This window comes from Sagittula sp. NFXS13 (genome assembly GCF_040148795.1).
Taxonomy (GTDB): domain Bacteria; phylum Pseudomonadota; class Alphaproteobacteria; order Rhodobacterales; family Rhodobacteraceae; genus Sagittula; species Sagittula marina.
On record NZ_JAGEMH010000005.1, the window covers coordinates 1 to 55,460 of the forward strand.

58 protein-coding genes (1 of these 58 running past the window's edge) are annotated in these 55,460 nt (G+C 64.0%); 17 read left to right on the plus strand and 41 right to left on the minus strand.

Features of this window, described 5'->3' with window-relative positions:
- From J4E08_RS12135 to J4E08_RS12150, 4 genes are all read right to left on the minus strand, one after another.
- The coding region (locus tag J4E08_RS12135) for a flagellin N-terminal helical domain-containing protein (RefSeq protein WP_349538725.1) at positions 1 to 892 on the minus strand (892 nt) is incomplete at its 3' end.
- Positions 893 to 1,008: 116 nt separating this feature from the next.
- Positions 1,009 to 1,419 carry a hypothetical protein gene (locus J4E08_RS12140; protein ID WP_349538726.1) on the minus strand — a complete coding sequence of 137 codons (411 nt, stop codon included), beginning with the start codon at positions 1,417 to 1,419 and terminating at the stop codon, positions 1,009 to 1,011.
- A 5-nt stretch (positions 1,420 to 1,424) separates the two neighbouring features.
- Positions 1,425 to 1,736, minus strand: coding sequence for a hypothetical protein (locus J4E08_RS12145; protein ID WP_183967968.1), 312 nt, complete (start codon positions 1,734 to 1,736; stop codon positions 1,425 to 1,427).
- Between the two features lie 11 nt (positions 1,737 to 1,747).
- Complete coding sequence (locus J4E08_RS12150) at positions 1,748 to 2,860, minus strand: flagellar basal body P-ring protein FlgI (protein WP_349538727.1); 1,113 nt, start codon at positions 2,858 to 2,860, stop codon at positions 1,748 to 1,750.
- Between the two features lie 185 nt (positions 2,861 to 3,045).
- Here J4E08_RS12150 and J4E08_RS12155 point away from each other — a divergent pair, with 185 nt between their 5' ends.
- Positions 3,046 to 3,819, plus strand: coding sequence for a winged helix-turn-helix domain-containing protein (locus J4E08_RS12155; protein ID WP_349538728.1), 774 nt, complete (start codon positions 3,046 to 3,048; stop codon positions 3,817 to 3,819).
- On the opposite strand, the gene J4E08_RS12160 is transcribed toward J4E08_RS12155, so the two are convergent.
- From J4E08_RS12160 to J4E08_RS12175, 4 genes are all read right to left on the minus strand, one after another.
- Positions 3,787 to 4,848: a flagellin gene (locus J4E08_RS12160; RefSeq protein ID WP_349538729.1), complete on the minus strand. Its 1,062-nt coding sequence runs from the start codon at positions 4,846 to 4,848 to the stop codon at positions 3,787 to 3,789. The genes J4E08_RS12155 and J4E08_RS12160 overlap by 33 nt on opposite strands.
- A gap of 14 nt (positions 4,849 to 4,862) precedes the next feature.
- On the minus strand, positions 4,863 to 6,275 hold the full coding sequence (gene flgK, locus J4E08_RS12165; RefSeq protein ID WP_349538730.1) for a flagellar hook-associated protein FlgK: 1,413 nt from the start codon (positions 6,273 to 6,275) through the stop codon (positions 4,863 to 4,865).
- Positions 6,276 to 6,304: 29 nt separating this feature from the next.
- Positions 6,305 to 7,606, minus strand: coding sequence for a flagellar hook protein FlgE (locus J4E08_RS12170; RefSeq protein ID WP_349538731.1), 1,302 nt, complete (start codon positions 7,604 to 7,606; stop codon positions 6,305 to 6,307).
- A gap of 139 nt (positions 7,607 to 7,745) precedes the next feature.
- Positions 7,746 to 9,590 (minus strand): hypothetical protein, encoded by a 1,845-nt coding sequence (locus J4E08_RS12175; protein ID WP_349538732.1) that lies wholly within the window; start codon positions 9,588 to 9,590, stop codon positions 7,746 to 7,748.
- A 103-nt stretch (positions 9,591 to 9,693) separates the two neighbouring features.
- Between J4E08_RS12175 and J4E08_RS12180 the strand changes: the two genes are divergently transcribed.
- The 5 genes from J4E08_RS12180 to J4E08_RS12200 all read left to right on the plus strand — a co-directional run bounded on the left by J4E08_RS12180 (position 9,694) and on the right by J4E08_RS12200 (position 13,401).
- Positions 9,694 to 10,443, plus strand: a complete 750-nt coding sequence (locus J4E08_RS12180) for a flagellar hook basal-body protein (RefSeq protein ID WP_349538733.1) — start codon at positions 9,694 to 9,696, stop codon at positions 10,441 to 10,443.
- Between the two features lie 13 nt (positions 10,444 to 10,456).
- On the plus strand, positions 10,457 to 11,242 hold the full coding sequence (flgG, locus tag J4E08_RS12185) for a flagellar basal-body rod protein FlgG (protein ID WP_349538734.1): 786 nt from the start codon (positions 10,457 to 10,459) through the stop codon (positions 11,240 to 11,242).
- Positions 11,243 to 11,246: 4 nt separating this feature from the next.
- Positions 11,247 to 11,909 (plus strand): flagellar basal body P-ring formation chaperone FlgA, encoded by a 663-nt coding sequence (gene flgA, locus J4E08_RS12190; RefSeq protein WP_349538735.1) that lies wholly within the window; start codon positions 11,247 to 11,249, stop codon positions 11,907 to 11,909.
- Entirely contained in the window at positions 11,906 to 12,667 is a 762-nt protein-coding gene (flgH, locus tag J4E08_RS12195; RefSeq protein ID WP_349538736.1) for a flagellar basal body L-ring protein FlgH, read from the plus strand. The genes flgA and flgH overlap by 4 nt, the downstream gene beginning before the upstream one ends.
- A gap of 86 nt (positions 12,668 to 12,753) precedes the next feature.
- Entirely contained in the window at positions 12,754 to 13,401 is a 648-nt protein-coding gene (locus J4E08_RS12200) for a hypothetical protein (RefSeq protein ID WP_349538737.1), read from the plus strand.
- Positions 13,402 to 13,417: 16 nt separating this feature from the next.
- Here J4E08_RS12200 and J4E08_RS12205 read toward each other — a convergent pair whose 3' ends face one another.
- The 6 genes from J4E08_RS12205 to J4E08_RS12230 all read right to left on the minus strand — a co-directional run bounded on the left by J4E08_RS12205 (position 13,418) and on the right by J4E08_RS12230 (position 18,402).
- A complete protein-coding gene (locus J4E08_RS12205; protein ID WP_349538738.1) occupies positions 13,418 to 14,086 on the minus strand; it encodes a flagellar hook assembly protein FlgD in 669 nt (222 codons plus the stop codon).
- A 17-nt stretch (positions 14,087 to 14,103) separates the two neighbouring features.
- A complete protein-coding gene (locus J4E08_RS12210) occupies positions 14,104 to 15,291 on the minus strand; it encodes a flagellar hook-length control protein FliK (RefSeq protein ID WP_349538739.1) in 1,188 nt (395 codons plus the stop codon).
- A gap of 190 nt (positions 15,292 to 15,481) precedes the next feature.
- Positions 15,482 to 16,249 (minus strand): hypothetical protein, encoded by a 768-nt coding sequence (locus J4E08_RS12215; RefSeq protein ID WP_349538740.1) that lies wholly within the window; start codon positions 16,247 to 16,249, stop codon positions 15,482 to 15,484.
- A gap of 329 nt (positions 16,250 to 16,578) precedes the next feature.
- Positions 16,579 to 17,568: a flagellar motor protein MotB gene (locus J4E08_RS12220; RefSeq protein WP_349538741.1), complete on the minus strand. Its 990-nt coding sequence runs from the start codon at positions 17,566 to 17,568 to the stop codon at positions 16,579 to 16,581.
- 9 nt (positions 17,569 to 17,577) lie between these two features.
- Positions 17,578 to 18,006 carry a Ros/MucR family transcriptional regulator gene (locus J4E08_RS12225; RefSeq protein ID WP_349538742.1) on the minus strand — a complete coding sequence of 143 codons (429 nt, stop codon included), beginning with the start codon at positions 18,004 to 18,006 and terminating at the stop codon, positions 17,578 to 17,580.
- Positions 18,007 to 18,126: 120 nt separating this feature from the next.
- Positions 18,127 to 18,402, minus strand: coding sequence for a MucR family transcriptional regulator (locus tag J4E08_RS12230; RefSeq protein WP_349538743.1), 276 nt, complete (start codon positions 18,400 to 18,402; stop codon positions 18,127 to 18,129).
- 127 nt (positions 18,403 to 18,529) lie between these two features.
- Here J4E08_RS12230 and J4E08_RS12235 point away from each other — a divergent pair, with 127 nt between their 5' ends.
- A complete protein-coding gene (locus tag J4E08_RS12235) occupies positions 18,530 to 19,228 on the plus strand; it encodes a winged helix-turn-helix domain-containing protein (RefSeq protein WP_349538744.1) in 699 nt (232 codons plus the stop codon).
- A gap of 6 nt (positions 19,229 to 19,234) precedes the next feature.
- Here J4E08_RS12235 and J4E08_RS12240 read toward each other — a convergent pair whose 3' ends face one another.
- Complete coding sequence (locus J4E08_RS12240) at positions 19,235 to 20,290, minus strand: hypothetical protein (protein ID WP_349538745.1); 1,056 nt, start codon at positions 20,288 to 20,290, stop codon at positions 19,235 to 19,237.
- Positions 20,291 to 20,424: 134 nt separating this feature from the next.
- Between J4E08_RS12240 and motA the strand changes: the two genes are divergently transcribed.
- Genes motA through J4E08_RS12255 form a run of 3 tightly spaced genes read left to right on the plus strand, consistent with a single transcriptional unit; the run spans position 20,425 to position 21,951 of the window.
- Positions 20,425 to 21,291 (plus strand): flagellar motor stator protein MotA, encoded by an 867-nt coding sequence (gene motA / locus J4E08_RS12245; protein ID WP_183968008.1) that lies wholly within the window; start codon positions 20,425 to 20,427, stop codon positions 21,289 to 21,291.
- Complete coding sequence (locus J4E08_RS12250; protein WP_349538746.1) at positions 21,288 to 21,536, plus strand: hypothetical protein; 249 nt, start codon at positions 21,288 to 21,290, stop codon at positions 21,534 to 21,536. Before motA ends, J4E08_RS12250 begins: the two co-directional genes overlap by 4 nt.
- Positions 21,526 to 21,951, plus strand: a complete 426-nt coding sequence (locus J4E08_RS12255; RefSeq protein ID WP_349538747.1) for a flagellar export protein FliJ — start codon at positions 21,526 to 21,528, stop codon at positions 21,949 to 21,951. Before J4E08_RS12250 ends, J4E08_RS12255 begins: the two co-directional genes overlap by 11 nt.
- Positions 21,952 to 22,330: 379 nt before the next feature.
- Here J4E08_RS12255 and J4E08_RS12260 read toward each other — a convergent pair whose 3' ends face one another.
- The 8 genes from J4E08_RS12260 to J4E08_RS12295 are packed head-to-tail and all read right to left on the minus strand — an operon-like array spanning position 22,331 to position 28,575.
- Positions 22,331 to 23,458 (minus strand): EscU/YscU/HrcU family type III secretion system export apparatus switch protein, encoded by a 1,128-nt coding sequence (locus tag J4E08_RS12260; protein WP_349538748.1) that lies wholly within the window; start codon positions 23,456 to 23,458, stop codon positions 22,331 to 22,333.
- A 3-nt stretch (positions 23,459 to 23,461) separates the two neighbouring features.
- Positions 23,462 to 24,217 (minus strand): flagellar biosynthetic protein FliR, encoded by a 756-nt coding sequence (locus tag J4E08_RS12265; protein ID WP_183968015.1) that lies wholly within the window; start codon positions 24,215 to 24,217, stop codon positions 23,462 to 23,464.
- A gap of 1 nt (position 24,218) precedes the next feature.
- Positions 24,219 to 26,312: a flagellar biosynthesis protein FlhA gene (flhA, locus tag J4E08_RS12270; protein WP_349538749.1), complete on the minus strand. Its 2,094-nt coding sequence runs from the start codon at positions 26,310 to 26,312 to the stop codon at positions 24,219 to 24,221.
- Positions 26,312 to 27,124, minus strand: coding sequence for a lytic transglycosylase domain-containing protein (locus J4E08_RS12275; protein WP_349538751.1), 813 nt, complete (start codon positions 27,122 to 27,124; stop codon positions 26,312 to 26,314). The genes flhA and J4E08_RS12275 overlap by 1 nt, the downstream gene beginning before the upstream one ends.
- The gene (locus J4E08_RS12280; RefSeq protein ID WP_183968021.1) at positions 27,124 to 27,393 is read right to left on the minus strand and encodes a flagellar biosynthetic protein FliQ; all 270 of its coding nucleotides are present in this window, start codon (positions 27,391 to 27,393) and stop codon (positions 27,124 to 27,126) included. Before J4E08_RS12280 ends, J4E08_RS12275 begins: the two co-directional genes overlap by 1 nt.
- Before the next feature lie 17 nt (positions 27,394 to 27,410).
- Complete coding sequence (gene fliE, locus J4E08_RS12285) at positions 27,411 to 27,740, minus strand: flagellar hook-basal body complex protein FliE (RefSeq protein WP_349538752.1); 330 nt, start codon at positions 27,738 to 27,740, stop codon at positions 27,411 to 27,413.
- Between the two features lie 11 nt (positions 27,741 to 27,751).
- Positions 27,752 to 28,162: a flagellar basal body rod protein FlgC gene (gene flgC / locus J4E08_RS12290; RefSeq protein WP_183968025.1), complete on the minus strand. Its 411-nt coding sequence runs from the start codon at positions 28,160 to 28,162 to the stop codon at positions 27,752 to 27,754.
- A gap of 11 nt (positions 28,163 to 28,173) precedes the next feature.
- Complete coding sequence (locus J4E08_RS12295) at positions 28,174 to 28,575, minus strand: flagellar basal body rod protein FlgB (RefSeq protein ID WP_349538753.1); 402 nt, start codon at positions 28,573 to 28,575, stop codon at positions 28,174 to 28,176.
- Positions 28,576 to 28,641: 66 nt separating this feature from the next.
- Between J4E08_RS12295 and fliI the strand changes: the two genes are divergently transcribed.
- The 3 genes from fliI (at position 28,642) to J4E08_RS12310 (ending at position 32,765) form a co-directional block, all read left to right on the plus strand.
- Positions 28,642 to 29,994, plus strand: coding sequence for a flagellar protein export ATPase FliI (gene fliI / locus J4E08_RS12300; protein WP_349538754.1), 1,353 nt, complete (start codon positions 28,642 to 28,644; stop codon positions 29,992 to 29,994).
- Between the two features lie 85 nt (positions 29,995 to 30,079).
- Positions 30,080 to 30,484: a hypothetical protein gene (locus J4E08_RS12305; protein ID WP_349538755.1), complete on the plus strand. Its 405-nt coding sequence runs from the start codon at positions 30,080 to 30,082 to the stop codon at positions 30,482 to 30,484.
- Positions 30,485 to 30,677: 193 nt separating this feature from the next.
- A complete protein-coding gene (locus J4E08_RS12310) occupies positions 30,678 to 32,765 on the plus strand; it encodes a CFI-box-CTERM domain-containing protein (RefSeq protein WP_349538756.1) in 2,088 nt (695 codons plus the stop codon).
- Positions 32,766 to 32,813: 48 nt separating this feature from the next.
- On the opposite strand, the gene J4E08_RS12315 is transcribed toward J4E08_RS12310, so the two are convergent.
- Genes J4E08_RS12315 through J4E08_RS12370 form a run of 12 tightly spaced genes read right to left on the minus strand, consistent with a single transcriptional unit; the run spans position 32,814 to position 43,987 of the window.
- Positions 32,814 to 33,794 (minus strand): asparaginase, encoded by a 981-nt coding sequence (locus J4E08_RS12315; RefSeq protein ID WP_349538757.1) that lies wholly within the window; start codon positions 33,792 to 33,794, stop codon positions 32,814 to 32,816.
- Positions 33,795 to 33,797: 3 nt separating this feature from the next.
- On the minus strand, positions 33,798 to 35,003 hold the full coding sequence (locus J4E08_RS12320; RefSeq protein WP_349538758.1) for an ABC transporter substrate-binding protein: 1,206 nt from the start codon (positions 35,001 to 35,003) through the stop codon (positions 33,798 to 33,800).
- Complete coding sequence (locus J4E08_RS12325) at positions 35,004 to 36,035, minus strand: CobW family GTP-binding protein (protein ID WP_349538759.1); 1,032 nt, start codon at positions 36,033 to 36,035, stop codon at positions 35,004 to 35,006. It lies immediately after the preceding gene.
- A complete protein-coding gene (locus J4E08_RS12330) occupies positions 36,032 to 36,355 on the minus strand; it encodes a hypothetical protein (RefSeq protein WP_183968039.1) in 324 nt (107 codons plus the stop codon). The genes J4E08_RS12325 and J4E08_RS12330 overlap by 4 nt, the downstream gene beginning before the upstream one ends.
- Positions 36,356 to 36,408: 53 nt before the next feature.
- Positions 36,409 to 37,284 carry a polysaccharide deacetylase family protein gene (locus tag J4E08_RS12335; RefSeq protein ID WP_183968040.1) on the minus strand — a complete coding sequence of 292 codons (876 nt, stop codon included), beginning with the start codon at positions 37,282 to 37,284 and terminating at the stop codon, positions 36,409 to 36,411.
- 36 nt (positions 37,285 to 37,320) lie between these two features.
- A complete protein-coding gene (locus tag J4E08_RS12340) occupies positions 37,321 to 38,367 on the minus strand; it encodes an ABC transporter ATP-binding protein (RefSeq protein WP_349538760.1) in 1,047 nt (348 codons plus the stop codon).
- A 55-nt stretch (positions 38,368 to 38,422) separates the two neighbouring features.
- The gene (locus J4E08_RS12345) at positions 38,423 to 39,649 is read right to left on the minus strand and encodes an ABC transporter substrate-binding protein (RefSeq protein WP_349538761.1); all 1,227 of its coding nucleotides are present in this window, start codon (positions 39,647 to 39,649) and stop codon (positions 38,423 to 38,425) included.
- Between the two features lie 29 nt (positions 39,650 to 39,678).
- Positions 39,679 to 40,431, minus strand: a complete 753-nt coding sequence (locus tag J4E08_RS12350; RefSeq protein WP_183968046.1) for an SDR family NAD(P)-dependent oxidoreductase — start codon at positions 40,429 to 40,431, stop codon at positions 39,679 to 39,681.
- Positions 40,428 to 41,156, minus strand: a complete 729-nt coding sequence (locus J4E08_RS12355) for an SDR family NAD(P)-dependent oxidoreductase (protein ID WP_349538762.1) — start codon at positions 41,154 to 41,156, stop codon at positions 40,428 to 40,430. Before J4E08_RS12355 ends, J4E08_RS12350 begins: the two co-directional genes overlap by 4 nt.
- Positions 41,153 to 42,001: an ABC transporter permease gene (locus J4E08_RS12360; protein ID WP_183968050.1), complete on the minus strand. Its 849-nt coding sequence runs from the start codon at positions 41,999 to 42,001 to the stop codon at positions 41,153 to 41,155. Before J4E08_RS12360 ends, J4E08_RS12355 begins: the two co-directional genes overlap by 4 nt.
- 4 nt (positions 42,002 to 42,005) lie before the next feature.
- Positions 42,006 to 42,917, minus strand: a complete 912-nt coding sequence (locus tag J4E08_RS12365) for an ABC transporter permease (protein ID WP_183968052.1) — start codon at positions 42,915 to 42,917, stop codon at positions 42,006 to 42,008.
- A complete protein-coding gene (locus J4E08_RS12370) occupies positions 42,914 to 43,987 on the minus strand; it encodes an ABC transporter ATP-binding protein (RefSeq protein WP_349538763.1) in 1,074 nt (357 codons plus the stop codon). The genes J4E08_RS12365 and J4E08_RS12370 overlap by 4 nt, the downstream gene beginning before the upstream one ends.
- A 284-nt stretch (positions 43,988 to 44,271) precedes the next feature.
- Here J4E08_RS12370 and J4E08_RS12375 point away from each other — a divergent pair, with 284 nt between their 5' ends.
- The 4 genes from J4E08_RS12375 (at position 44,272) to acmB (ending at position 50,083) form a co-directional block, all read left to right on the plus strand.
- Positions 44,272 to 45,252: a GntR family transcriptional regulator gene (locus tag J4E08_RS12375; protein WP_349538764.1), complete on the plus strand. Its 981-nt coding sequence runs from the start codon at positions 44,272 to 44,274 to the stop codon at positions 45,250 to 45,252.
- Between the two features lie 836 nt (positions 45,253 to 46,088).
- On the plus strand, positions 46,089 to 46,973 hold the full coding sequence (locus J4E08_RS12380) for a helix-turn-helix domain-containing protein (RefSeq protein WP_349538765.1): 885 nt from the start codon (positions 46,089 to 46,091) through the stop codon (positions 46,971 to 46,973).
- A 186-nt stretch (positions 46,974 to 47,159) separates the two neighbouring features.
- Positions 47,160 to 48,818 carry a flavin-containing monooxygenase gene (locus tag J4E08_RS12385; RefSeq protein WP_349538766.1) on the plus strand — a complete coding sequence of 553 codons (1,659 nt, stop codon included), beginning with the start codon at positions 47,160 to 47,162 and terminating at the stop codon, positions 48,816 to 48,818.
- 77 nt (positions 48,819 to 48,895) lie between these two features.
- Positions 48,896 to 50,083, plus strand: coding sequence for a methyl acetate hydrolase AcmB (gene acmB, locus J4E08_RS12390; RefSeq protein WP_349538767.1), 1,188 nt, complete (start codon positions 48,896 to 48,898; stop codon positions 50,081 to 50,083).
- Positions 50,084 to 50,494: 411 nt separating this feature from the next.
- Here acmB and J4E08_RS12395 read toward each other — a convergent pair whose 3' ends face one another.
- The 6 genes in view from J4E08_RS12395 to J4E08_RS12420 are tightly spaced (at most 30 nt apart) and all read right to left on the minus strand, a layout consistent with a single transcriptional unit that may run on beyond the window.
- Positions 50,495 to 51,769 (minus strand): amidase, encoded by a 1,275-nt coding sequence (locus tag J4E08_RS12395; RefSeq protein WP_349538768.1) that lies wholly within the window; start codon positions 51,767 to 51,769, stop codon positions 50,495 to 50,497.
- Positions 51,770 to 51,771: 2 nt separating this feature from the next.
- On the minus strand, positions 51,772 to 52,377 hold the full coding sequence (locus tag J4E08_RS12400; protein ID WP_183968063.1) for a malonic semialdehyde reductase: 606 nt from the start codon (positions 52,375 to 52,377) through the stop codon (positions 51,772 to 51,774).
- A gap of 30 nt (positions 52,378 to 52,407) precedes the next feature.
- The gene (locus tag J4E08_RS12405; RefSeq protein WP_349538769.1) at positions 52,408 to 53,742 is read right to left on the minus strand and encodes an amidase; all 1,335 of its coding nucleotides are present in this window, start codon (positions 53,740 to 53,742) and stop codon (positions 52,408 to 52,410) included.
- Positions 53,739 to 53,930, minus strand: coding sequence for a hypothetical protein (locus J4E08_RS12410; RefSeq protein WP_349538770.1), 192 nt, complete (start codon positions 53,928 to 53,930; stop codon positions 53,739 to 53,741). The genes J4E08_RS12405 and J4E08_RS12410 overlap by 4 nt, the downstream gene beginning before the upstream one ends.
- A gap of 22 nt (positions 53,931 to 53,952) precedes the next feature.
- On the minus strand, positions 53,953 to 54,963 hold the full coding sequence (locus J4E08_RS12415; RefSeq protein ID WP_349538771.1) for an ABC transporter permease: 1,011 nt from the start codon (positions 54,961 to 54,963) through the stop codon (positions 53,953 to 53,955).
- Positions 54,960 to 55,460: the end of a sugar ABC transporter ATP-binding protein gene (locus J4E08_RS12420; RefSeq protein ID WP_349538772.1), read on the minus strand. The gene runs 1,101 nt beyond the window's last position; only the last 501 of its 1,602 coding nucleotides appear in the window; its start codon lies beyond the right edge, outside the window; its stop codon occupies positions 54,960 to 54,962. Before J4E08_RS12420 ends, J4E08_RS12415 begins: the two co-directional genes overlap by 4 nt.

Consider the following 55,460-nt stretch of genomic DNA (forward strand, 5'->3'; position numbering starts at 1 on the left):
CTTCCTCTTCCATGTTGGCGTCGATCATCGAACCGACACCGGCATCGATGTTGTCGACCACGGAGGAGAGGAACTCCTGCTGGTTCTCGATCGACTTCTCCGACTGGCCCAGCTTGGTCGCGATGTCAGTGACCTGGCTTGCGAGGCCTTCGGTCGTTGCCAGGGCGGTTGCCAGGAAGTTGTCGGTGGTGTCACCTGCTGCCGCAGTTGCGCCAAAGCCAGTGACAGTGTCGCCACCGGTGGTCGTACCGGCGACTTCGACGATGGCCTTGAACGATGCGACGAGCTCCGCCATGTCGTGCGTCCCCACCTCGATCGAAGTGGTCGCGTAGGTGCCGCCGGCGCGGCTGATGCCGGTCACGGTGTTGCGCGCAACGCCCACCGTGGCGTCAGCGTTTGTCACAGCGGTCCCGATGGTGCCATCGACCGACGCAACCGCGTTGACCGAGCCGCCGGCGTCGTTGACGATGTTGTTGTAAGATCCCGCGCCCAGCATGTCGTCGCCGTTGAAGGTCGACTGGCTCAACGTGGTTTCCATCTGCTTCACGAGCTCGGAAAGGTCGTTCTCAACCTCGTCGTAGCCGCCGGTCGCGCCCTGCGCGAAGGCCACCTTGTCGAGGAATTCCTGTGCGAGGCCGTTGATGGTTTCTGCGCCAAGACGTGCGGTCGAGACCGAGTTCTTGGTCAGGGTGAGGCCTTCGTTGATCGACGCGTAGACCGAGCTGTCGCCCTTCATGGTCTCGGAGATCTGGAAATAAGCCGCGTTATCCTTGCCCGATTGTACCTGAAGACCGGTCGAGATGCGGCTCTGGGTGCCTTCGAGGTCCTTGTTGACCTGACGAAGGGTCGACAGCGCGTTCATGGCGCTGGCGTTGGTGTTGATGGAAGACACTTGGTTCTGCTCCGATTTCTATCGTTATCTTTCGTCTTTCTGACGAAAACGGACTTTGCCGTAGAACATGCGTAACACGCAAAATTGGAACAGTATAAGTTTTTGAACCGGTCGATTCAGATCGATTTGTCAAACCGTTGCGAGGGAGTCACAGATGCTTGTGCCGGGGCACCCTCTCGATCGTAGACACCGCGAAGGCTTTGACGATCCCGGATTCTTTCGATTTCCCGCGCCACGGCGCCTGTCGCCTCGGTCATGCGCTTCAACAATGCCAGGTCCGTCTGGATGAGATCGCGCAATTCATCAAGCTTGCGCTGCAGTTTCCGGCTTTGTGCATCGTCACCGCCGAAATATTTTTCGCCCGATCCAAATGCTGTCTCAATTTCGCCCAGAAGCTCTGCCTTTCGCGGATACAGTTCGTCGATACGGGCCAATTCGCCTTGCCCGATGGCGGCGATCTCGTCGCGCAGGACGCGGGCCAGACGGTCGATGAGCAGTCCGGCCTCGGCATGTGTCATCGCTGGCATCTCCCTCACTCCATTTTCCGTGTCTGGCTGTACGCCGAAAGCGACCGCTCCAGGCTGGCGGACAGCCCGGCACCACCTTGTTCGACGATCTCGCGGCTGAAGGCTTCCGCCAGGAAAAAGCGCCAGGTGTCCTCCGCCTGCCCGCCCCCGAAATCACCGATGTCCACCTGCTTGAGCATCTCGTCGACCATCTGCGTGAGAAACATGGTCTCGAATTCCTTCACCGCGCTGTGCGGGGCATCGGGCGCGGCGGCCCCCGGCTGAGCGACCTGCGCCCCCGTGACCTGAAGCGCCGCCATGTTGCTGCCGATGTCCATGCCGAGGCTCCTCAGATGATTTCCAGATCGGCGTGCAAGGCGCCGGCAGCCTTGATCGCCTGCAGGATCGAGATGGTCTGCGTCGCGCTCAGGCCGATGGCGTTGAGCGCATCAACCAGCCGCTGAAGGCTGACATCGGCGCCCTCGAGGATTGTAAAATGCGTTTCCTGCTCCTCGACCGCGACAGAGGTCCGGGGCACCACGACTGTTGTTCCGCCGATGGTGATCGGGTTCGGCTGGCTGACTTCCGGGTCCTCGCGCACCATCACCGTCAGGCCACCCTGGCTGACCGCCACCCTGTCGATGCGCACGTTGGCGCCGATCACGATGGTCCCGGTCTTGGCGTCGATCACGACCTTGGCGATGCTGTCGGGTTCCAGCCGCAGGTTCTCCACCTCCGAAAGCACGCCGGGCACATCCCCCTTCCCGGCTCCGTGCAGCGCAAGCTCCACCGTCCCGGAATCCAGCACCTGCGAAGAGTTCCCCCCGAGACGGTTGTTGATCGCATCCGACATGCGCACTGCCGTGGTGAAGTCCGGGTTGCGCAGGGCGATACGCACGGAGTCCAGAGCGGAAAGCTGGAAATCCACCTCGTTCTCGACGGTTGCGCCATTCTCGATCCGGGCAACGGTGGGCACGCCCTCGGTGATCGACGCGGCAACCCCGGTGGCCGAAAACCCCGCGACAGCGATCGGGCCCTGCGCCACCGCGTAAACTTCGCCGTCGGCCCCGGTCAGGGGCGTCACGATCAGCGTGCCACCGCGCAGCGATGTCGCATCCCCGAGCGACGAAACCACGACGTCAACGGGCGATCCCAGTCGCGCAAAGGGCGGCAACATGGCAGTCACCATCACGGCGGCGGTGTTGGTCGTCTTGATGCGGTCGTCTGACAGGTTGCCGACCCCCAACCGTTCCAGCATTGCCTCGATGCTCTTCTCGGTGAACGGCGAGTTGCGCAGGCTGTCCCCCGTGCCGTTCAGCCCGACGACAAGCCCGTAGCCCACGAGCTGGTTCTCGCGCACACCTTCAAAGGTGGCGATGTCCTTGATCCGCACGTCCGCGACGGACGGCACGGCAAGGCAAAGAGCCCAGATGAAGGCGGCAATACTGGCTGCAATCCGCATGAAGCTTCCGCGTCGAAGGGTTTCCATTGCTCAAGATTAAACATGGATGGCCCCTTTTCAGCAATGATTAAATCAAGGATAGATAAACTATTCTTGTCTTATACTTGACCATCGGGCCAGACCGCATCATGATCGGCGCACTCAGTCATGGATAACAAGATCCAACGACCTATCGGGAGTGCGTGGTGCATATCTATCTTTACGAGCCGCGATCCAACGCCTTTCACGGCCTCCTGTCGAAGTTGGACGAGGCGGAGTGGGAACCCGTGCCGGTCGATGACGATCTCTTTGATCGCGACCTGGATCTTCTCGGCCGTGATGGCTACGCCGCGCGGCCCGTTGTGCTGGCCGAACACCCCAAGCTGGTGGAGCGCATCGCGCGACTGCGGCGCTCCGGGTGCCGCAATCCGATCCTTGTGCTGCGCCTGGTCCGCAATCCGCAAGCTGCGATGCAAACACTCGATGCGGGCGCCGACGACGACATCGTCGGACCGCTGACAGGGCTTGAACTGCGCAGCCGGGTCAATGCGATCACCCGCCGGTTTCATGGCCACGCTGCCAGCTGCCTGCGCATCGGCGATCTTACCGCGTATTTCGACGGGCGCGATCCGGACGTGGCGGGCAAACCGATGAAGCTGTCGCAGCGCGAACTTGCGATCTTCCAACAGCTTGCGCTCTCGGCACCCCGGGTGGTATCGAAATCGGTGATCTACGACGCTGTCTACGGCATGGCTCAGGATCAGCCGTTCGACAAGGTGATCGATGTCTATATCTGCCGCATCCGCAAGAAGATCGAAAGCATGTCCCCCACCGGAGACCCGCACATCCGCACGATCCGTGGTCGTGGCTACAAGCTGACACCCAGGACGGCACCCGAACTGGACGCCGTGCGCACGGACCGTCCGCGCCTGCCGAACACCTCCGGATCACCTCATGAAGTTCAGAAAGCTCAACTGTGAAAGCCGCGCCGTCACGGCGTAGCTCGCCTGAAGCTGAGTTTCGAGCGCGGTGATCTCGGTCGCCGCCTCGTAGCTGTCCACTTCCACCAGCTCGGCCACGCGCCCCTTGTAAAGGTTCGCACGATCTTCCATCCGCGTATTGGCCTCGTCGATCCGCGCCGATGCCGTGTCGAGCTGGACCTGGCTGTCCAGCAAACCTTCTAGACCGCTGCTCAACCGTGCCGCTGCCGTGTCGACCCAGGTTGCGTATGCCTCTGCATCACCGATCTCCGACACGTCGGTCGTGGCCAGCATCACCAATCCCTGCAAGGCCTGCCGGAACGCGCCATCGTTCGCCTGAACCCCGTAGTTGACCGTGATCCCGTCGCCGATCCCCGCAGACATGGGGTCTGCCGCCGTGGCACCGGTAAAGAACAGTGCATCGAAAGTCTCATCCGGGTTCGCGGCGGTATTGGAAAAGATCGCGTCAAGCTCCGCGATACGTGCGGTGGCGTCGGATACGGACCCGAGCCCGCCCGCCATCACCCCGTCGATCACCACACGGGGCGACAGCCCGGTCTCCGCCCGGGGCGTGTCGTAATCCTGCAACGCGCGGGCTCCGTCCGAGGGGCCCGCGAAAAGCGGGGTGCCACCGTAATTCGCGTTGGCCATGGACATCAGCGCATCAAGCGACGCCCGGGCCGAGGTCTGGAGACCGCTGGCCGTACCACCGTTGAACCCGCTGTTGGTCACCGCCAGTTGCAGGGTGGACTGCACGGCCTCGCCCATGGAGCCGAGCGCGCTGCTCATGGTGTCGAGCCGCCCGCCAAGCAGCTTGTTCGCCGCGATTTGCGCCGTATCACGTGACAGGGCAGCATCGAGGCTCAGCGCTTCGGCCGCCGTCGGTCCCAGCGATTTGTAGATGTCGCTCTTGATGCCGGTGGCCAACTCCTGTTCGGCGCGCGACAACTGCGCCTGCATCTCCGCATTGGCATTTCGACGCAACAGGTTGCTGTACAGCGTCGACGGGGCGCGGGTGAAACCGATCATGCTGGGCTCCCGGGTCACACGGCTGCCAGCAGGGTGTCGATCATCTCGGAGACGGTCGAAAGGGCCTGCGCGTTGGCGCCATAGGATTGCTGGATCATGGCGAGCTGCTGAAGCTCGTCATCGACATTGACGCCCATGAAGGACATGCGCGACGTCTGCGTGGCGATGGCACCGGCGGCCAGGCGTTCGGCGGAGGTCTCGGCCGAGGCGCGGGTGCTGTTCTGGCTGGCAATCAGCGATGACATGAAGCGCGACAGGGGCACGTCGCTGCCAAGACCGCGCGCCTCGTCGAACGACAGGCTGCCATTGAGCGCATCGGCAAAATCCATGACCTGACCGTTGGCTCCCGCCGCGCCCGGCACCACCGCACCGACCCCGTCACGGATCCGCCAGAGCGCGCCCCCGGCTTCGGGCACCACGGCCTCGTTCACCGCGATCCGGCGGGCCAACCCCGGCGCGACCGGATCAGTCAGCGCGGCTCCTGCGTCCGTGAAAAGACCCGCCTCACCGGGCAGAAGACTGGCATCCGCCGCCTCCATTCCGGAGATCAGCGCGCGGGCGGTTTCGTCGAGCTGCGCCTGCATCTCCGGCAGAACCGTCGTGTAAAGCGCCACCTTGCCGGAAATGGAGCCTTCGGAAATGCCCCGCTTGCCGGAAACGCCCGGTGTGATGTCGACGCTCCCGGCCAACAGCGTTCCGCTTTCGGCGTCGAATCGTAACGTCTCCGGCCTGCCGCCGGTCAGCAACGCGGTGCCGCCCGAGGTAAAGACCTCCATCCGGCCGTAACCATCCGTGCGCGTCGTGACGTCCATGTATTCCGCAAGCGCGTCAAGCTCGGCGCCAAGCGCGTCGCGAACCGAAAGCGACGCCTCGCCATTCCCGTCGGAGGACGCCAGCCGCTCGCTGAGCGCCGCGATCCGCCCAAGCCGGTCGTTCACCGCCGCAACATCGGAGACGATGCCCTCTTCAGCGCGCCCCATCGCCGCATCGAGGGCACCCCCCGCCCGGTTGAGCGCCTGCGCCAGTTCCTGCGCATCCGCGACCGTGGCCCGCTGCAGCCCGGTGTCTGCTGGCGAGACAGACAAAAGGCCAAGCGCGTTCTGGAAATCTGTCAGCCGCGTCAGCATGGTATCGGTGCTTTCAGTGTCACCGAGCAGCGCGGTATACCCTGCCAGCCCCGTGGCGATGGCATCCTGCGTTGCGGTCCGGCTGACCTCGGTGCGGTAGAGGCCGTCCAGCGCACTGTCGACGGCGCGGGTGATCTCGCTGATCTGGGCCGCGCCCTGCGCGTTGGTGGTAATCTGCGTTTCGCGCCTAGCATAGCTGGCGTTGTTCGCGTTCGCGATATTCGTCGATACGGTATCGGCCCAGCGGGAACTGGTGCTCATGCCGCTGCGCGCCGCGTTGAGAGCGGAAATCAGGCTCATGGTGTGTTCCTATCCGTCGGCGGCGCCGATCAACGCTTCAGGTTCACCGTCTCGTTCAGCATCTCGTCCGCCGTGGTGATGATCTTGGCATTCGAGGAATAGGCGCGCTGGCGCTGGATCAGGTCGGTCAGCTCTTCGGCGATATCGACATTGGCAGACTCCACGCCCCCCGAGCTCAACGATCCGGTTTCGCCGGTCCCGGCCTGCCCGAGATAAAAGCCGCCGGAATCGTTCGACATATGGAAGGTCGAGTTGTTGCTGGTCTCCAGCCCGTTGGGGTTTGCAAAAGTGGCCAAGGGGATCGAGTACAGCGCCTTGCGCGTGCCATTGTCGAACACGCCCCAGACGTCCCCGAATTCGTCGAACTCCACGCGGGTAAGGGTGCCGCTTTCGCTGCCGTTCGGCTTCACGGTCATCGGCGTGTAATCACCGGCAAACTGCGTCAGGCCATCGAAGCTGCCCGGCGCACCCAGCGACATGGTGACGACCTGCGGCGTGTCCGCATTGTTGATGGTCAGCATCATCTCACCGGTCGCAGGGTCAAAGGCAAACCCGGCGGGCGCGGTCGCGGTCACCGTGACATCGTCAAAGGACGCAGGGGAGCCGGCATCCGGACCACTGTCATTGAAGGTCATCGTGACGCTGCCGTATTCCGTCGTCCCGTCCGAAATCGTCACCACCCACGCGTCATCGTCTCCGGTGGGCTGGAAGGACAGGGTCAGACGCTCGGCCTCGCCCAGGTCGTTGTAGTATTCTGCCGAGGTCACGAAGGCTTCGCCCGGCGTATCGAGACCGGTTTCCTGTGACGGCAGGTTGCCCGACAGCGATGCCGACGTCGTCGCCGTGCCGCTGATCGTCTGGTTGGCGATGTTCACTGGCTCGAGGTCGCCAAAGCTGGCACGGTCCACAGCCCCGAGGGTGCCATCGCCTCCGTAGGGAAAGCCCATCAGATAAAGCCCGGCGGCGTTCACCAGGTTGCCGTTGTCGTCAGGTTCGAAGCTGCCCACGCGGGTGAACATGTTCCCGGCGGTATAGGAGGCGTCGATATTCGAGTTCACCACGAAGAAGCCGCTGCCGGTGATCGCCATGTTGGATCCCACGGCGGTGTCCATGAAGCTGCCTTCGGCGGTGTTGGAATGGGTCACCGCGGTCGCAACGCCCGTGGCGAAGCTGCCCGAGGCCGAGGTCGAGCCGGAGGTGATCATCTGCGAAAAGCTGCGGCGATACCCCACCGTGTCGGCGTTCGCGATGTTGTAGGAGATGTTTTCGACCGCCTTGGAGTTGGCAAGCAGGCCGCTGACCCCGGATGCCATCGCGTTGGAAATACTCATATCCGCCTCGTCTTTTTCTGTCGGTGATGACCCACCGTTCGTTAACCAAGTAACAGAACTCGGTTACACCACGGTTAAAGATTTGTTTACTTGGCAATTTTTGCGGGAATCTTGCCTGGTCAGACCGCTGTGCGGCGCATCAATTGAGCTGTTCTCGCCCCGGCAAGGTTTCGAGCACCTCGCCCGCACTCTCGATCCGGGCGCGTGCCGTGTCCTGCCGCAGCGGCAAAAGCTCGGGCGCGGCATGGGTCAGGCTGCGCGAAATATCGGCCCAGGCGGGCAACTCCGTCAACGCGGGAAAGGTTCGCGCGATCTCTGCGGTGCGGACCATGTCCCCGCTGCGGTGGGCTGCGAGAAGATAGCGGATGCTGTCCGGCAGCGGCATCCCCCCACCCAGCCGGTCGTGCAGCCGACCATAGGCCGCCATCGCCTCCGGCCACTCCGCTGCGTCGAACCGGGCCTGCGCACGCAGCCTCAGCACCTGATCTGGGGCGTCCTCGGCAGTGCCGGTCAAAAGTTCGCTGCTGCGCCCCGTTTCCTGCAGGAGACGCACGGAAACGCGCTCGAGACGGCGGCGCAAGTCGGGATCGTCCAGGTCCAACGGCTGCGCCAGCAAGGCGCCGAGCGTTTCCCACTGTCCGCCCGCCGCCAGCGCCTCCGCCTCCTTGACCTTCAATCGCTGCAGCGCACCCTCGGGAATGTCGACAATCCCGAGGTCCTGCCCAGCGACGAGGTAATCATGGATGGTCGCGTATTCCCGCGCCGCGATGGTCGTGCCGCCCGCTGCCAGAAACGTATCCGCCAGCAAAGTCGCGGCCTCCGAGAAATTCAGCGTGAACCGAAACAGCGGCGCGATGCGCTCATGCGCGGCCATGTAGCGCGTCAGGGATATGTCGCGGGCAGCCCCTCGTCGATACAGGGCATCAATCAGAGTCCGTGCTTTCTGCTGCGCGTCGCTGGCCTGCGTCGTGCCGGGATGGCGCACCATGAGCTGGCCGTAGGTCTCGATCGCGCCGACCTGATCCTCCGCAATCATCTGCAGCGAGGCCAGCGCGTGCAGCGTTTCTGCCGCCTCCGGGCCACCGCGCCACATCTGCGCCTCCTGCGACAGCAATCGTACCGCCTCATCCGGCCCAAGAACGTCCTCACCCAACCCAAGATCGACCAATGCCCGCCGCGCGCGATGCGCCCAGAGGTCGTCGCCCGACTGCGCCCGCACGAAACTGTCGAACGCGGCCAGCGGGGCCTCCCCCTCCCTTGCAACTTCTCCCAGCAGGAAATGGTAGGCCGGGCTACCCCGGAGCGAAGGATACGCATCGAAGGCCGCGGCAATATCCTTGGCCAAGCGCCACCGTTCCGACCGAATTGCGCATTCGAGCAGACCGGGCAGCACCCGTTCCTGCACGGAGGACGAGAACCGCGCGAAACGACCGACAGCTGCATCCAGCAAAACGGCAGCCTCGGAACAACGCCCCTCTCCGATGTGATGCAACGCCAGAAACAAGGGCTGGTCGGCCCAGTCGCGATGCACCGGGTCCAGAAGCGCCTTGGCCCGCCCTGTCAGGGGGCGCTCACGCAGGTCTATCAGGCCGAGCGCAAGCTCGAAGGCGGCTGCCCGCAGCCGATGCGCCAGCGGCAGCTCCGCACCGTCGACAGAGGCGAGCAGCGACAGACCTTCGGGCGCCATGGCATGCGCAAAGTGGAATTCAGCGAGATCCGTGAGCGCCCGGGCGCGCGCCGTCGCATCCTCTTCCGCACCTTGCAGCCGACGCATCAGCTCGCGGCGTTCCTCCAGGAAGGGGCGCATTTCGCGGCGGCTCAGGTACAGGGGCGCCGGGTCGATGACCCGCATGGAGCCGAGCGCTGGCGCTTCAAACGTCGTGACCGACGCGCCTGCGTCCCGCTCCGCCAGCACCGGAACGGCGCAGAGGATAAACCCGGCAGTCGCCAAGGCTTGTCCGAGGAAAGCGCAAGGATAGGTCACTTTCTTTTGCTCGCCTCTTCCTGATAATACTTGCTTTATCCTAGCAAAGCCCGCATTCTTCGCAAGAAAAGAATGTACAGATAAGCTTAGATTGGAGGTTCACATGGATAATTCGACATATGTCGCACTGTCCAAGCTCTCCGCGCTTGAGCGACAGCTCGATGTGACCTCCAACAACATCGCCAATGCCAGCTCCAGCGGCTTCAAGGCAGAGCGGGTCCTGTTTGAAAGCTACCTGGAGAAGAGCAATGCCGCAGTGGGCGGCGAAGGCACACACTACGTGCTCGACCGAGGCTCCTATGTGGATGACACCCCCGGTGTCGTCGTGCAGACCGGCAATCCGCTCGATCTTGCGCTGACAGGCGAAGGCTGGTTCGCCTACGAGATGCCCGATGGTCGCACCGGGTACGGTCGCGACGGTCAACTTGTGCTGAACGCGCAGGGCCAGGTCACGACGGCGAACGGCGCGCAGATCCTCGACCTTGGAGGTGCGGCGCTCAACATCCCTCCGCAGTTTGCGAACGCTCTGACGATTTCCGATGACGGCGTGATCTCGTCGCCGGACGGCGGCGTAATGGGCCAGGTCGGCATTTTCGAGCTTCCCGACCGCCAGACACTCAGCCGCGCCGGAGGCGGCATGTTCGTCCCGCAGGCCGAGGACGCAGGACTGGTGCCGGACGACACCGGGTCGACTGTCATCCAAGGCGCCGTGGAAAGCAGCAACGTCCAGCCGGTGACCGAAGTCACGCGACTGATCCAGATCCAGCAGGCCTACCAGCATTCGCTGAACCTGATGGCCTCCGACGACGAACTGAAAAAGGAAATGCTGAGCCGCATCGGACGGAACAGCTAAGCGAGGGACGCAGATGAAGGCACTGGGCATCGCCGCAACCGGCATGATGGCGCAACAGACGAATGTTGACGTGATCTCGAACAACATCGCCAATGCGAACACCACCGGGTTCAAGAGCGCGCGCGCCTCTTTCACCGATCTGATCTACGAGAACCAGTCGCGCGAAGGCGCGGTCACCGCCGAAGAGGGCACCACGCGCCCGGTCGGGCTGGACATCGGTCTGGGCGTGCGGTCGGTGGGCACCCTGCGCCTGAACACGCAAGGCGGGCTGACGCAGACGGAAAACCAACTCGATCTAGCCATCGACGGGCGTGGCTATTTCGCCGTCAACATGCCGGACGGAAACCAGGCTTATACGCGCGACGGCTCCTTCAGGCTCTCTGCCGAGGGGCAGATCGTCAACCATCAGGGTTTCGAGATCGACCCCGGCGTCGTGCTGCCGGACAACACCACCTCCATCGAAATCAGCGAAACCGGCATCGTCAGCGCCTACGTCGATGGCGATCCGATCCCGGTGGAAGTCGGCCAGCTCACCCTGACCACCTTTGTCAACGACGCCGGGATGCGACCGCTGGGCAACAACCTGTTGGAGGCGACCGTGGCCTCCGGCGATGCGATCCCCGCCCTGCCCGGAGACGAAGGCGTCGGCATTCTGCGCCAGGGCTATCTGGAGGCATCCAACGTGGACATCATCCGCCAGATCACCGACCTGATCCAGGCGCAGCGGGCCTACGAAATGAACTCCAAGGCCATCTCAACCGCCGACCAGATGATGTCCGCCGCAAACCAGATCAAGTAACCCCATGTTTCACCGCCTGATTCCCCTGCTCTGCGCCGTCCTCATGGCAGGTTCGCCTGCCCTGGCCGAAAGCACGTCCGTCCTGATCGAGGAACAGGTGCGGCAGCGCTGGGGCGACGAGTTGCCCGTGGAGGCCACCATCCACGTGCGCTTCAGCGCCGGGTCCGTGAAGGAGGCGGAACTGATTTCCGCCTTCTGGATCGACCCGGACAGCGGCAGCTTCCTTGCCAACGCGGTGACCGACACCGGCGTGACCCACCGGCTGCAGGGGTTGGCGCTGGCCAAGCTCAGCCTCCCGGTCCCCACGCGCCGCCTGATGCCCGGCGAAATCATCGGCGAGGCCGATTTCAGGATCACCGAGCTTCCGGTCGCCCGCGTCGGAGCCTTTACCCTGACAGACCCGGCATCGCTCGAAGGCAAGCAGGTGCGTCGCATGTTGGCGCAGGGCCGTCCGGTGATGCGCCAGTCGGTGATGGAACCGCTGGTGATCGGGCGCGGCGACAAGGTGAACATTCTCTATGACGACGGCAGGCTGGTGGTGACCGCGCCCGGTCGGGCGCTCTCTGATGCCCATCGCGGCCAGGATGTGCGCATCGTCAATCTCGTAAGCAACAATTCCCTGACCGCCGTGGCCCGCGCGGATGGTCTTGTAGAGGTGATCCGATGACGTCTCCCCGCGCCCTCCTGCTGACCGGAACCGCGCTGATCCTTCTCGCAGGCTGCAGCACGGCCGCCTTCGACCGCGAACCCGAACTCAGCCCCGTGGGCATCGATCCGGGCGAGCTGGCCGCCGCGCGCAACATCAACGTGCCGATGCCACCGCCGGAGATCGCGACCACCCCCTACCGTGCGGAACGCGCCTCGCTGTGGGAACGTGGCTCCTCCGGCTTCTTCGGCGATCAACGCGCCACCAAGGTCGGCGACATCCTGACGATCATCATCGACATCGACGACCAGGCCAGTCTGAACAACGAATCCGACCGCAACCGCACCGGCCGCAGCACGCTCGCCTTCCCGAATTTCTTTGGCTACGGCACCCAGATCGACAAGGTTCTACCCGGCGTCGGCCCCGAAGACCTGCCGGAGGGCAACCTTGTCGACATCACCTCCTCCACCGGGGCATCCGGGGATGGCTCGATTGCGCGCAACGAGGCGATCTCCCTGCGGATGGCGGCGCTGGTCGTGCAATCCCTGCCAAACGGGAACCTCATCGTGCTCGGCCGGCAGGAGGTCAAGGTGAACGAGGAACTGCGCGAGCTGAGGGTATCGGGCATCATCCGCCCGCAGGACATCGGCCGCGACAACTCCATTCCCTACGACAAGATGGCAGAGGCGCGCATCGGCTACGGCGGCCGTGGCGCGATCAGCCGCCAGCAGGCGCGCGGCTACGGCGAGGACGTGATGGACATCATCCTCCCGTACTAAGCCAAACTTTAACCATATTTGAATACAACTATTGCCTGAATTGGAATTCATAACCTTACTCGAACAGGAACATTCGGGAATCGGTCATGAAGAAAGCCCACATCGCCTTTGCAGCCCTGCCGGTCCTTTGCGGGGCCGCGGGCTTCGCAGGCGGGCAGTTCATGCTGTCCGGCAGCGCCGCTGACCACGCCACCCCGGCGCTGACCTCTGCGGCTGAAGAAACCTTTGAACATGGCGGGCGTAACGCGGCCGAGCAGGTGCTGGATTCCCTTGCCGAAACGGCAATGACCGCCCCAAGTGACGAGGATGGAAGCCACCGCCTCGACACACCCGGCCATGCCGAAAAAGCCGCGCATCGCCGGGCGGAGGAACACACCGCCAGCCTGTTGCGCAAGGACCCTCTGGGCGATGGCAGCGTCGTGCGGCTCGGCCGTGTAAGCGTTCCCGTCTATCACCCCGACAGCGTAACCTATGTTGTCTCGGAAGTCGGCGTCGCGATGCGCGACACGGCAACCGCGCAGGCCTTCAACGTCGCGGAGAATGCCTCGCGCCTGCGGGACGTGATCCTTGCCTCAATGCATGACGCTGCGGGCACATCGACCATGCAGGGCCCCGACATCGACACCGAGAAATTGACACGCGCCCTGGTGTCCGACCTTCAGGCCGATTTCGGTGACGGCGTCACCGACGTGATGTTCCTGTCGATGGTCAAGGCGAACGTGCCGCGCAGTTGAGGACTGCGGCGCGCGCTTACCAGACCTCTTCGATCAATCCGGCGCTGGTGGTCTTCCCATTCGCCAAGTGCAACGTGGCAAGACCGTTCTCATAGGTCATGCTGCGCACCGTCGATGCGGCATAGGTCTGACCGGGCACCACGTTCCCGGCCGCATCCTCGGCACGGATCTCCAGGGAATAGCGGCCCGAGGGCAGTGGCAGGCCCTCGTAATCCAATCCATCCCACGACAGCGAGTGAAGCGTGCCCGCGCTGCGGTCCAGGTCGTCGTAGCGGCGCAGCAGGGTGCCGTCCGCCGATTTGATGGAGACGGACACCGAGGCCGCGTCCGCCGCCAGCCTGTAGCCCGCGATCGCATGACCCTCCTGTAACGCCACCTCGTCGCTGGGCGCGACCACGTTTTTCCCGATCAGGTTCAGGCCGCCGATGGCCGACATGCTCGACAACTGGCCAGAGATGCCTTCGAGGTTGTCATTGACCGCAACGGACTGCTCGACCTGGCTCAACTGGGCAAGCTGCGAGATGAACGTGGTGCTGTCCATCGGCTCCAGCGGGTCCTGGTTCTGGATCTGCGCGGTCAGCAGCGTGATGAAGCTTTCGTAATCCTCGCTGAGCTGGCTCATGGAGCTGGAAGCGGTGGTACGAGCACCGGTCACGGAACCGGGGCCGAAGGGATCAATCGCCACGGCGGTCTCCTCTCGATTCAAACTTGGATGTCGACGCCGCCGAACCCCGGCAACGTGACAGTGATATGGTCCGGGTCGGCGTCCGCCCCGGTATCCGTGGTGGCAAACAGCCCGGCGGGCGTGGCGTGGCGGCCCGCCTGCCCCTGCGTATCGCCCTGCCCCGACTGACGGGCGCCAAAATCGGAGAAACTCAGGCCTCGATCATCGACCTGATGACCGGCGTCGCGCAGCATGGCCAGCAGACCGTCACGGTCCGCCCGCAGCGCCGTCAGCACCGACGCCTGCTCCGCCCGCACCGTCACCCGAAGCTGACCGCCATCATCGGCGGCAAGGTCAATCTCCAGCGTTCCCATGCCGTCCGGGTTCAGCTCCACCCGGATGCGGCCGGTCTCGCTCACGCTGGCGCGGACCTGGTTAAGGATCTGATCGGAACTCGGGGCTGGCATCTGGACGGGGCGCGCGGCCTCCGTCTGCATGACAGGGACCGGTTCTGGCGCCACGCTCAGGGAGGGCAGGATGTTGGCGGGCGATTGCACCGACGGTTGAGCCGCCTGCTGACCCTCCGCGCCCGAGGGCGTCTGCGCCATGGACGTCACCGGCGTCAGCACCCTGTCGGGAAATGTGCCACGTGTTTCCGGCGATGGTCGCTCCTGCGCGGCATCGCCCCCCTGCCGCTCAGAAGTGTCCGGCAAGTGCTGCACGGGAACCGGGCGTGCGGGCCCTGTCTCAACCTGCGCGAGCAGATGACCCGACAGGGCGCGAACACCGGGCGTGCTGATCTCTTCGGGAGCAGGCTGGGGCGCCGCGACATCGAAGATACGGCTCAGCACCGGCACGGCCTCTGCAAATGATCGCCAGGACACATCCTCCGGCTGCGGGGCACGCGCCAGATCCACCTCGACCGCCAAGGACAGCAGCTCGACGGCCCCCGGCATATCCAGAAGTGCCTGCACAAGATCCTCCAGCTTGGGTGTCAGGGCCGCTTCGATCTCCATATCCGTCATGTCGGGGTCGGCCAGCGCCACCTCGATCTCTTCGAGCAGCGAGAGATCCGGGGCCGCCTCCTCGATGGGACCGCTCTCTTCGCTGCGGAGAAAGGACAGGAAGGAAGCAAACGCCGCCTCCGCCCCTTTGGCGGCCGGGGCGACCTCACCGATCCGCGCCGAAGCGGGCTGCGCGCCAAAGATCGAAAGGAGGTTCACCATTTGAGGCCGCTTTCCTGACAAGCCGCGGTCGACCTGGACCCGGCGGCGCGACATCGCGATTGATCCAAGCAGACGATGGCGCGCAATATTTGCGCAGCCTCATCGTCAGCAGGCCTGACACACGCGAAATCACCTGTTCTCTCAAGAACAAGTAAACACAAATCACGCCGCCTCGGAAGGCTATTATGATTTACTGAAGGTTAAAGCGCGCGGCCAAGCCGCTGTGAACTGGCGCGGGCTCCCGCTCCGGCGCGCCAAGGACGGCCCGCATCACCGCCTCCATCCGGCTGGTCCACTCCGGCAACTGGAGCGGCTGGTCGGAGACCCCCAAAAGGTCCGCGCTGATGATCCGCGGGTCGGGCGCGGTGAAACCGGGATCGAGCCGCGCAAGATAGTGCGTCAGGGAGGGCTGCCAGAGAAAATCCTCACGCGCGAACAACGTCGGATCCATGATCTGTGCTCCGCTCGAACCAGCCCAATGCCGTTGCAGGCATCCCGCCAACCCGAGGTTGAAGGCCCCCGGATCAACCGGGTACCCCTGCGCGGCCAGCACGGCCACACGCCGCACCGCCGCATGCGCCAGAAGGTACAGCGCATCGGTTTCGCGCTCCATCGGGACGCAGGCGAGATTGATCATCAGTTGAAAGGTTTCGCCAACGGCCCCACCAAGAAGGAGAGACATGTCTGTCTCCCACTCCGGAAGGAACAGCACCATCGTGCCGTATGGCAGATCAAGCGGGAGTTCCTCCACCAGCACGTCACCCAGCGGCAAGGCAGGAGCAAGTTCGAGCTCGTCGGACATGGCAAGCGGATGGGGGCACCCCTTCCCGGCCAGAAGAGCAGCCGTCCGCACCGGCAGGATCTGGCCAAAAAGCGCCTCGAAATTGCGATGGCCACCATCTGACGGGAGGGCCACGCCGTCGCGCCAGATCAGGCCAAGTATCTCTCCGCTGCGCATTTGTGGCCGCCTCCCTTGTTTAGTGTCTGCTTGGGACCACAGTATTTAGTGGTAGGGAGCCGGTGAAGCCGCCAAGTGTTAAGAAAAGGTTAACACATCAGCGGGCTCGAAACTTACGGGCCAAACTGCCCGAAGCTACATTTTATGCGCAAGCTTATGGTTTCAATACACGAATCTAGACCGCCTCGGAAATTCAGACACCAGAACACGCCTCCACAACCTCGGAGTCTTCTTAACGTACTTTCAAAAAGGTGTGGATATAATGGTGGAGCAAACTGGGTATACACTACATGTGGTGGCACTGCACCACTTCGCGACATCTACTGGAATCAGTCTTGAACTTGCACAGGTTCTGCGTCTTGCGGGTATTGCACCGTCACGCTGATCCGGCGGTTCTCCGGAGCGTCCGGCGCCGCGGCATCCAGCGGCCTCGTGTCCGCCAGACCCGAGATCCGCGTGATACGGTCCGCCCTGACCCCACTGGCTATGAGCACACGGCGCGTCGCATTGGCACGATCGGCGGAAAGCTCCCAGTTCGAATATGTCTCCGACCGCGTGAACGGCATCGAATCGGTATGCCCTGAGATTGCAATATCGTTCGGCAATTCAACCACGGCTTCCGCGATGATGCGGATCAGGTCACGCGTGCGCGCCTCGATCCGCGCGCTGCCCGTTGCGAACATCGATTCGCCCCGATTATCGACGATCTGGATCTCCAGACCGTCCTCGGTCCGGTCGAACCGCAAGTTGTCCGAGAACCGCTCCAGCTCGGGGCTGGTCACGACCTCCTGCATGATCTGCTGTTCGAGGCGCGCCTGGTCTTCTGCCCACTTCTGCGCGGCCCGTTCAACCGCCGCTGCGACACGGGCCGCCTCCAGCGGATCGCTGCCCTCTTCGATCGTGGCGCTTTCATGACGTCCTTCGGGCCGCGTGTCGTATTCGACCTGGATATTGGGATGCGTGTCACGCAAACGACTGTCGAAGACTGCCAGGGGATTTTCCTGCCCGAAGCTCGGCAGCCGCTCCGGACTGGCCGGGCCATCATTCCCGCTCATCACGCCGTCTTCGGCCAGGACCGTGCCATCCAGCAAACCATCCCCGCGCCCGCCACTCTGCGACAGGCTGGGTGTGAAGTAATCAGCCAAGCCCCGCAGCTTTTCCTCGTCGGACGCGGCAAGAATCCACAAGAGCAGGAAGAAGGCCATCATGGCCGTCATGAAGTCGGCATAGGCCACCTTCCACGCGCCGCCATGGTGCCCTTCGCCGCCCTCTTCCTCGATCCGCTTTATGATGATGGTCTGTTCGTTGCTTCCCGCCATGGGTCAGCTTCACTCCTGAGGGACAGGCAAGGATCGCGTGTATCGGCCCAGCCCCGCTTCCTTGGCATGCGCCGCCTTTTTCTGCGAATAGCTGGGCGCGACCAGCGGGAAGTCCTCGGGCAGGCCGAAAGCCGCGCGGTACTCCGCCTCGGTCATGCCGTGTTCCGCCCCCAAGTGACGCTTGAGCATCTTGAAGCCGCGTCCGCAGCAGAGGCAGAACACCTTGTCTTCGGTATATGCACGGTCGAGCGGTACGGCCGGGCGCAATGCAGCACTGCTGGTCGCCGGCGCAACCGCCTCGACGAGCCCCTGCTCGGCCAGTTCGCAGGACAAACGGTGATATAGCGCAACGATGTCATCCGGGCTGACGTCTGACCGGGTCGCATAGGCCGCAACGATACGACCGACGGTGTCCTGCTTGTGATCCTCTGCACTCATGCTGATCTTACCCCTGGCTGCCATAATATCCTTGAGCGAAATACTCTGGATTCAAAGTGTACAATGAAAAAACCATTGAAAAGTTCCCTTATACTTAATCTTTTGGGCGAACTTTCAAGCCTATCCTTGTCTTTTCATGGATCTGGCCGCTTTCCGCTGGTCAGCGTAGGCGCGCGACACCATCGGATAGTCTTCGGGCAGGTTCCATTTGGCGCGATATTCCTCGGCGGTCATGCCGAGCGCCTCACGGAGGTGCCTTCTCAACAGCGGTCTCCGTTGCCCTGTCTCCAGGCAGCGCAGGCTGACGTGCGTATCATCGGGTGAAACCGCGCGTTCCCCGGTCGCGGGGTGTTGCCCCAAAACACGGTTCAGAACTTGGCGCAGGTTTATCCTCATGTCCCGGCTCTCTTCTTGTTGTTAAATGGCATTCGCAATGACATCTCGGTCACGGCACAAATTAAGGAATACGCAGGTAAGGTTAATCCTTGATGAAAACTTACCGAAATATTGACAATTCTTGAAGATGAGCGAGCAAAAGCACAACCCAAAAACGAAAATCTTTTTGAGATCACCCTTTGCGGTGGCTCTGGATCGGGACACGCGCTGTCGAAGCCGCTGGGCAGACTTGCTTCGGGACAGTGGTCTGCGTCGCGTCCTGCGGCGCGCCCGACCTGCGGAAATGGAGGATCTGATCGAGGCGTCCGTGCCGTTGACGGCAATGATCGTCGGTCTCTCCGCGCATGGTGCGCGGGATCAAGCGATGTTGTCGCTGATCGCTTCCGTCCGGCGTCAGATCCCGGATGCCGTGATCGTCGCAGTCGACCATGGCAACCGCCCTCGCGGCGTCAGCGAAGCCTTCGTCGCGGGCGCCGATGATGCCGTGAGAGCGGAAAACGATCCGTCAGAACTCAAGGCCCGCCTGGCGGCGCGGCTGCACCGCGCGGTGCAGGTGGGGCAGCGAGCCGCCTGGCTGGCACAGGTCGGGCTGACCCCTCTCGAAGAACGCATCTTCACGGTCCTCAGCACGGGGGGAGACAGCGTTGTCAGCCGGGCCACTATCGCCCAGGCCTTGGGCGAAGATGACTGGACCTACGGGGATCGTCGGCTGGATGTGCATATTGCCCGGATCAGGCAGAAGCTTCAGGTTGCTTTTGGTGATGAGCTGCGCCTGCGTACGATCCGCGCCCAAGGCTACGTGATGGAGGGCAAGCCCCTGCTCTGAAAAAGCTCAGGCTCCGGCCTCCACCGACGCCGGAGGCGGGTTCTGCAGCACTGGCAGCCCATCCGCTTCCAGCGCCTCGATCATGGTTCCCACGGTCAGGCCCGCGACGGCCAACAGCGCCACGGCAATGCTGACCGGCGTGAGAAAACGCCGGCGCTTGCGTCGGGGCGATGTGTCCTCCTTGACCCCGGACGCTTCCCCCTGTTCTGCAAGCGCACCTCCCGGCGCGACAAAGACGCCCTGGGCTGTAACGGTGATCTCTGCCGAACGGGCGAGCTTGAACCGTTCGCGCAGCCCCGCCGGAAAACGATCCTCGGGAATGTCGATCACCAGCGGCTCCCCAGGAAGCCAACCGTCGACGGCCCCGCGGGGAAGAACGAACCGCGAAAAATCATCGCGAAACCCGACCTCCTGTACGAGGCGCGTGCTTGTCTTGATATCCACCATGTCCGCGGCGAGGGCAAGCCGGACGCCACGATCGCCCAGGCGCAGCTCTCCGTCCGCGAACCAGCACTCGCTCTGAACGGCATCCTGCGACGGCAGGTACCCCTCCGGCATGTCGGGCTTCTTCGGCTTGGGCGTCCGCTTCGGCGTGACTTTGGACCGGACCTCCGACAGATGAAGCCTCGGCCGCCACGTGAAAGGTTCGATCAGGCGCGGGCCCAGTTCAGCCTGTCGCGCGCGGGCCGCTTCGGCCTGCAGGCGCTCACGCGCCTTCCGCGCCTTTTCAAAGCGATAGTTCATGAGGTAATCGGCGGCCATTTCCGCAATGTCCGCTTCGCCCTCGACCAATGCCAGAAGCTTCTGCTCGTCGGAGAACATCACCCGCCGCGTCGGATAACCGTCCATTGCCGGCACCACCGCGAACTCTCCGGCGCCACGCCCCAGCAAGGCCCCGGCTTTTTTCAAAACGCCCTGCCCCTCTTCGGCATGATGCAGCAACATCTCGCAGCTGCCTGATTCATCCAGACAGAGCACAAGTCCGATGTCCTCGGGCCACTCCTCGAACACACAGCCAAGAGCAGATGCATCGAAAAAGTATGCCAGTTGTTCGGCGATCATGGTCACTTGCCTCGGCTATCCTTACATATTTCAATTTATCCTTGTTTATACTTGAAAGAAAGTCAAATTTACTTAAGAAATAATGGCAATTGCCGTTCCGGCGGCTTCGCTTCACAGAGCAGAGACCACACCCTATGACGATGATTCTGGGACTTGCCCTCGTTTTTGGCCTCGTGTTCGGGGGCTTCATATTGTCGGGCGGCAAGATGGACATCGTGCTGCATGCCCTGCCCTTCGAAGGCATGATGATCGGGGGCGCCGCGCTCGGCGCCTTTGTCATCGCCAACAGCGTCGACGTCATCAAGAAATCGGCCGCCGGTATCGTGAAGGTGCTGAAAGGTCCGCGCTGGAAGGCCGAGGACTACAGCGACTTGCTGAAACTGATGTACGAACTGACCCGCATCTACAAGGCTAAGGGCATTCTTGCGCTGGATGGCCATATCGAGTCGCCTTCGGACAGCGACATCTTCAGCCGCTACCCCCGGATTGCCGCGGATCATTTTGCCATCGATCTCATCCGCGACAGCTTCCGCATGCTGTCGATGCAATTCGACGACAAGTATGCCACCGAAGATGTCATCAATCGCAAGATCAAGAAGCACCACCATGAATCGTTGGCATCGGTGCATGCGATCCAGCAGGTCGCCGACGGGCTACCGGCAATCGGGATCGTGGCCGCCGTGCTTGGCGTGATCAAGACGATGTCCTCCATCGACCAACCGCCCGAGATTCTGGGTGGCATGATCGGCGGCGCATTGGTCGGGACGTTCCTGGGCGTCTTCCTTGCCTACTGCATGGTGCAGCCGATCTCCGGTCGCCTGAAACAGATCGAGGAGGAGGACGGCACATTCTACCTCATTATTCGTGACATCTTTGTTGCGATGGTCGCCGATCACCCGCCAAGCATTTGTGTGGAAATTGGTCGCGGAAGCATCCCGACACGCATGCAGCCCGATTTCTACGAGGTCGAAGCCGCGCAAAAAGAGCTTCCTGCGGCATGATCCGCCGCACGGCCCTGCCCTTGCTTATCCTTGGCGCGACAAGCGTCCATGCCGCCGATCCGGCACCGGAGCCGGAAGAAACAAGTTTCACCTCGGCGGCCGTGGGCGGCACGTTCAGCAATCTGCCCCCGTCAGAATATGGCTTCCCCCAGGAGGTGCTGGGACGGATGCGCGAGGCGCTTGGCGGCACAGCAGTCCCGACCGCGCTGCCCCAACCAGACGAAACGCCCGAAGATGAACACTGACCGGCAACGGCGTTTGCGTGCGCTCGAAGTCATGGAACGCCTCAAGCGCATGGACACCGAACGCGAAGCGCAAAGCACCGCGTCACTGCGCGACAGCATGGTCCAGCTGGAGGCCGAGAAGACAGCGCTCCTTGCGCGGCTGTCCGGAGAATCCCGGATTGAGGGACTGGAAGGGGCGCCATACCTGGGTCGGTTCATTCGGTCGATGCGGGCCGAACTCGACCGGATCAGCCACGAAATCGCCAGGCTGCAACCCGAGGTCGCCCAGGCAGAGGACAGGCTTCGCGCCGCTCTGTCGGAGCAGAAGACCTATGAGACCCTCCGCCAGCGGCGCCTGAGCGAAGACAGAAAGGCCGCGCGAAAGCGTGAAGCCCATGACATGGATCTGCTGACGGTCATGCGTTGGGAACCTTGACGCCCGGCTGAAAGCTTCTCTACCGGAACGGACAGCGGGCGCGATATACGTGGCCCCCAAGGGTGGCCCTTGATCGGCTCAGTTTCGGATACACCATCATCCAGAACGTCCTGAACAGCCTCGGTTGCATGTTGCACCCCTGCAGATCCACCAAAACGAAGCCCACTTCGGATAGGAGCCGGCACGCACCTTTGCTGGCCACGCCCGGCGGACCGGCCTGTCGATGGAAATCCCGACACAGGATGCCCCAGACAGCGCTCCCGTCCTCGACCTCGGGCATGGATATGTTGATGGCCAGAGCACAACGCACAGCGCGATGCCCTGGAAAAGGGCCGCCACGCCATCAACAAAGCCACGCGCGAGTGGCAGCCGCCTGCCGTCAAGGGTCTTCGCGCAGGCTGGAGCCGTCCGGTGGTGCGCGGCGAATGTTGCGTTCGAGGTCCATCACGTAGCCGATGATGGCAGCCACAGCTTCCCAGTGTTCGACCGGGATCTCCTTGTCCAGCTCTGCCACATCGTGCAGCGCACGCGCCAGCGGACGGTTCTCGACCATGGGAACCTCGTTCTCCCGCGCCAGAGTCCGGATGCGCGCGGCCATCAGGTCGGCTCCCTTCGCCACGCAGACCGGCGCCATGTCGACACCCGTTTCGTATTTCAGCGCCACGGCATAGTGGGTCGGATTGGTCAGAACCACGGTGGCGCGCGGCACCGCCTGGGCCAGCCGCTGCCGGGCACGGTCGCGCCGGATGTTCATGCGCTTGGACCGGATCAGCGGGTCACCTTCGGTTTCCTTGACCTCGTCCTTGATGTCCTTCATCGACATGCGCTGCTTGCGACGGTGTTCGAAGCGTTTCCACAGGATGTCAGCCACGGCCACCACGGTGACAAAGCCAAGCGTGATGAGCAGCATCCGCGCCGCCTCGACCCGCACGAAACCGAACACCATCTCCGGCAAAAGACCCTGCGTCTGCCAGATCCGGGCCACCGCCTCCCGCACGACCCAACCGGCAATCACACCGACGATCAGCACCTTTGCCACGCTCTTGAAGAACTCGACGAAGGCCGCCACCGAAAACAGCCGCTTGAAGCCGGAGATCGGTGAGATCTTCGACAGTTTCGGCTTCAGCCGCGCGGCGGCAACCACGACATCCCCCTGCAGGGCAACCCCCGCCAGCGCCCCGACGACCATCAGCGCCATCAACGGGCCCAGCAAGATGCCCACGCCGCGCAGAATCTCCCAGCTGACCAGTCCAAGATCGCGCAGTCCGGCGACGCCGGTCCCGATCTCGACCGCGCCCGCGGTTTCCAGCACATTGCGCAAAACGCCCGCCAGCGCTGCCGAAACGGAGGGCAGCACAAAGGACGCTATGGCGAAAAGCGACAGCACGGCCATGACGTTGCCCGCTTCCTTGGAGGAGGCCACATCGCCTTTCTCGCGCGCCTTGCGCAGTTTTCGCTCCGTCGGCTCCTCGGTCTTGTTGTCCTTGTCGTCGTCCTCATCTGCCATGGTTCAGAACACCATCATGCCAAGCCATTCACCGAACCGTTCGGCAAATTCGCGCAGCATCACCGGCGTTGCCATGACCAGAACCAGAAGGCCTGCCATGATCAGCACGGGCGCGGCCACGAAGAAGACCGGCAGCGAGGGCATCATCCGCGAGGCCAGCCCCATCCCGAGGTTGACCAGCAGGCCCATGACGTAGAACGGCGCCACGATCGACAGCCCGAGGTAGAAGCTCTGCGAGACCGCCTTGACGATCTGCTGCGCAAGATCGGACGGCAGGATCTGTCCCGGCGGGAAGATCTGGTAGCTCGAAATCATGGCCGCGATGATCAGGTGGTGCAGGTCGGTGGCAAAAATCACCGCCACACCGCCCAGCATCAGACCCGTCGAGATCAGCGTCGAGCCCTGAAATGAGCCGAGGCCGGGAGAGAAGGCATTCGACAGGCCGGAGACCAGGCCGATTTGCGAACCGGCAAACTCCAGCGCGCTAAGCAGGATACGCGCGGTCAGCCCGATCCACAGGCCCAGCGTCAGTTCGATGGCGATCATCCCCACCAGCGGGCCCGGCGCATCAAGCGAAATCGGCCCCTGCGGCACGGCCGGATACAACGCCAATGCCAGCACGAGCGCCAGCGCGAGGCGATGTCGCACCGGAACAAAGGACTCTCCGAAGGCCGGCATGAACATGACGATCCCGCCGATGCGCGCAAAGACCAATGCCACGCCAAGGAACTCGACGCTCAGAAGGGCGGCCAGATTCACCTCACTGGCCCACGGTGGCAAGGGTGCGCAGCGCCGTCTTGCGATGGATCTCGTTGTGCGACAGAACCACCGTCATCGGGCTGACCCGCTCCAGCATGGACCGCACGAAACTGCGGATCTCGGGACTGACCAAGAGCGCGGGCCACTGGTCCTGTTCTGCGAATTTCTGGATCTCCCTGCGGGCCTGCAGCACGAATTCCTGCACCCGTTGCGGCGACATGACGAAGTTTCGGTCGTCGCCGTTCACCCGCAGCGCCTCCAGGAACTCCTTCTCCCAGGCGGGCGACATGGAAATCACCGAGATGAAGCCCGTATCATCCTGAAGCGCCTTGCAGATCTGGTTCGACAGCCGTCGCCGCACGGCCTCGGTGATCTGCGTCACGCTGGAGGTGGACCGCTTGGCCTCGGCAATCGATTCAATGATGAGCGGCAGGTTCCGGATCGACACCCGTTCCGCCAACAACGCCTGCAGCACATGCTGGACCAGGACCATGGGCGCATTGCCCGGGATCTCTGCCACGAGCTTCTGGTATTCGCGGTCGAGCCCCTCGACCAGATCCTGTGTCGCGCCGTAGGTCGTCAGCTCAGGCAGGTGCTCCTTCACCACTTCGGTCAGGTGCGTGATGATGACGCTTTCGGGATCGACCACCGTCAGGCCCATCGCCTCGGCCCGCGCGCCGGTTTCCTTGTCGACCCACAGCGCATCCAGTCCGAAAGTCGGGTCCTTGCCACGCTCCCCCGGCAGGCCGCACGCGCCGGGATTGACCACCATCATGCCCGTCGGGCGCAGCTCGCCGCGCGCCACTTCCACGCCCTGCACCAGGATCGCGTAGGTCTGCGCCGGCAGCATGGGCTCGTCCTTGATCCGCACGGAGGGCAGGACGAATCCGAACTCGCGGGCAAACAGGTTGCGCAGGCTCTTGATCTTGCCCGTCAGCGCCGCGTCGCTGTTGGAGATGAGCTGCACCAGCCCCTGCCCCAGTTCGAGCCGCAGCCCGTCAAGCTTCAGCGTCTCCTGGATGTTGTCCTCCGGTGCGACGGCTTCGGCGCGCTGTCTTGCGGCGTCCTCGCGATCCACAGAGGCCTGCGCCTCTTCGGCCTGCCGCATGACAGCCACCCCCAAGACGGCCATGATTATGGCGAGGGCCGTGAAGATCAGGCTTGGAAACCCAGGCAGAAGCCCGATCCCGAACAGCAACAGGGAGGCCATGAACAACGCCTTGGGAAACTTCGAAAGTTGCCCCAGAACAGCTTCGTTGGCGGCGCCCTCCGTGCCACCCTTGGTCACGATCAGACCCGCCGCCAGCGACACGATCAGCGCAGGCACCTGTGTGACAAGCCCGTCACCGATGGTCAGCACAGTGTAGAAATCCGCGGCCTCCGACAGGGACAACCCGTGCTGTGCGACGCCGATCAGGATGCCGCCCACGACGTTGATCAGCGTGATGATCAGCCCCGCCACCGCGTCGCCGCGCACGAATTTCGACGCACCGTCCATCGCGCCGAAAAAGCCGCTTTCGTCCTCGACCTCCTTGCGCCGCGCGCGGGCCTGATCTTCGTCGATGATCCCGGCGCCAAGGTCGGCATCGATCGCCATCTGCTTGCCCGGCATGGAATCGAGCGAGAAGCGCGCCGTGACTTCCGCAATCCGGGTCGACCCCTTGGTGATGACCACGAAATTGATGACGAGCAGGATCGCAAAGACCACGATCCCGATGATGAAATTGCCCGACACGATGAAGCGAGAGAACCCCTCGATCACGCCCCCCGCCGCGCCCGGCCCGGTGTGGCCCTCGGACAGGATCAGCCGCGTGGAGGCCACGTTGAGCGACAGCCGCAACATCGTGACCACAAGGAGCAGCGTCGGAAAACTGTTGAACTCCAACGGCTTCGGGATCCACAGGGCCACCATCAGCACCAGAACGGACACCGAAAGCGAGACCGCGAGCCCGAAGTCCAGCACCGCCGCAGGCAACGGAACGAACAACACGGCAAGGATCAGGGCAACCGCAATCGCAAAGCCCACGTCGCGGTTGCCATGCCCCTTGCTCAGCCAGCCGGCAAGCCCGCGGGAAGACGCTTCGCTCATCGCCATCAGAACATCTTTCGGAAGGCCGGAAGCACCGGTGACAGCACCTCTCGCCCGAAAAGGCTTCGCCCGCCCGACGCGGCTGCCCCGGAACGCAGGGTGATTTCGGAGGTCCAGAAATGTCCGCCGGGCAAAGGATCGGCCACGACACGGCCCGATGTCGACGCGATGGGCGACCGCCCTGCCCCACCACCTGCGGCCGCGAGTTGGCGGAAGATGTCCAGCCGGTCGTTGGCGATGCCGACGTTCTGCTCCAGCCGGCCAAGATAGACCTCCTGCTGTGCATCGGTGGCGGAGTGGTAATGCCCCGCCGCCGCGATCCAGTCGCCCTCGCGGTCATGGAGCCGCTTTAGAAACCGGGCCGCGTAATCGACATTGCGCGCGGGGTCAAAGCCCTCCTCCAGGGCGGCAAAGGCCTCCGGATGCCAGCGCAGGTTCACCTGCATGCACCCGATGTCGATAGAGGAGACGCCGGATGCCTGGCGCGCCCGCACCCAGCTTGCCGCTTGTGCCGGCGTGTCGAAGAAGCGCCCGTCTCCATCGGCATTTGCGACCCAGGGCCAGATCGTCAGCTCGCCCTTGTGCATCATGCCACTCTCCTGAAGGCCAATGCCAAGCAGCAGGTTGCCGGGGATCTGGTGCTTCACCTGCGCGCGCAGGATTTCCCGGACGCAGATGCCAGCGGGGTCCCCCTCCGATCCGGCGATGGCTCCCGACGAAACAGTCGCGGACGGACGGTAAAAGTCACTCCAATCGGCAAGCGCCCCCTGCCCCGCCAGGACCGCAGCGCAGACCATCGCGACACGAAACACCCGCATCACAGGCCCCCGCTGACGATGAGGTCGAACACCCGGTCGGAGAGTCGCCGCACCACGGTGTACATCAAAGGGGTGAAGACCAGCAGGCCGATGAAGATTGCGACGATCTTGGGCACGAAGGTGAGGGTCATTTCCTGCACCTGCGTCAGCGCCTGGAAAAAGGCGATGAGCAGTCCGACCACCAGGGCGATCGCCATGATCGGACCGGAGCCGTACAGCACCGTGAGAAAGGCGTCGGACAGGATCGTGTAGGTATCGCTTTCGGTCAAGACCGCCTCCGAACCGATCAGATCGGCATACGAATGATTTCCTGATAGGCCTCGACCAGACGGTCACGGACGGCGACCGCCGTCTTTACGGTCGTGTCCAGTTCCAGCGTGGCTTCCACCACGGTCTGCGTGTCCGCGTTGCCGCGAAGCCCGGTCTGGGCTGTCGCCTCGGCCTCGCGGACCGTCTGCAGCGCATCGGCCCCGGCCTTGGACACCATGTCGCCAAAGCTGGGGCGCGCGGTCTCCTGACCTGCGGGTGCGACATTCCTGGCCGTCATGTCCCGCGAGGCACGATAGGCCCCCGAGGCAGCGTTCACGGACAGCAGGGAGGTGGGATCGGTCGCCATGGGTCGCCCTCTTATTTCAGGAGGTCGAGCAGCTGCGTGCGCATGGTGCGCCCTGTCTCGAACATGTTCAGGTTGGCCTGGTAGCTGCGCGACGCCTCGCGCATGTTGCTCATTTCGAGGATCGTGTTGACGTTCGACACCTTGACGAAGCCGTCCTGATCCGCTGCCGGGTGTGACGGGTCGTAGCTGAGATCGAAATCGGCAGTGTCACGGCGAATGCTCTCGACCCCGACCATCGAGGCGCCGCTGTCGCGGTCGATCATTTCCTGAAAGGAGATGATCTTGCGGCGATAAGGGTCGGCGCCGTCGGTGGTGCCGGTCGAGCTGGCGTTGGCCACGTTTTCCGACACGACCTTGAGCCGCTCGCCCTGTGCCCGCATGCCACTGGCCGCAACGGAAAGAACCGATTTGAGTGTATCCATGTCTGCTCCCCTTACCGCACGCCCGTGACCGCGATGGTCAGCAAGTTGTGCCCCTTGCGGTACAGCTCCGCCGCAAGCCGGTAGTTGCCGGCGACCTCAGCCGCCGCGATCGTCTGCTGTTCGAGCGCAACGGTGTTGCCGTCGATGCTGCCTTCCCAGGCCGTCTCGTCTTCGTGCACCTGAACACCCCGAGGCGTTCCACCGCCGCTGCCTATATGTTGGGCATCCGTCGTTCTCAGCCCCTGCATCGCCTCTGAACCGCTGACCATGGCATCGAAACCACTGGTGGTCTTGGCCTTGTAATTCGGCGTGTCGGCGTTCGCGACATTCTCGGAAATCACGGTTTGACGGGCACCCAGCCATGTCATCCGCTGAGACGCCAGCTGAAAAAAGGACATTCCCCCAAGCTTCATGACCAGTTTCCTTTTACCTCAATCAAGGATAGCATGATTAAATCTTGCTTAGCAATGGATAGTACCATGCATACAGCCTTTTCAGAGCTTTCTAGTCTTGCCCGCTCGATTGACCGGACATCCGTGAAGGGCGAAGTCACTTCGGCTCTGGGATTGGTGCTGACCGTCTCAGGTCTGGAGCGGGCGGTAGGCATCGGTGAGCATTGCACAGTCCATGGCAGCGGCGGCGCCGTTCTAGCCGAAGTCGTCGGCGTCGATGTCACCGGCATCAAGCTCCTCCCCTTTGGCAGCTGGGATGGCGTACGCACCGGCGATCAGGTCGAGGTCACGACATCCGGCGCGGACATTCGCCCCGATGACGCCTGGATCGGGCGCGTGGTCGATGCGCTTGGCAGACCTCTCGACGACAAGGGGCATCTGCCGGAGGGGGACAGGCCCCGTGCCTTGCGCGCCGCGCCGCCTCCCGCCTTTGCCCGCCGTCGGGTCGGCCCCCGCCTCGCCACCCGGCTCAAGGTGGTGGACGCCTTTGCACCGCTGTGCCGTGGTCAGCGCATGGGCGTCTTCTCCGGCTCCGGGGTCGGGAAATCCACCATGATGGCCATGCTGGCGCGCAACGCGCAGGCAGATGTCATCGTGGTGGGTCTCGTCGGGGAACGCGGGCGCGAAGTTCAGGATTTCCTTCAGGACGACCTCGGCGAAGAAGGTCGCGCCCGTGCGGTCGTCGTCGTCTCAACCGGTGATGAACCGCCCCTGATGCGCCGGCAGGCCGCCTGGACCGCCACTGCTGTGGCGGAACACTTCCGCGACCAGGGCAAACAAGTGCTGCTTTTGCTCGACAGCGTCACCCGCTTTGCCATGGCGCAGCGTGAAATCGGGCTGGCCGGGGGTGAACCCCCCACCGCCAAGGGCTATCCTCCCACCACCTTCGCAGAGCTTCCCCGGATGCTGGAACGCGCCGGTCCGGGCACCGGTGATGCCGGTGACATCACCGCGCTCTACACGGTTCTCGTGGACGGCGATGACATGGACGATCCCATCGCGGACGCCGTGCGCGGCATCATGGACGGTCACATCGTCCTCGACCGCCGCATTGCCGAACAGGGTCGCTTCCCGGCGGTCAACCTGCTGCGGTCGATTTCGCGGATGCTGCCGGATTGCCATGCGCCTGACGAATACGCCATCTACCGCACGGCCCGCCGGGCGCTTGCCCGATATGTCGATATGGAAGAGTTGATCCGCATTGGCGCCTACCGGCCCTCGAGCGACCCGGAGGTCGATGCCGCGATCAAGCTCTACCGCCCGCTGGAGGCCCTGCTTGGTCAAAGCAAGCGAGACGCCATGGAGCCGTCCGAGACCTTTGCCCGTCTCCATGCATGTCTGACAGATGCCGGGATTGAAGTGCCCGACACCAAAAGCTGAGCCAGCCAAGATCTCGCTCTCGATGCGCCAAAGGCCAGCCTGTGCAAGCCGCACAATCCTTGATGCCGCGAGCCGCCAATTCCGCATGGCCGTCCGCAACCGCAACAGCGCCATCGTGGCTTTCAGTTCTAACAGGAAACTTCTGGGCGATCAGAACCGCGCGGTAAAGCGCGTCGGCCAAACACTGGACTGTCTGCTGTCCGGGCCTCGTGTCGAGACGGCCGTGTTGAAAGTCTTTGCCAAGGCAGGCGTGCCAAATCCTCTGCCAAGAGCTCGCGCAATTGAAAACCCCAATGCAAACTCGGTGAGTTTGCGGGGTATGAACACCGTGCTCAAAGGCGTCGGACCCTCGCGCGGGATCAGGGTCCGCAGGTCAAAACACCTCGGCAGTATCGCCAAGCAGCATCAAACGCCGGATCAGGCGCATAACGGGCGCAAAACAATCCCGCCACCCGCGACTGCTCTGGACCAGATTAAATGCCGCACATGATCGGGAAAGACCGACTGCACGGGGCGTCCGTTCAAAATCGTCGCAAGCCCGGCCGCCTGAACACTGTCGCCAACGCGTCTTATCAGCAGCAATGAATGTTCATGACAGGCCCTGATTTTCACCATCGTTAATTTTTAAATAATATTTCTCGTGGAGTGTTCAGAGGAGACCCAGCCCTCTTTCGGAGCGCCCCATGCCTGTCACAGACATCAACACCGGCACGCAGACCGGAGATGCCGGGCTGGCGCTCGGCCTGAATGGCATCGCCGATTTCTCGACCCAGATGCCCTTCCTCGACATCATGAAGACCGCGCGCCCCTGGACCGGCCACCTGGAAGGCCAATGGGGCGGGATGGGAGAGGACGACCTCCGCGCCGCCGGGGTTCTGGACGCCAATGGCTGGCCGACCGAGATTCCCGCAGGCGTCACCCATATCGAAACCTTCATGCTGACCGAATACCCCGCCGAGGCGGTGTCAGCCGCGGGCACCTACCGCCTCAGCTGGTCGGGTGAGGGCGAGATCACCGTTTTCGGCGCCGATATCCTCAGCGTCACGGACACCGAGATCTGGCTCGACTACACCCCCACCGGCGAGGCGCTCCTGGCCGTCGGCATTGGCGAAACAGACCCCAATGGCACCGGCGACTACATCCGCGACATCAGCCTTGTGCACGAGGACAACATCGCCGCCTTCGAGGAGGGCGAAATCTTCAACCCAGACTGGCTGGCGGTGGTGGAGGACGTGCACGCGCTGCGCTTCATGGACTGGATGCAGACCAATGGCAGCACGGACGAGGACTGGGCCGATGCGCCACAGATAGACGATTACACCTACGCGGGCGGCGTCCCGGTGGAGGTCATGGTCGCCCTGTCCAACGCCACCGGCACCGAGCCGTGGTTCAACATGCCCTTCGGCGCCTCGGAGGACTACATCGAAACCTTCGCGACCTACGTGCGCGACACGCTCGACCCGGATCTGCGCGCGCATTACGAGTTCTCCAACGAGGTGTGGAACTTCACCTTTCCCCAGGCCCATGCCTCCGCTGCCGAAGGCGTGGAGCGCTTTGGCGAGGCCCTGCCCGACGGCTGGATGCAGAACTACGGCGCGCGCGCCGCGGAAATGGCCGATGTGCTCGACGAAGTCTACGCCGGGCAGGAAGACGCACTGATCAAGGTCTTTGCCACCCACACCGGCTGGCCGGGGCTGGAAGGTTCCGCGCTGAACGCCCCCGCCTGGCAGGCCATGGGCAACGCGCCACCCTCCGAGAGTTTCGACACCTACGCGGTGACCGGCTATTTCGACGGCGCGCTGGGGCGCGAAAAGGCCGACACCGTGCGCGAGTGGATCGAGGACAGCCAGTTGGCGGCTGAGTCTGACGCCGACGAGCTGGGCCTGACCGGCTCCGAACGGGACGCCTATGTCGAGGCGCACCGCTACGACATGGCGACGCCGCTGGCGCTTCAGGAATTGCGGGACGGCTCGATCACGGGCAATCCCGACGGCAGCCTTGCGGGGCTGTCAGAGATGTTTGAATACCACGCCGCCGTGGCCGAAGCGCATGACTTGTCCATGGTGATGTACGAAGGCGGGACACATGTGGTGGGCATCGGCGAGAACGCCACCGACCCGGAGCTTGCGGAGTTTTTCCAGCATCTGAATTATTCCGACGGGATGGGCGACCTCTACGGTGAGCTGCTGGAGTCCTGGGACGAGGCCGGCGGCACCCTGTTCAACGCCTTTGTCGACGTCGCCCCGTCGAGCCAGTGGGGCAGCTGGGGCAGCCTGCGCTACCTCGAGGACGACACCGCGCGTTTTGACGAACTGATGTCCTTCAACGACACCAATCCCCGGCCTTGGGATGATCCTGATGGGGGCGCAGTGGGCGGTGACCCGGACACCGATCCCGACGATGACGACGATCCCGACACAGACGACGATGATCCGGGCCTGCCGCCGCTGGAAGAGGAGGAAGATCCCCCCGAAGAGGATGAGGAAGACGAAGACGACAGCACTGGCGGAGGCAGCGGCGCGGGCAGCTGTTTCGTCGCCACCGCCGCCTACCAAGACGCCTGGCACCCGGATGTGGTCGACTTGCGCCGCCTGCGCGACGAGCATCTGGTACGGACGGCTCCGGGGCGGGCCTTCGTGGCGTTCTACTGGCGGGTCGGACCAGTCCTTGCGGTGCCCGTCAGGCGCAGCCCCCGTTTGTCGTTGATCGCCCGCACGGTGCTGTCCGTGCTGGTCCGGCTGCTCCGCCGAACCATCCTGCGCCGGACCTGAGCGAGGGGGCGCGCCGTCAGGCCGCGTGCCCCCCGCTCACGCGCACGCTCAGGCAAAGCGCGCGAAAGCGGCCGCGATTTCCTCTCGTGTGGCGCCCTGCCCCAGCAGGGCCGCCAGCAAAAGCCGCGCCTTGTAGGGCGACAGCTCACCGGCCAGCAGGCAGCCTGCCTCGACCAGCGTCGTGGCCCCGGAATCCTTGCCGTAGACCGCCATCGTCCGCCCCTCGGCGCAGCGCGTCGCCACGATCACCGGGATGCCCTTGTCGATCAGCCGTTTCGCCGCATCCGCGAACCCCATCGGCGCATTGCCCCGGCCAAAGCCCGCGATCACCACACCGGACACGCCGCTGGCACCGCAATGGTCGAGCAGACGCGGGGTGGTGCCCAGCCCCGGCGCTATGATTTCCACATCCGGATCGAGGGTCGGCGCCGACAGGGTGACCCGCGCGCCGGGCCTGCGCCCGATATGCACCCGGCCTTCGTCCACGTCGCCAAGCTTGCCAAAGCCCGGCGAGCGGAACGTGTCGACGCGCGAGGCATGAACCTTCGTCACGTCGCGCGCCGCGTGGAGCTCGCCCTCAAACAGGATCACCGGGCCGATGCCGGTCAATGCATCGCTGGCGGCGCAGGTGATCGCATCGCCAAGGTTGCGCGGCCCGTCGGTGTCCGCGACGCCCGCATGACGCTGCGCCCCGGTAAAGATCACCGGCTTGTCAGAGCGCACCAGCAGATACGCAAGGAACGCGCTTTCCTCCATCGTGTCGGTGCCATGGGTGACGACCACACCGGCCACCGCCGCGTCGGCCAGCGTTTCGGTGATCCGGGCACAAAGCGCGTGGATCGTCGCCAGATCCAGCGCGTAGCTGCCGCGCGCCGGGAAATCCTCCACCCGCACCGCGATGCCGTCCGGCTTCTGATGCAGCGAGTCCAGCAGACGCTCGCCCGCCAGTGCCGCATTGACCGGACCGCCCGCATGATCCGAGACCGACGCAATGGTCCCGCCGGTGGAGATGAGTACGACCTGTTTCATGTGTTATCCCGTTTTGCGTGATCGTCCGTTGCGCGGCCGGGCTGCGGCAATCAGATCGCCCCAGCGGCGCACGAGGAAATTGTGTTCATCCATCGTGGTGTTCCAGACCGCGATGCGGCTGGCGCGGTCGCGGTATGACCCGCCGGAACGGATTTCGCCAGCCCTGATGGCGGGCCGCCCCGTGGGATCCGGCAGGTCGCGCGCCGCCGGCTTGCCGCCGTACCAATAATCCCATTCGTCGGGCTCCAGCACCGCGCGCACCCGGTCCGGCACGGACATGTAGTAGCCCTGTCGCGCCATGGTGGCCCCGGCCCATCCGGCGAGGAACCAGTTCATCCAGGCATAGGCCATGTCGAGCTTGCGCCCCGCCAGTCTTGCCGACAGGCACATGCCCCCATGCCAGGCGCGGTAGCCTTCGACCGGGGTGGCCTGCCGGATCTTCAGGCCACGGCCCTTCATTTCCACCACGGAGGGCGACCAGATCGACGAGATCGCGAGTTCCCCCGAGGCGAACCGCGCAACCGGCTCCATCGCCTGCCGCCAGAACGGCGCGAAATGCCCGCTTCTCGTCAGCTCAAGGCCATGGGCGAACATCTCCTCGATCTCCGCGATGCTCATGTTGCCAAGGTCACGCACCTGCATCCGTCCCGCCGCGATCAGCGCCATGGTCAGGTCGAACGCCCCGATGGCCGGTTCGTCGACCAGCGACACACGCCCGGCCCACCGGTCGTCCAGCAGCTCTGCCCAGCTGGTGATGTCCCGGTCCACGTCAAGGTTCGAAACTTCGCTGTTCACCGCGAAACTGTCGAAGTTATAGACCGTCGGCAGCATGGAGATACGCCCCGTGGGCGTTTCCCCCAGCGACGCGTCGGACTGGACATACAGGCGCGAGGCAGGTCGGTCCCCGGCACCCTGCACCACCCCGTGAACGGAGGACTGCCCGGTCCGGGCAAGTCCGGCCATCTCGTTCCAGGTGTCGATGCGGGCCACATCAATCGGCTGGATCGCGCGCCAATGCCAGACGATATCCAGATTGTGGAAACACTGGTCATAGACATCATAGGTGTCAGGAGACATGGCGGCCGTGCGCTGCGCCCCCACGAAATCCTGTTCGAGGAACTCCAGCTCGAAACCGAGATCCTGCTCGGCCTGCGCCTTCAGCAGCCGCCAGGGCAGGATTTCGGTACATAGAATTCGCAGTTTTTCCATTCAGGCGGCCTTTGCCCCGGTTGTGTCGTCCAGACGCATGAAGGCATGGAACGACCGCCGGATCAACGCAGGGTCGATCCCTTCAAGGATGAACACAAGCCTGGAGTGACGCGGCCCGTCGGGCCAATGTTCCATGTGGACAGGCGCATGCACCAGGTGCTGAACGCCGTGGACAGCCACAGGCAGTTCCTCTCCGTCGATGGCCAGAATGCCTTTCACGCGAAAGATCCTGTCGCCATAGCGGTGCAGCAGCAGGGTCAGCCAGATGCCGAAGTCGGTCCAGTCGAGCGGGTGCTCCACCGTCAGCGAAAAGGTGACGACGCCGAGGGTGTCATCGTGGTGGTGATGGTGATGCCCGTGATCGTGGTCATCGCCGTCGTGGTGATGCCCACAGGTGCCACAGGCGTCCGGCTCGATGAGGCTGTGCACGGTATCAAGGTCGCCGAGGATATCCGACGCCCCCATATCGGAGGTCACGACACGCGCCACCGGGTTCACGCGCGCCAGCGCGGCGCGCAGATCGGTCACGTCGCCAGCAAGGTCGGTCTTCGTCAGAACGATACGGTCCGCGGCGGCGATCTGGCGCACCGCCTCTGCGCGGTGGTCCATCTGGGCGGCGGCGTTCACCGCATCCACCGTCGTCAGCACCCCCCCAGAACGGAAATGACTGCGCAGCACCGGGTGCGCCTGAAGCGTCTGCAACACCGGGTAGGGATCGGCCAGACCTGTCGTCTCGATCACCACGCGGTCAAAGTCGATCTCGCCGCGCGCGCGCATCTCGTCGAGGTTGATCAGGGCGTCCGCCACCTCTCCGCGCACCGTGCAGCAGATGCAGCCGGATTTCATCAGCACCACGTTGTCATCGATCCGGTCAAGCAGCTGGTGATCCAGCCCGATTTCGCCGAATTCGTTGATCAGCACGGCGGCGCGCGCCATGTCCGGATCGGTCAGCAATTTCTGCAACAGCGTCGTCTTCCCCGAGCCGAGAAATCCGGTGAGCAAGGTCACGGGCGTCATCAAGGGTCTGGTCATTGGCGCTCCATGAAGGCGATCAGCTCTTCGTCCAGCGGGTCGAAACCGCGCGTGGCAAGGGCCTCCGCCTCCGGCCAGAGATGCGACAGCGCGTCGAACACCCGCGACGCGCCGGTGGGGCTTTTCAGCACATAGGACGTGCCGTGGAACTCGGACATCTTCAGGCGGCGAAAGTCGAGCACGCGGTTCGCGGCCTTCAGCCGTCGCGCGCCCTCGCTGCGCCGGGCATGGCGGTCGGTGTTGCGCGAGTAGACGCCGGGGCGGTCCACGGCGCTGGTCCAATGATCGTCGCATCCGAGGATGCCGCAAAGCGAGCACATGGCGCTTACCTCCTGAAAAAGGGGGGGAGCGCGGAACGCTCCCCCGGTTCGGCTCAGCGCGGGAAGCGCTTGTCGAAGTCATCGGCCATTTCGTCCATCGTGACGAAGCGCACGCCTTCCTTGCCCTTCATGTAGTTGATGAGCCGCTCCAGCATCAAGAGAACCTGCGGACGACCGGACACATCGGGGTGAATGGTGATCGGGAACACCGCATAATCCATGTTTTCGTAAACCCAGTCGAACTGGTCACGCCACATTTCCTCGATGTCGCGCGGGTTCACGAAGCCGTGGCTGTTCGGCGCGGTCTTGATGAACATCATCGGCGGCAGGTCATCGAGATACCAGTTCGCCGGGATCTCGATCAGGTCGGTCTCCTCGCCACGCACCAGCGGCTTCATCCAGTCCGCAGGTTTGCCGGAGTAGTCGATCTTGGTCCACGTGTCGCCGACGCGCACGCGGTAGGGCGTGAAATCGTTGTGCATCAGCGAGTGGTCGTACTTGATGCCGCGCTCCAGCAGCAGCTCGTTGGTGACGTTGGAAAATTCCCACCAGGGCGCGACGTAGCCGGTCGGACGCTTGCCCGACAGTTCGGTGATCAGCTCGATGCTCTTGTCGAGCACGGCGGTCTCCTGCTCGCGGGTCATGGCGATCGGGTTCTCGTGGCTGTAGCCGTGAATGCCGATCTCGTGGCCGCGCTTGGCCACCTCTTTCATCTGCTCGGGAAAGGTCTCGGCAGAGTGGCCGGGAATGAACCAGGTGGTTTTCAGCCCGGTCTTGTCGAAGAGGTCCAGCAGGCGCGGGGAGCCGACTTCGCCTGCGAACATCCCGCGCGAGATGTCGTCGGGGCTGTCTTCGCCACCATAAGAGCCGAGCCAGCCCGCCACGGCGTCCACGTCGATGCCGAAGCCTACCAGGATTTCTTTGGTCATGTGTTCTTCCTCTGTTGGTCTGAAAAGTCAGGAGTGTCAGGATTGAATGAGCGTGACCGCCGCAGGGTCGACGCTCAGCGTGATGGGCTGGCCCGGGGTCAGGGCCTGCGCCCCCGGTGTGGCAGCGTGGGTTTCGACGCTGATCTCTCGGTCGTCGGCCAGCCGCACCCTCAGGTGCCCGACCGATCCGACCAGCGACTTGCCGGTCAGCGTGCCGTCGAGCCGGATTTCGCCGGGGGTGCCGGCGGGCGTGATGCGAAAGGCCTCGGCCGGGATCACCGCCAGGTCGCCCGCGCCCTGCCCTCTCAGCAGGCCCAGCGGCGTGTCGATCTGCCCCGCCCCCACGGACCGGCCCGCGATCATCGTGTTGGACCCGATGAAATCCGCAACAAAACGGCTCACGGGACGGCGGTACAGCTCCTTGGGCGGCGACACCTGTTCCACCACGCCATTCGACATCACCACCACACGATCCGACAGGCCAAGCGCCTCGGACTGCGCGTGCGTCACAAAGATAAAGGTGATGCCCAGTTCGCGTTGCAACAGCTTCAGCTCGTTTTGAATGATGCGGCGCAGGTTCGCGTCAAGCGCGCCAAGCGGTTCGTCCAGCAGCAGGATCTCCGGCTCCACCACCAGTCCACGCGCCAGCGCGATCCGCTGACGCTGCCCACCTGACAGTTTGTCCGCGCGGCGGTCGGCAAAGTCGTTGAGATCGAACATGTCGAGGATGCGGTCGACCTTGTCGTCCTTCTCCCGTGTCGGCATCTTCTTCAGATCGAGGCCGAAGGCCACGTTCTGCCGCACAGTCATGTGCGGGAACAGCGCGTAGTTCTGAAAGATCATGGAGGTCGGGCGCTGCTCCGGCGGCATCGCGGACACGTTCTGCCCCTTGATGAGGATCTCGCCGTTGGTGATGTCCTCGAAGCCCGCGATCATGCGCAGCGTGGTGGACTTACCGCAGCCGGACGGCCCGAGGAAGGCGACGAACTCGCCCTTCTCGACCTTCAGGTCGAAATCCGACACCGCCACCGTGCCGTCGGGATAGGTCTTGCCGACCTGGATCAGTTCAAGATCGTGAAGCATCTTGGCCCCTCGTTGGATGGTGGGGGGAGGACACACGCCCTCCCCCCTTGGGTGATCAGGCGTTGAGGAACTCGTCCCACTTCTGGATGAGGTGGTCGTATTCGTCCGGCCACTGGTGCCAGTACGCCACGTTGGAGGAGCGTTCCTCCAGCGAGCCGCCATCGCGCAGGTCGCCGGGGTTGATGCCGCGCTCGGGTTCGCCTTCCCATGGCGCGCCCTCGTACCAGAAGGCGTATTTCGCCGGATCCATCGTGTCCTTGATGGATGTGGAGGGCGAGTAGTAGCCCTGCTCGGTCACGGTGATGCCCGGCTCGCCCGACAGCCAGTAATCGGCGTAGGCGATGACCGCCTCGCGGTTCGGCGTTCCGGCCAGCATCGACGGGCCGATGGCCCAGCCGCGCGTGCCTTCCTTCGGCGTGGCGTAGCGCGCGGGCTTGCCCTGTGCCTTGACCGCCATGACAGCGGGCTGCCACGCATCGCAGACAACCATCTCGCCGGACGCCATCAGGTTCACCAGCTCACCGAAGTCGCCCCACAGCGCGCGGAACTGGCCATCCTTCTTCTTGGAGATCAGGAACTTCGCCGCCTCGTCGATTTCCGCCATGGTCGGGTTGCCGGGGTTCTGCGCCTCCAGCATCCCCAGCGCGTTCAGCGCGAGGATGGCCTGACCGATGGCGATCAGCGGATCGACGTTCAGACCGGAACGACCCTTCCACTTCTCGTCAAACAGCGCGGTCCAGGTGTTCGCCTCTTCCTCGGACAGGACCTCCGGGTTGTAGCCGATGGAGTCGAAGTTGTAGACGGCGGGCACCATGTAAAGCTCGGTCTGCGCCTCGTCGGCCCAGATCTGGCCCGCGATCTGCGCGGAGGGCGCCCACTTCGGGTTCACCTTGGTAAAGACATCGCGGATCGAATCCCAGTTCTGCAACGCCGACGTCGGAATGGTCTCGACATTGTTGGTGGCGATCAGGGCGGGCAGGCGCTCGCCGATGATTTCCCAGCAGTCGTAGTCCGCCGATCCGGACAGGATCTTGGTCTGTGCATCGGGAAAGGTGGCCGGAGTGCCAGAAACGGAGTCGACGCCGCTTGCCGCCTGAAAGGCGTTCAGGATGCGGTCCTGCACGGTGGTCGACAGGCCGGTGGTGCGCAGCGCCTGACCGGACAGATCCTGCGCCATCGCGGCACGGGTCCATGGGTGAATGCCGGACCCCAGGGCCAGTGCGCCAAGCGCCGCGCCGCCCTGCAGGAAACCCCGACGTGTCGGTTTGCTATAGGTTGTCATTTTTTGATGTCCCTGTTGTTGAACTATTTTTAATAGCGGCCCGGAAGCAGGCCGCCGTCGACCGTCACCACCTGCCCGGTCAGGTAGGAGGCGTCGGAGGATGCGAGGAACCCGATGACCGATGCGATCTCTGACGGCTCACCGAGGCGGCCCATCGGGATGTAGGGGGAGGCGATCTCTGCCGCCTTCGGGCCGAGGCTGTTCTGTTCGCTGAGCAGCTGCGCGGTGCGGATGTAGCCCGGCGCGACGCCGTTCACCCGGATGCCGCGCGGCGCCAGCTCCACCGCGAGGCCGCGAACAAAGCCCACGACACCCGCCTTGGCCGACGAATAGTGCACGTGTTCGTCCCAGCCGTAAGCGACGCCCATGATGGAGCTGAGGCAGACGATCGACGCGCCTTCCTTCATCGCGGGCAGCGCCGGGCGGACCACGCGCAACATGCCCTTGAGGTCGATGTCAAATGTTTCGTCCCACTTCTCGTCCGTCATCTCGGACATGGGCACACGGTGGGCGATGCCCGCGTTTGCGACGATCACGTCGATCCCGCCGTGCCGCGCCACCACGTCGGCCACCAGCGCATCGGCGGCGGCAGTGTCGCGCACGTTCAGCGGCTGGAATTCGGCGCTGCCGCCTGCGGCCTCGATGGCGTCCACCACGGCTTGGCCCTCATCGGCCAGCACGTCGGTCACCACCACATGCGCCCCCTCGCGGCCAAAGCGTTCGGCCACGGCCTTGCCGATGCCGATGCCGGCGCCGGTCACGAGTACGATTTTCTTGCTCATAGCATCACATCCCCGGAGTTCGGGCCAAGTGTCTGACCCACGAAAAGCGCCGCATCGTCCGAGCACAGGAAGGACACGACGCCCCCCACCTCGGATGGCTCGCCAAAGCGGCCGAGCGGCAGTTCTGATTTCTTGACCCGCTTCCAGTCCTCGGAGAGGGCCTCGACCAGCGGCGTGTTGATCGGTCCGGGCGCGACGGCATTGACGCGCACCCCCTTGGCCGAGACCTCGCGGGCCAGCGATTTCGTCATGCCGATGATGGCCGCCTTCGCCCCGGCGTAGTGGGTCAGCTCGACCCCGCCCACTTGTCCCAGCTGCGAGGCGATGTTGACCACGACCCCCTGCCCTGCCTCCAGCATCGCCGGAAGGCAGGTGCGGGTGACGAGGAACGTGCCCCGCACATGCACCGCAAAGATCCGGTCGAACATGGCCGGTTCAATCTCCATGAACGGTGCCTGATGGCCGAACCCCGCGTTGTTCACTACGATCTGTGGCGCGCCAAGGGTGGACCGGACCTTGTTCATCATCGCGCCCACCGCTGTCTCGTCGCTGACATCCGCGGCAAAGCCCTTGGCTGCGCCACCCGCCGCGGTGATCTGATCCGCCACGGCCTGCGCCGCATCGAGGTGAAGATCGTTGACCGCGACGGTGTGTCCGTCCTCGGCCAGCCGCAGGGCGATGGCCGCCCCGATGCCGGAGCCCGCACCAGTGACCAGAGCGATCATGCCGCCTCCTCCTGGCCTTTGTAGCTGCCCGATTTCACGGCGGTGAACCGCTTCATCAGCAGGCCGTAGACCACCAGAAGGGTGAAACTGAACACCGTGGTCAGAACCCCGAAGGCAAAGAGGTTGGGATAGATTTCGACCGAGAAGGTTCCGTAGATCGACAAGGGCAGCGTCAGTTCGCGCCCGATGGTGAACAGCGTCCGCGAGAATTCGTCATAGCTGAGCGTAAAGCTGAACAGCATGGCCGACAGGACGCCGGGGAAGATGATCGGGAACGTCACCCGGCGAAAGGTCTGCGCCGGAGAGACGCCGAGCGAGAGGGAGGCTTCCTCCACCGTGCGATCAAAGCGGTTGAAGATCGCCAGCATCACCAGAAAGGCAAAGGGGTAGGTGTAGACCACGTGCAGCACGAAGGCCGTCCCCCACCATGCCCGCGACACGCCGATGAAGTTCGACAAAAGCGCCATGCCGAGGCCCACCAGAACGCCGGGCACCATCATGCCGAGGATGATGAGGTAGAAGGCCGGGCCGGAGCCCTTGAAGCGAACGCGGAAAGCTTCGGCGCTCATCACCCCCAGAACGGTGGACACCACGGTCGTCATGAAGGCCAGCACAAGCGACCGCAGCAGGCTTTCTCCCACGGGCAGTTGCGACACCCGGCTGGTGTCCGTTGCCCCGAAAAGGTGCTGGTACCAGTAGGTCGACCATTCCTGGACCGGGAACTGCGGACCACCGTTCGGGCCCTGGAAGCTGAGGATCGCCAGCACGATCAGCGGACCGTAGAGGAACAGCAGGAACAGGCCGGTGTAGGCCGCGAGGCCGGGCTTGAGAAGGTTGGTGTTCATTGGCTCACATCTCCTTGCGCAGGTCCACGACGCGCAGGGCGAGCGTGATGACAGCGGTGATGATGATGGTCAGGACAACGCCCGCGACGGCGGCAAAGGCCCATTTCAGCGATCCGACCTGGCTGACGATGATGTTGCCCAGCAGGTTGACCTTGCGACCCGAAAGGGAGGCCGCGGTGGCGAATTCGCCCAGCACCATGACAGAGACAAAGATCGCGCCGACGATCACACCCGGCATGGACAGCGGCAGCACGATGCGGCGAAAGATCGTCCCGAAGGAGGCGCCAAGGTCACGCGCGGCCTCGATGGTGCTTTCGTCGATGCGGGAGATCATGAAGGTGATCGGACCGACCATGAACACGCAGTAGATCTGCGTCATGCCCACCAGAACCGAGAACTCGGAAAACAGCAGGAAGGTCAGCGGCTCGTTGATCAGCCCGAGGTTCATCAGGATTGTGTTGATCGCGCCTTCGGTGCCCAGCATCGGACGCCAGGCAATCACGCGGATCAGGAACGACGTCCAGAACGGGATCACGCAGGCCACCAGAAGCGCGGTCTGCACCGTCTGGTTTTTCACGAAAAGGCCGATGAACAGCGCCACCGGATAGCCGACGACCAGCGTCGCCACCAGCACGATGGCCCAGATCCGCAGCGTTGTCCCGATCGCGCCGAGATAGGTCGCCGAAGACAGGAAGCGCTCCCAGCTCGCCGTGGTCAGCGTGTCGTTCACGGCAAAGGTCGTCTGCGTCCAGAACGACACGTAGATCACCATCAGCATGGGCAACACCATGAAAAGGATCATCCACAAAAGGCCGGGTGACAGCAGCATCAGCGCGCGGCGCCGCTCGTTGGCCTCCCGCGCGGCGGCGGGGCTGGTCTCGGTCGTGTCGGGCATGTCTGTGGTCACCGTTGTCATGTGGAGGCCCCCTCGAAAAGCAGTGCATCCCCAGGCGCGTAGTGCAGCGCGTAGCTGCGGCCTTCGGTCAGCTCGGGCAGGCGCGGATCGCCCAGGTGATCGACCACCTGGATCAGGGCACCATCGGGCGCACGAAAGAAGGACAGCGCCGTGGGGCCGTTGAATTCACCCGTGACGTAGCGGGCGGTGAAGTGGCTGCGCCCGCCGGGCACCGCATCAAGGTCCGACACGCCAAGCTGATCGAAGCGCAGCGCGATCTGGGCGGCGGCGCCCTCGGCCAGCGTGCGCGACAGCGGCAACATCCCGGCGGACGTGTCGAGAGCACCCGCCCGTGCCGTGCCTTCCAGCAGGTTCCAGGCGTTCAGGTGGCGCGCGGCGGCCGGGTTGTGCGGCCGGGTGAACAGCTCGGTCGATCCATCCGCCTGTACGATGCGGCCATCCGACAGCACCGCGACCGTGTCCCCCATGGTGAGCGCCTCGGTTTCCGAGCCCGTCACGTGAAGGAAGCTGACACGCAGGCGTTCGCGGATGGCGCGCAGTTCGTCGCACATCCGGTTGCGCAGATTGGCATCGAGCGCGCCGAGCGGCTCGTCCAGCAACACGATGCGCGGCTCGGTCACCAGCGTCCGCGCCAGCGCCACACGCTGTTTCTGTCCACCGGAAATCTCTCCGACGCCGCGATGGCCAAATCCGTCGAGCCCCACAAGCTGCAGCGCGTCCGCGGCACGCTCCGTCAGTTCCTTGGTATCGGCGCAGGCCCCGGTCTCGCGGAACTTCAGGCCGAATTCGACGTTTTCCTGAACGGTCAGGTGGGGAAACAGCGCAAAGTTCTGAAACACGAAACCGATGTCGCGCCTGTGCGGCGCCTTGCCGTCGAGCCGTTCACCATTGAGCGAGATCTGGCCCGCGTTCGGTTCCTCGAAACCGGCGATCAGTCGCAAGAGCGTCGTCTTGCCCGCGCCAGAGGCGCCGAGCAGCGACATGTAGGTGTCGTCCGGCACGATGAGGTTGAGGTCTTCGAGCGCGACGGTTTCACCGTATCGCCGCGTCACCCCGCTGAGATTTAGCACGCTTCACTCCCCGTTTTTGATTTTCTGCACACAAACATCGTTTTTTGATTCCGGCAAGAAATAAATGATCTTTGCGTACAAAATTCGTAAACCGCCTGAACTCTGTGCGTTTTCGCTTGGCAAAGCGTACTTTTGAGGGCTGTATTGCGTGAACAGGACGCAAAACGCCAAACTTTCGCCCGTCGGGTTGTGGTGATTGCATGCAAACAACCAAAAGACTTGGTGCACGTTATAAGGTACAACTGTGGGACCGACCCAACGGCCCCGACGAAAAGGACCCGCAGATGCCAGAGGATGCCTTCGGCCCCAGGCGCAGCCCCCTGTTCCAGAGCACCGCAGATATTCTGCGGCGCAACATCGACAGCGGCACACTGACACCGGGCCTCGTGCTTCAGGAGAGTGCACTGTCTGAACGGCTGAGCGTGTCCCGCGCCACGGTCAAACGCGCCCTGTCGCTGCTGGCAGACGAAGGCCTACTCTGCCGTTTCGACGGTCGCGGGTATCTGGTGGCCGGACGCGACAGCCCCCGGCGGCTGGACCTGCGCAGCATAGAGCTGGACCTCGATCAGCTGGACGAGGATGCGGGCAAACCCAACTGGCAGCGCCTGCAAGAAGAGATGGAAGCCGACCTTGCGCGCTGCCTGATCTTTGGCCGCTATCGCATCATCGAGGCGCTGGTCGCTGAACACTTCGGTGTCAGCCGCACGGTTGTCCGGGATGTTCTCGGGCGCCTGCAGGAACGGGGTCTGGTGACCAAAAGCAACACCTCCCGCTGGGTCGTTGAGCCGCTGACCGCGCAACGGTTCCGCAACAAGTTCGAGCTCGCCTCAATCCTCGAGGTCGCCGCGCTGGAGACCGCAATGCCCGATGTCGAGGCGCTTGGCCGCCTGAGCGCCGACATCCGCGCCCTGCCACAGGACGGGCCGGATGATCCCGACATCTGGTTCGACCTGGAGGGCCGGTTTTACGATCTGGCGATCCTCTCCACCCCGAATGCCGACCTTGCGGGATACGTCCGGTCCAATCGCGCCGCGCTGCGATCCTCGCAGAAAGTGCTGTTTTCGCTGGGCCTGCCGCCGGATCGACAAACCCTGTCGGAGCACGGGATGGTGGTCGACCTCATACTGGCGCAGACCCGGTCCGCAGCGGCCAGCATGCTGTCGACGCATCTCGGGAACGCGCTGAACCGAACCATCGCCCAGCTCAAGATCGTCTCCGTGCTCGACCCGCCGGACGACCTTGCGCCCTACCTTCAGGCGGGCTGACCCCCTGCCCTGTGGATCACACTTCCCGGCAAGCACCTGCGGGCCAAGAAGCAGCGCCGCCAAAAGGATCTGAACACTCGATCCGAAGCCTGGAAAACTGGACGGGCAGGTTCAAATCACCCGGCCGGGCGCAGCAATTTTCCTGCGCTCGCGGTCACCCCTGGGATGTCCGCCACCCATATCGCCAAACCTTCGGCCGCCTCCTGCCGTCAATCCAACGCCGTCGCACATGGGATGGGGTCGATGGGCGATGATGATGTAACCGCCCCCCGACGGCATCAACTTAGCAAGGCCGCATCCGAGCTTCGTTCAAAACGACACCTTATTTGCGCAGCACCCGACAGGCGACCTCGGGCCTATGCGCTCCGCCTGAGGAGCACCTGTTCCGCTGACATGGCGGCCTGAGCGAGGCGCGGCTCCGGGCCCGGTCCTGACACAAGAACCTGACAAAGCGGCCCCCCCGCTCGCGGCAAATGAGATAAGCGGCGATATCGAAAAAACCCGCGCGTCACCCGCGCAGAGGCCCGCGCCTGCACCGGTCGCAACATGCGACGGAGGTGGTGATCCCCGTGGTCGCCTTCGGTCGAAGTGCGCCACCAAACTTCGCGGTTCGTGCGACGCGCCCGCTCGGAACGACGGCGCAGACATTAAACTGCACCGGCTTGCCCCTGTCAGGCGTGCGGCGCGGAACTCAGCAGAAGGTCGCGTAGAAATTGGCGGCCACATTTGCTAAGGTCACGGATGATCTGAACCAGTGCGTCGCTGCGAATCGTAAAGGCTGGAGGCATCTGGAAAGACCCCGAATTCGCCGGATATCAAGATGGAGGAGACGCTTGATGGAAGGGTTACTGTCTTTTGAAGACCTGCCCGACTGGGTGCCGGGCGACGTCCTTTTGTCCAGCGACGGCCAGGACTGGCGGAACGTCGCGCTGAGGTCCTACCACTATCGAGGCCAGGACGTGGTCGTCCCCGCGATGAATGATTTCATGCTTGTCAGTTACAAGGCCGGCAGCACGCCCATGCAGCGACGTTTCGATGGCCGCTGGACGCGGGAGACCCTGGGACCCGGCGCAACATCGCTACTGACGCGGGCGCAGAAATGCTGCTGGAACTGGCGTGAACCAATCGACGTGACCCACCTATATCTGTCTGGCTCTCTGGTGGCCGAGGTCGCCAGCGAGGTGATGGACTGCAGCGTCAGCAAGGTGGCATTGCATGATATCTTGCGCACGGACGATCCGGTGATGTCGCACGCGGTCGACGCAATCGCCGAGGAAACCCGCAGTCGCGGACTGGGCGGCGCGCTCTACGTCGACACCGTCGCGCGCGGGCTGATCATTCACATGCTGCGCAACTATGCCTCCGTTCGTGTGCATGAAACCAGACGGTCTGGCGCGCTCTCTCCCCTGCAGGAACGCCGGATCATCGAGTTTATTGATGCGAACCTGAACAGCTCTCTGGACCTGAAGATCATGGCGACGGCTCTCGGCCTGACGCCCTGCCTGTTTGCCAGGCAGTTCCGGCGCAGCTTTGACAAGCCGCCCTATGCCTTTGTGACGACGCGACGTCTGGAACTGGCGCGGCGCCTGCTGGCCACCACCCACCTGCCGATCAAGGCCATCGCCTCGGATTGCGGCTTCTCCGATCAGGCGCATCTGACACGCATGTTTTCGACCGAGTTCGGCCAGACGCCCGCCGTGTTCCGCCGTCACGCGTCCTGACCCGGCCCGATCTGCGCCCGCGTGTGTTTCGTTCAAAACCGCCTGCGCCATGTCCGGATCATTCAAAAACACGCACCCAAACGCTCAAGACACCCCGTGAGAGCAACTCCACACTCGCCTCATGTCCCGTCGCGGGACGGACGACACGGCCTGGAGGAGGCCGCACCAATGGAGGAGGAGAAGCGCATGTTGGATACCACGAAGGACCGAAACCCGATGCCGGAGGAGCTGGACGCCCTGGTGATCGGGACTGGGGTCTCCGGACTTTACGAATTGCACCAGCTTCGTCAGATGGGGCTGAAGGTCCACGCCTGTGACGCCGCATCGGACGTGGGCGGCACATGGTACTGGAACCGCTACCCGGGCGCGAAGTTCGACAGCGAAGCCTATATCTACCAGTACCTCTTTGACGAACAGCTCTACAAGAAATGGACATGGAGCGAACGGTTCCCCGGTCAGCGCGAGATCGAGCGCTGGATGCACTACATCACCGACAGCCTTGACCTGCGCCGCGACATCACCTTTTCGACCACGATCACAAGCGCGACCTGGGACGAGACAAGCGGTCTTTGGACGGTCGAGACCGATCAGGGCGACAGCGTCCGGGTGCGGTATCTGGTCTGCTGCACCGGGATGCTCTCCGCGCCGCTCACCGACCGCTTTCCGGGGCAGTCGAGCTTCGACGGGCAGATCGTGCACACCGCCCGCTACCCAAAGGAGGGGCTGGACCTGCAAGGCAGGAAAGTCGCGGTGATCGGGACCGGCGCCACCGGCATTCAGGTGATCCAGACCATTGCGCCCGAGGTCGACAAACTGACCGTCTTCGTGCGCACGCCGCAATACGTTCTGCCGATGAAGAACCCGAAATACGGCCCCGCAGAGGTGGCCTGGTACAAGGGCCGCTTTGACGAGCTGAAATCGACCATCCCGCACACCTTCACCGGGTTCGAGTATGACTTTGAACAGGCCTGGGCCGACCTGACGCCCGATCAGCGCCACCAAGTGCTCGAAGACACCCACGCGGACGGCTCTCTCAAGCTCTGGCTGGCGTCCTTTGGCGAGATGTTCTTCGACGAAGAGGTCAGCGAGGAAATCTCGGAATTCGTGCGCGAAAAGATGCGCGCGCGGCTGAAGGACCCGCGCCTGATCGACATCCTCGTGCCAGGTCCCGACGACTACGGCTTTGGCACCCATCGCGTGCCGCTGGAAAGCCAGTACCTCGAAACCTATCTGCGCGACAACGTGGAGGCGGTCAGCGTCCGCGACAATCCGATTGCCGAGATCGTGCCCGAGGGCGTCAAGCTGCAGGATGGCACCGTCTACGAGGTCGATGTCATCATCATGGCCGTGGGCTTTGACGCGGGGTCCGGGGCGCTGTCCCGGATCGACATCACCGGAACCGACGGCATGACGCTGGCCGAAGAATGGCGCAAGGACATCCGCACCACCTTGGGGCTGATGAAATACGGCTTCCCCAATCTTTTCATGACGGGCGCTCCTCTGGCCCCGTCCGCTGCGCTGTGCAACATGACCACCTGCCTGCAACAGCAGACAGAGTGGATCGCCCGCTGCATCCGGGATCTGCGCGACAGCGGCAATGACGTGATCGAACCGACGCAAAGCGGCGAAGACGCCTGGGTCGCGCATCATGACGAGACCGCCAATGCCACGCTGATCTCGAAGACGGAGTCCTGGTACAACGGCGCGAACGTCGCCGGAAAACCGCGTCGCGTCCTGTCTTACACCGGCGGTGTCGGCACCTACCGCAGCCTGTGCAACGAGATGGCCGAAAACGGCTACCCGTCCTTTGTCATGCGCAAGACAGCCATCCCGGCGACCGCCTGACCGCTGTCAAACGACCGGTCCGCCCCGATCACGTCCCGGGGCGAGCCACCACTCGGTTCAATAAATGGGAGGATACCATGAGCCATAGTTTCAATGCAGACGCCATCCTGAAGGGCGTCGTCGCAGGCGATCCGGCCGTGCCCGGTGTCGTGGCGATGGTCACGGATCGTGAAAAGAACATTTACGAAGGCGCCGCAGGTTTCCGCCGGACAGACGGCGATGCCGCGATGACCACCGACGATGTCTTTGCCATCTTTTCGACGACCAAGGCGATCACGGCCACCGCCGCGCTACAGCTTGTGGAGGAGGGCAAGCTGGATCTCGACGCTCCGGCCAGCACCTACGCCCCCGAGATCGGCGAACTGAAAGTCATCGAGGGCTTCGACGCGGCAGGCGAGCCGATCCTGCGCGCCCCGAAACGCCCCGTGACGACCAAGCATCTGCTGCTCCACACCGCCGGTCTCGGGTATGACTTCTTTTCCGAAACCTACAGCCGACTGGCGCAGGAAAAAGGTCAGCCCAGCGTCATCACCGCCTCAAAGGAAGCCCTGATGACGCCGCTGCAGTTCGATCCGGGCGACAAGTGGGAATACGGCTCCAACATGGACTGGTGCGGTCAGGTGGTCGAAGGCATCACCGGCAAGCGCCTCGGAGAGGTGTTCCAAACGCGGATCTTCGACCCGCTCGGGATCGAGGACATGACCTTCGAGCTGACCGACAGCCTGCGCAAACGGTTGGCCGGGATGCATGCGCGCGGCGCGGACGGGTCGCTCACGCCGATGGACTTCGAACTGCCGGACAAGCCCGAGGTCCACATGGGCGGGCACGGGCTTTATGGCACGGTCGGCGACTACATGAAGTTCATCCGCATGTGGCTCAATGACGGCATGGGCCCGAACGGTCGCGTGCTGAAACCTGAAACCGTGGCCATGGCCGAAAAGAACCACCTGGGCGACAAGAAGATCGGCATGCTGCCGGGCGTGATCCCGTCACTGTCGAACGACGCCGAATTCTTCCCCGGCCTGTCGAAATCCTGGTCCTACAGCTTCATGGTCAATGACGAGGAGGCCCCCACAGGCCGTCCCACCGGTGCGCTCGGCTGGGCGGGTCTTGCCAACCTGTTCTACTGGATCGACAGGGCCAACGGGGTCGGCGGCTTCTGGGCAACGCAGATCCTGCCGTTTGGCGATCCGGCTTCGTTTACCGGCTACATGGATCTTGAAACCGCCTTCTACGCCTCCCTGAAGGCAGCCAAGGCGGCCTGACCGACCAACCGCGACCGCCGCCCCTTCGGCGGTCGCCCCCTGCCCAGCTGCCCAGACAATCGGCAAAACTGATCGCTGGCCGCACCGGACGCACAACAGACCGACGGCGCGGGGCGGCGGACTGACTTGCCCCGCCCTGCCCCAATGTTGTCTTTCCCGCCACGTTGCAGCGTCCTCCGCCAGGCGCGCATGGTGTCCACAGATCGGGTCGCTGAGGGCCGGCCATGGCCTTGACCACCAGCGACGGATCCCACGGAATTTCATGCCACCTGAGGCCATCTCATGACGCCGATGGCGTTGGATCACGTGTGATCACAGTGCGAACAGCCCAACCGGTCACGCCCCTTACACATCACGGTGCGGGGCCGGGACCTTGCAGCACTGAAACGCTGCTCGCCCCCCCGAGCACGCCTAGCCCACCGGGGCGACCGCCTCCGGCATCAACAACGACGCCGCCCGGATCACCCGCCGATCCTCATACCGCCGCCCGATCAGCGACACGCCCACGGGCAGCCCCGCGGCCGTGCGATACATCGGCACGTTCACCACAGGCACCTGCATCAGCGTCCACATGCTGTTGTACGTCGGGTCGCCCGTCCCGATGCCCTCCGGTGCAACCCCGGTGGCCGACGGCGCAAGGATCAGATCCAGCCCACCCTCGAACAGATCGTCCAGCAGCCCACGACACAGGTCCGCCTGCCGGTAGGCCGCGCGCGCCTCGATCGCCGTTGGCGGCGCTGCCACCATGTCGGAAAAGAAAGCACCCAGATCCGGCGTGGCCCGCACCTCGTTCAAAAAGGCCGACGCGCCTTCCCGGGCCAGAACAACCCGGTGCGACTCCAGAATGCCATCGAACGCTTCGGGCAAGGTCAGGTCGAACACCTCCGCGCCCAAAGCCCGCAGCACCCCTGCCCCGTTTTCCATCGCGGCGCGGCTGTCCGCATCGGCGGCCTCCGGCGTGGTGCCGTAGCTGATGCCGATCCGCAGCCCCGCAAGGCTGTCCGGCAGATCGCACGCGTCAAAACCGAACACATCGGCCAGCAGCTCCAGATCCGACGCCGCCCGCGCATACAGGCCAACGGTGTCGCAGGTGGCGGAGTACATCTTTGACCCCTCACGAGAGATGGCGTTCCACGTGGGCTTCATCCCGAAGACCCCGCAGAAGGACGCGGGCCGAATGGTCGAGCCTCCGGTCTGCGTGCCCAGGGCAAGCGCCGTCATCCCCGCCGCCACGGACGCCGCCGACCCGGAAGACGAACCGCCCGGCGTGCGTGCCGCATCATGCGGGTTCGTCGTGCCCGGCCCCACGGTCGTTGACGCAAACTCCGTGGTGCGCGCCTTTCCGGCGATCAAGGCCCCGGCGCTGCGCAACGTGTCGACGCAGGCCGCATCAACCCCCGGCTCCGATCCGGCATAGCGCGCAGAGTTATGCGCCGTGGGCATGTCGCGCGTCAGCAACACGTCCTTCACCGCAACCGTTACGCCTTTCAACGGGCCGTCGGGCAGCGCATCCGCCTCGGCCCGCAGCCGATCCGCATCGAAAAACGCAAAGGCGTTCACCACCGGCTCGACCTGCTGCACACGCGCGATCATATCCTCGGCGACGGCCATGGGAGGCGTGCCAGCGGCCACCGCCTCGACCATCTGCCGCGCGGTGCCTGCATGAAATGTCAATGGCTTGTCCATGGTCAGACCATCACGCAGGCGTCGTCAAAGGACAGGCGCGGCAACCGCCCCCAGACCTTGTCCGGGTCGCCATAGCCGATGTTGCAGATGAAGTTCACCTTCCACGTTGTCCCCGCCAGGAACGCCTCCTCGACCTTGTCCGCCTCGAACCCCGACAGCGGCCCGCAATCCAGCCCCAGCGCGCGCGCCGCCATGATCAGATAGCCGCCTGCAAGCGATCCGTTGCGCATGGCGGTCTCTTCGATCAGGGCCGGCGAGCCGGTGAACCATGATTTCGCATCGCCATGCGGGAACAGCTCCGGCAGCTTTTCGTAGAATTCCATGTCGTGGCACACCAGCACCGTCACCGGCGCGGTCATGGTCTTGTCCACGTTGCTTTTCGACAGCGCCGGGGCAAGCTTCTCCTTCCCCTCAGCCGTGCGGATGAACACGAACCGCGCAGGCGAACAATTGGCCGAGGTCGGCCCCATCTTCACCAGATCATACAGCTGTTCCAGCGTCGCATCGTCCACCGGCGTGTCCCGCCAGCCATTCTGCGACCGGGCTTCCAGAAACAGCTGATCCAGCGCCTCCGGGCCCAGCGTGTCTTGCAATTCCAGATCTTTCATATCGTCGTCCTTTACTATTTCGTCCGCTATTCAGGCGGGTTCCGGCACGCGCAGGCTCGCGGTTTCCAGCGTCCGCGCCAGATCGGCCAGCACATCCTCAGAGCTCGGCGCCCCCACCAGTTGCAGCGACAGCGGACCCCGGTCGGTCCAGGCCACCGGCAGGCTGATCGCGGGCAGCCCCAGCACCGACGCGGGCCGCGCAAACCGTGTCATGGCAGAGATCATCCCCGCAAGCGACGCCCCTTCAAGCCGCGCCAGCGCGTCGATCTGTGGCGGCACATCGGGCAGCATCGGCAGCACGATCACGTCCACATCCCTGAACACCTCGGCGATCTTGCCTTGGGCAATGTCGCGGATCTGACGCGCGCGCAAATACGCCTGCGCCGAAATCGCCGCGCCCTGCACCAGCCGCGTTCTGACCTGATCGCCATAGCTGTCCGCATGCGCGCGCAAGCGGTCGGCGTGTACGGTGGCCGCTTCCCCCATGGCGATGACGTTGGCAGGTTCGTCCAGCGAGCCCAGCCAGCCCAGATCAAGATCGCGGTCCGCATGACCCGCCAGAACCAGGGCTTTGCGCACCTCGTCCAACACCTGCGCCATATCGGGCGACAGATCGCAGGCGAAATCGCCCGCATCAAAGCCCAGCCGCAGCGGCCCGGTCTCTTGCGTCTCCGCCCGTGTCGCGCCGCCGGTCAGAACCGACAGCACCCGCCGCGCGCAATCCACGCTGGCGGCGAGCGGCCCGACGCAATCCTGTGTCCAGCTGAGCGGCATGGTGTGCGACATGGGCACCCGGCCCGGCGTCGGCTTGATGCCCACAACGCCGTTGCAGGCGGCGGGCAAGCGGATCGACCCGCCCGTGTCGGACCCCAGCGCCGCGGGTACGATCCCCATGGCCACGGCAACACCGGACCCCGACGACGACCCGCCGATGATCGCCCCCGGCACCACCGGATTGGGCGGCGCGCCGTGGTGGTGGTTCATGCCGGTTGGCCCCATGGCGAACTCCGACATCTGCAAGCGGCCCAGATCCACGGCCCCTGCCCCGTCGAGCCGCGACAGCACCTCGGCGGTGTTCTCCGCCACATAGGCCGCCGAGGGATGCGCCCCCCGCCCCATGCGCGCGCCCTGCCGCTCGAACATGTCCTTATGCGCCAGGGGCACCCCGGCCAACGGTCCCAAAGCCGCCCCCGCCGCGCGGGCTGCATCCACGGCCTCCGCCTGCGCACGGGCATTTTCCAGCTCCACCGTCGAAAACGGCGAGGCTGTCCCGGCGGCCGCAATGCGCGCCTCGGCCTGATCGACCAGGGCACGGGACGTCACCCGCCCCGCCTCCAGATCGCTGAGCAGTTTGGCAATCATCATGCGCTCTGCCCTGCCTCGAACGGGGCCCGCGCCGCCAACCCGGTGGCGGTCTCGCGCTCGTCCCACAGCGGATGCGACATCACGCCGAATTCCACCCGCGTGCGCTGATCCTCAAAGATCGCGCGCTCTTCGTCGGTGGGCGAGCGGCCCAGATAAGCGCGCAGCGCGTCATGTTGTGTGTCTGTCATGGTCTCGTCTCCTTGTCGTGTGTCAGCCAAAGTTCTGCGGTTGCCGCTTGCGCACCAGCTGGCTCAGCGACACGGCCACGATCAGCGCGCCGCCATAAAACAGCGATTGCACAAAGGCATCCGCGCCCAACATGGTCAGTCCCGTGATCCCGGTGATGAGGAAATAGACGCCCACCAGCGTCCCGATGGGGTTGAACCGCCCCGGATAAATCGCCGTCGCGCCCAGAAACGCGGCAGCAAAAGCCGGCAGCAGCAGCGACAGCCCCGACGTCGGATCCGCCGACCCGGTCATCCCGGCGTACAGCACCCCGGCCAGCACCGACAGCACGCCCGAGGACACGAACGACATCGCCCGCACCCGGTCCACAGAGATGCCGTTCAGCCGCGCCACCTCGCGCCCGCGTCCCACGAACAACAGCTTGCGGCCGGCAATGGTGTACTCCAGCGCCCACCACATGATCAGCGCCACCGCCAACCCGTAGTAAAACGCCAACGGGACGCCGAACAGGCGCTGGATCACCACGACCTCCACCAGATCCATCGACACGCCCGCCACGGTCCGCGAGTCCGAGATCCACAAGGTCATCCCGTTCAGGAACGTCCCCAGCCCCAGCGTCACGATCAGGCTGTGGATGCGGAAATACAGCACAAAGAACGCGTTCACCGCGCCAATCAGCGCCCCTGTCACCAGCACCGCCAGCACGGACCAGCCGACGCCCCAGCCCCAATTCACATCCGACACCGCCACGAACATCGCGCCGAACACCAGCGCAGAAGCCGCCGACAGGTCGAAATCCCCCGACGTCAGCGGCACCAGGATCGCCAGTGCCAGTACCACCAGCACCGCCTGCGATCCCAGCATCGACGAGATCGTGCGCCATTTCAAAAACGTCTCCGGCAACAGCGCGCCAAAGACGCAGAACAGCGCCAGCCACGCCAGCACCAGCGCATAGCGCTCCGCCTCGCGCTTGAGAGAGAAACCCGAAAACGCGGACCGCGCTCCGGAGGATTGCGGATTGTCCGTCACACTCATTGCGCGGCCTCCTTCAATGGGTTTGTGTTGGCAACGCCCGGATCGTGGAAACAGGCGCGCGCGATGCCTTCGCGGGTCAGCGCAGCGCCGCTCAGGCAGGCCACCGCCTGTCCTCGGTGAAACACGAACACCCGGTCACACATCTGGGCAAGTTGTTCATAATCGGTGGAGGCGCACAGGATCGACGTCCCCTGCCCCACCGCCTGATCGAGCGCGGCAAAGATCTGTTGCCGCGCGCCGTAATCCACGCCCTGCGTCGGCTCATCCAGCAACAGCAGCTTGGGCGCTTCGGCCAACCACTTGCCCATGATGACCTTTTGCTGATTGCCGCCCGACAGCGTCGACAGGTTGACCTCGGTCCGCGCGGGCCGCACGTCATAGGTGCGGATCAGATCGGCGGTGCTTTCGGTCAGCGCGGTGCGCCGCAGACCCAGCCGCCCACGCATCCGCCCCAGCCCAAGGAACGTGGCATTTTCCTCCACCGTCAGCCCGCCGAT

Excerpts from the sequence above, each read along its gene's own strand:
- J4E08_RS12140 (WP_349538726.1), bottom strand. The coding sequence starts at position 1,419 with ATGCCAGCGATGACACATGCCGAGGCCGGACTGCTCATCGACCGTCTG.
- J4E08_RS12145 (WP_183967968.1), bottom strand. The coding sequence starts at position 1,736 with ATGGACATCGGCAGCAACATGGCGGCGCTTCAGGTCACGGGGGCGCAG.
- J4E08_RS12150 (WP_349538727.1), bottom strand. The coding sequence starts at position 2,860 with ATGCGGATTGCAGCCAGTATTGCCGCCTTCATCTGGGCTCTTTGCCTT.
- J4E08_RS12160 (WP_349538729.1), bottom strand. The coding sequence starts at position 4,848 with ATGATCGGTTTCACCCGCGCCCCGTCGACGCTGTACAGCAACCTGTTG.
- flgK (WP_349538730.1), bottom strand. The coding sequence starts at position 6,275 with ATGAGCCTGATTTCCGCTCTCAACGCGGCGCGCAGCGGCATGAGCACC.
- J4E08_RS12170 (WP_349538731.1), bottom strand. The coding sequence starts at position 7,606 with ATGAGTATTTCCAACGCGATGGCATCCGGGGTCAGCGGCCTGCTTGCC.
- J4E08_RS12180 (WP_349538733.1), top strand. The coding sequence starts at position 9,694 with ATGGATAATTCGACATATGTCGCACTGTCCAAGCTCTCCGCGCTTGAG.
- flgG (WP_349538734.1), top strand. The coding sequence starts at position 10,457 with ATGAAGGCACTGGGCATCGCCGCAACCGGCATGATGGCGCAACAGACG.
- flgA (WP_349538735.1), top strand. The coding sequence starts at position 11,247 with ATGTTTCACCGCCTGATTCCCCTGCTCTGCGCCGTCCTCATGGCAGGT.
- flgH (WP_349538736.1), top strand. The coding sequence starts at position 11,906 with ATGACGTCTCCCCGCGCCCTCCTGCTGACCGGAACCGCGCTGATCCTT.
- J4E08_RS12200 (WP_349538737.1), top strand. The coding sequence starts at position 12,754 with ATGAAGAAAGCCCACATCGCCTTTGCAGCCCTGCCGGTCCTTTGCGGG.
- J4E08_RS12210 (WP_349538739.1), bottom strand. The coding sequence starts at position 15,291 with ATGGTGAACCTCCTTTCGATCTTTGGCGCGCAGCCCGCTTCGGCGCGG.
- J4E08_RS12215 (WP_349538740.1), bottom strand. The coding sequence starts at position 16,249 with ATGCGCAGCGGAGAGATACTTGGCCTGATCTGGCGCGACGGCGTGGCC.
- J4E08_RS12220 (WP_349538741.1), bottom strand. The coding sequence starts at position 17,568 with ATGGCGGGAAGCAACGAACAGACCATCATCATAAAGCGGATCGAGGAA.
- J4E08_RS12225 (WP_349538742.1), bottom strand. The coding sequence starts at position 18,006 with ATGAGTGCAGAGGATCACAAGCAGGACACCGTCGGTCGTATCGTTGCG.
- J4E08_RS12230 (WP_349538743.1), bottom strand. The coding sequence starts at position 18,402 with ATGAGGATAAACCTGCGCCAAGTTCTGAACCGTGTTTTGGGGCAACAC.
- J4E08_RS12235 (WP_349538744.1), top strand. The coding sequence starts at position 18,530 with ATGAGCGAGCAAAAGCACAACCCAAAAACGAAAATCTTTTTGAGATCA.
- J4E08_RS12240 (WP_349538745.1), bottom strand. The coding sequence starts at position 20,290 with ATGATCGCCGAACAACTGGCATACTTTTTCGATGCATCTGCTCTTGGC.
- motA (WP_183968008.1), top strand. The coding sequence starts at position 20,425 with ATGACGATGATTCTGGGACTTGCCCTCGTTTTTGGCCTCGTGTTCGGG.
- J4E08_RS12250 (WP_349538746.1), top strand. The coding sequence starts at position 21,288 with ATGATCCGCCGCACGGCCCTGCCCTTGCTTATCCTTGGCGCGACAAGC.
- J4E08_RS12255 (WP_349538747.1), top strand. The coding sequence starts at position 21,526 with ATGAACACTGACCGGCAACGGCGTTTGCGTGCGCTCGAAGTCATGGAA.
- J4E08_RS12260 (WP_349538748.1), bottom strand. The coding sequence starts at position 23,458 with ATGGCAGATGAGGACGACGACAAGGACAACAAGACCGAGGAGCCGACG.
- flhA (WP_349538749.1), bottom strand. The coding sequence starts at position 26,312 with ATGGCGATGAGCGAAGCGTCTTCCCGCGGGCTTGCCGGCTGGCTGAGC.
- J4E08_RS12275 (WP_349538751.1), bottom strand. The coding sequence starts at position 27,124 with ATGCGGGTGTTTCGTGTCGCGATGGTCTGCGCTGCGGTCCTGGCGGGG.
- fliE (WP_349538752.1), bottom strand. The coding sequence starts at position 27,740 with ATGGCGACCGATCCCACCTCCCTGCTGTCCGTGAACGCTGCCTCGGGG.
- flgC (WP_183968025.1), bottom strand. The coding sequence starts at position 28,162 with ATGGATACACTCAAATCGGTTCTTTCCGTTGCGGCCAGTGGCATGCGG.
- J4E08_RS12295 (WP_349538753.1), bottom strand. The coding sequence starts at position 28,575 with ATGAAGCTTGGGGGAATGTCCTTTTTTCAGCTGGCGTCTCAGCGGATG.
- fliI (WP_349538754.1), top strand. The coding sequence starts at position 28,642 with ATGCATACAGCCTTTTCAGAGCTTTCTAGTCTTGCCCGCTCGATTGAC.
- J4E08_RS12305 (WP_349538755.1), top strand. The coding sequence starts at position 30,080 with ATGGCCGTCCGCAACCGCAACAGCGCCATCGTGGCTTTCAGTTCTAAC.
- J4E08_RS12310 (WP_349538756.1), top strand. The coding sequence starts at position 30,678 with ATGCCTGTCACAGACATCAACACCGGCACGCAGACCGGAGATGCCGGG.
- J4E08_RS12315 (WP_349538757.1), bottom strand. The coding sequence starts at position 33,794 with ATGAAACAGGTCGTACTCATCTCCACCGGCGGGACCATTGCGTCGGTC.
- J4E08_RS12320 (WP_349538758.1), bottom strand. The coding sequence starts at position 35,003 with ATGGAAAAACTGCGAATTCTATGTACCGAAATCCTGCCCTGGCGGCTG.
- J4E08_RS12325 (WP_349538759.1), bottom strand. The coding sequence starts at position 36,035 with ATGACCAGACCCTTGATGACGCCCGTGACCTTGCTCACCGGATTTCTC.
- J4E08_RS12330 (WP_183968039.1), bottom strand. The coding sequence starts at position 36,355 with ATGTGCTCGCTTTGCGGCATCCTCGGATGCGACGATCATTGGACCAGC.
- J4E08_RS12335 (WP_183968040.1), bottom strand. The coding sequence starts at position 37,284 with ATGACCAAAGAAATCCTGGTAGGCTTCGGCATCGACGTGGACGCCGTG.
- J4E08_RS12340 (WP_349538760.1), bottom strand. The coding sequence starts at position 38,367 with ATGCTTCACGATCTTGAACTGATCCAGGTCGGCAAGACCTATCCCGAC.
- J4E08_RS12345 (WP_349538761.1), bottom strand. The coding sequence starts at position 39,649 with ATGACAACCTATAGCAAACCGACACGTCGGGGTTTCCTGCAGGGCGGC.
- J4E08_RS12350 (WP_183968046.1), bottom strand. The coding sequence starts at position 40,431 with ATGAGCAAGAAAATCGTACTCGTGACCGGCGCCGGCATCGGCATCGGC.
- J4E08_RS12355 (WP_349538762.1), bottom strand. The coding sequence starts at position 41,156 with ATGATCGCTCTGGTCACTGGTGCGGGCTCCGGCATCGGGGCGGCCATC.
- J4E08_RS12360 (WP_183968050.1), bottom strand. The coding sequence starts at position 42,001 with ATGAACACCAACCTTCTCAAGCCCGGCCTCGCGGCCTACACCGGCCTG.
- J4E08_RS12365 (WP_183968052.1), bottom strand. The coding sequence starts at position 42,917 with ATGACAACGGTGACCACAGACATGCCCGACACGACCGAGACCAGCCCC.
- J4E08_RS12375 (WP_349538764.1), top strand. The coding sequence starts at position 44,272 with ATGCCAGAGGATGCCTTCGGCCCCAGGCGCAGCCCCCTGTTCCAGAGC.
- J4E08_RS12380 (WP_349538765.1), top strand. The coding sequence starts at position 46,089 with ATGGAAGGGTTACTGTCTTTTGAAGACCTGCCCGACTGGGTGCCGGGC.
- J4E08_RS12385 (WP_349538766.1), top strand. The coding sequence starts at position 47,160 with ATGTTGGATACCACGAAGGACCGAAACCCGATGCCGGAGGAGCTGGAC.
- acmB (WP_349538767.1), top strand. The coding sequence starts at position 48,896 with ATGAGCCATAGTTTCAATGCAGACGCCATCCTGAAGGGCGTCGTCGCA.
- J4E08_RS12395 (WP_349538768.1), bottom strand. The coding sequence starts at position 51,769 with ATGGACAAGCCATTGACATTTCATGCAGGCACCGCGCGGCAGATGGTC.
- J4E08_RS12400 (WP_183968063.1), bottom strand. The coding sequence starts at position 52,377 with ATGAAAGATCTGGAATTGCAAGACACGCTGGGCCCGGAGGCGCTGGAT.
- J4E08_RS12405 (WP_349538769.1), bottom strand. The coding sequence starts at position 53,742 with ATGATGATTGCCAAACTGCTCAGCGATCTGGAGGCGGGGCGGGTGACG.
- J4E08_RS12410 (WP_349538770.1), bottom strand. The coding sequence starts at position 53,930 with ATGACAGACACACAACATGACGCGCTGCGCGCTTATCTGGGCCGCTCG.
- J4E08_RS12415 (WP_349538771.1), bottom strand. The coding sequence starts at position 54,963 with ATGAGTGTGACGGACAATCCGCAATCCTCCGGAGCGCGGTCCGCGTTT.